The sequence below is a fragment of the Bacillus sp. SIMBA_154 genome, assembly GCF_046536015.1.
In the GTDB taxonomy this organism is placed as follows: Bacteria; Bacillota; Bacilli; order Bacillales; family Bacillaceae; genus Bacillus; species Bacillus pumilus_P.
The window spans coordinates 1-57,671 of the sequence record NZ_JAWJBV010000003.1 but is presented as its reverse complement, the minus strand read 5'-3'; the positions used below and the strand labels follow the sequence as shown (position 1 = coordinate 57,671).

Annotated in this window: 61 protein-coding genes and 1 pseudogene (1 of these 62 running past the window's edge); 24 read left to right on the top strand and 38 right to left on the bottom strand. The window is 43.1% G+C overall.

The genetic code is table 11. From position 1 onward, the window contains the following. Positions 1–613, bottom strand: the 5' portion of a protein-coding gene (pta, locus tag R0K30_RS06730) for a phosphate acetyltransferase (RefSeq protein ID WP_410609754.1). It extends 359 nt beyond the left edge of the window; only the first 613 of its 972 coding nucleotides appear in the window; its start codon is at positions 611–613; its stop codon lies beyond the left edge, outside the window. A gap of 239 nt (positions 614–852) precedes the next feature. On the opposite strand from pta, the gene hemQ reads away from it, so the two are divergent. The 3 genes and pseudogenes from hemQ to R0K30_RS06715 all read left to right on the top strand — a co-directional run bounded on the left by hemQ (position 853) and on the right by R0K30_RS06715 (position 2,207). Next, positions 853–1,623: a hydrogen peroxide-dependent heme synthase gene (gene hemQ, locus R0K30_RS06725; RefSeq protein WP_410609752.1), complete on the top strand. Its 771-nt coding sequence runs from the start codon at positions 853–855 to the stop codon at positions 1,621–1,623. A 67-nt stretch (positions 1,624–1,690) separates the two neighbouring features. Next, a pseudogene (locus tag R0K30_RS06720) lies at positions 1,691–1,995 on the top strand (MFS transporter); the annotation flags it as partial. Next, the gene (locus tag R0K30_RS06715; protein ID WP_367308005.1) at positions 1,884–2,207 is read left to right on the top strand and encodes a hypothetical protein; all 324 of its coding nucleotides are present in this window, start codon (positions 1,884–1,886) and stop codon (positions 2,205–2,207) included. The pseudogene R0K30_RS06720 and the gene R0K30_RS06715, both read left to right, overlap by 112 nt. A gap of 14 nt (positions 2,208–2,221) precedes the next feature. Here the strand turns inward: R0K30_RS06715 and R0K30_RS06710 are convergent, their stop codons facing one another. After that, positions 2,222–2,701: an Lrp/AsnC family transcriptional regulator gene (locus tag R0K30_RS06710; RefSeq protein ID WP_367307896.1), complete on the bottom strand. Its 480-nt coding sequence runs from the start codon at positions 2,699–2,701 to the stop codon at positions 2,222–2,224. Between the two features lie 145 nt (positions 2,702–2,846). Between R0K30_RS06710 and R0K30_RS06705 the strand changes: the two genes are divergently transcribed. The 6 genes from R0K30_RS06705 (at position 2,847) to R0K30_RS06680 (ending at position 8,946) form a co-directional block, all read left to right on the top strand. Further along, positions 2,847–4,079 (top strand): MFS transporter, encoded by a 1,233-nt coding sequence (locus tag R0K30_RS06705; RefSeq protein ID WP_410609749.1) that lies wholly within the window; start codon positions 2,847–2,849, stop codon positions 4,077–4,079. Positions 4,080–4,228: 149 nt separating this feature from the next. Next, positions 4,229–4,831, top strand: a complete 603-nt coding sequence (locus tag R0K30_RS06700) for a type 2 periplasmic-binding domain-containing protein (RefSeq protein WP_230030588.1) — start codon at positions 4,229–4,231, stop codon at positions 4,829–4,831. Between the two features lies 1 nt (position 4,832). Continuing rightward, positions 4,833–5,540, top strand: coding sequence for a 3-((4R)-4-hydroxycyclohexa-1,5-dien-1-yl)-2-oxopropanoate isomerase (gene bacB, locus R0K30_RS06695; protein WP_230030587.1), 708 nt, complete (start codon positions 4,833–4,835; stop codon positions 5,538–5,540). Next, positions 5,537–6,298, top strand: coding sequence for a glucose 1-dehydrogenase (locus tag R0K30_RS06690; protein WP_230030586.1), 762 nt, complete (start codon positions 5,537–5,539; stop codon positions 6,296–6,298). The genes bacB and R0K30_RS06690 overlap by 4 nt, the downstream gene beginning before the upstream one ends. A gap of 15 nt (positions 6,299–6,313) precedes the next feature. Next, positions 6,314–7,735 (top strand): alanine--anticapsin ligase, encoded by a 1,422-nt coding sequence (gene bacD, locus R0K30_RS06685; protein ID WP_410609746.1) that lies wholly within the window; start codon positions 6,314–6,316, stop codon positions 7,733–7,735. A gap of 17 nt (positions 7,736–7,752) precedes the next feature. Next, on the top strand, positions 7,753–8,946 hold the full coding sequence (locus R0K30_RS06680; RefSeq protein ID WP_410609744.1) for an aminotransferase class I/II-fold pyridoxal phosphate-dependent enzyme: 1,194 nt from the start codon (positions 7,753–7,755) through the stop codon (positions 8,944–8,946). Between the two features lie 13 nt (positions 8,947–8,959). On the opposite strand, the gene R0K30_RS06675 is transcribed toward R0K30_RS06680, so the two are convergent. From R0K30_RS06675 to R0K30_RS06620, 12 genes are all read right to left on the bottom strand, one after another. Beyond that, positions 8,960–9,751 (bottom strand): SDR family oxidoreductase, encoded by a 792-nt coding sequence (locus R0K30_RS06675; protein ID WP_283775095.1) that lies wholly within the window; start codon positions 9,749–9,751, stop codon positions 8,960–8,962. A gap of 103 nt (positions 9,752–9,854) precedes the next feature. Continuing rightward, positions 9,855–10,310 (bottom strand): dTDP-4-dehydrorhamnose 3,5-epimerase family protein, encoded by a 456-nt coding sequence (locus R0K30_RS06670; RefSeq protein ID WP_230030584.1) that lies wholly within the window; start codon positions 10,308–10,310, stop codon positions 9,855–9,857. After that, positions 10,303–11,157: a dTDP-4-dehydrorhamnose reductase gene (rfbD, locus tag R0K30_RS06665; protein ID WP_410609741.1), complete on the bottom strand. Its 855-nt coding sequence runs from the start codon at positions 11,155–11,157 to the stop codon at positions 10,303–10,305. The genes R0K30_RS06670 and rfbD overlap by 8 nt, the downstream gene beginning before the upstream one ends. Positions 11,158–11,160: 3 nt before the next feature. After that, a complete protein-coding gene (gene rfbB / locus R0K30_RS06660; protein WP_410609739.1) occupies positions 11,161–12,126 on the bottom strand; it encodes a dTDP-glucose 4,6-dehydratase in 966 nt (321 codons plus the stop codon). Further along, positions 12,123–12,863, bottom strand: a complete 741-nt coding sequence (locus R0K30_RS06655; RefSeq protein WP_367307889.1) for a sugar phosphate nucleotidyltransferase — start codon at positions 12,861–12,863, stop codon at positions 12,123–12,125. The genes rfbB and R0K30_RS06655 overlap by 4 nt, the downstream gene beginning before the upstream one ends. A 2-nt stretch (positions 12,864–12,865) precedes the next feature. After that, the gene (locus R0K30_RS06650; protein WP_410609737.1) at positions 12,866–13,894 is read right to left on the bottom strand and encodes a PseG/SpsG family protein; all 1,029 of its coding nucleotides are present in this window, start codon (positions 13,892–13,894) and stop codon (positions 12,866–12,868) included. Then, positions 13,891–14,631, bottom strand: coding sequence for a cytidylyltransferase domain-containing protein (locus R0K30_RS06645; RefSeq protein ID WP_410609735.1), 741 nt, complete (start codon positions 14,629–14,631; stop codon positions 13,891–13,893). The genes R0K30_RS06650 and R0K30_RS06645 overlap by 4 nt, the downstream gene beginning before the upstream one ends. Further along, a complete protein-coding gene (locus tag R0K30_RS06640) occupies positions 14,621–15,745 on the bottom strand; it encodes an N-acetylneuraminate synthase family protein (RefSeq protein ID WP_410609733.1) in 1,125 nt (374 codons plus the stop codon). The genes R0K30_RS06645 and R0K30_RS06640 overlap by 11 nt, the downstream gene beginning before the upstream one ends. A gap of 1 nt (position 15,746) precedes the next feature. Further along, positions 15,747–16,622: a GNAT family N-acetyltransferase gene (locus tag R0K30_RS06635; RefSeq protein ID WP_410609731.1), complete on the bottom strand. Its 876-nt coding sequence runs from the start codon at positions 16,620–16,622 to the stop codon at positions 15,747–15,749. Continuing rightward, positions 16,619–17,797, bottom strand: coding sequence for a DegT/DnrJ/EryC1/StrS family aminotransferase (locus tag R0K30_RS06630; protein ID WP_230030577.1), 1,179 nt, complete (start codon positions 17,795–17,797; stop codon positions 16,619–16,621). The genes R0K30_RS06635 and R0K30_RS06630 overlap by 4 nt, the downstream gene beginning before the upstream one ends. A gap of 20 nt (positions 17,798–17,817) precedes the next feature. After that, a complete protein-coding gene (locus R0K30_RS06625; RefSeq protein WP_410609728.1) occupies positions 17,818–19,230 on the bottom strand; it encodes a capsular polysaccharide export protein, LipB/KpsS family in 1,413 nt (470 codons plus the stop codon). Between the two features lie 5 nt (positions 19,231–19,235). Next, entirely contained in the window at positions 19,236–20,006 is a 771-nt protein-coding gene (locus R0K30_RS06620; RefSeq protein WP_367307882.1) for a glycosyltransferase family 2 protein, read from the bottom strand. Positions 20,007–20,184: 178 nt separating this feature from the next. On the opposite strand from R0K30_RS06620, the gene R0K30_RS06615 reads away from it, so the two are divergent. The 3 genes from R0K30_RS06615 to R0K30_RS06605 all read left to right on the top strand — a co-directional run bounded on the left by R0K30_RS06615 (position 20,185) and on the right by R0K30_RS06605 (position 22,494). Further along, positions 20,185–20,859 (top strand): YIP1 family protein, encoded by a 675-nt coding sequence (locus R0K30_RS06615; RefSeq protein WP_410609726.1) that lies wholly within the window; start codon positions 20,185–20,187, stop codon positions 20,857–20,859. Positions 20,860–21,207: 348 nt separating this feature from the next. After that, positions 21,208–21,750, top strand: a complete 543-nt coding sequence (gerQ, locus tag R0K30_RS06610) for a spore coat protein GerQ (protein WP_410609724.1) — start codon at positions 21,208–21,210, stop codon at positions 21,748–21,750. Between the two features lie 126 nt (positions 21,751–21,876). Continuing rightward, positions 21,877–22,494, top strand: coding sequence for a cupin domain-containing protein (locus R0K30_RS06605; protein ID WP_410609722.1), 618 nt, complete (start codon positions 21,877–21,879; stop codon positions 22,492–22,494). Positions 22,495–22,535: 41 nt separating this feature from the next. On the opposite strand, the gene R0K30_RS06600 is transcribed toward R0K30_RS06605, so the two are convergent. From R0K30_RS06600 to R0K30_RS06590, 3 genes are all read right to left on the bottom strand, one after another. After that, positions 22,536–22,907, bottom strand: a complete 372-nt coding sequence (locus R0K30_RS06600; RefSeq protein WP_034621882.1) for a DUF423 domain-containing protein — start codon at positions 22,905–22,907, stop codon at positions 22,536–22,538. A 70-nt stretch (positions 22,908–22,977) separates the two neighbouring features. After that, the gene (locus R0K30_RS06595) at positions 22,978–24,285 is read right to left on the bottom strand and encodes a purine/pyrimidine permease (RefSeq protein WP_099728007.1); all 1,308 of its coding nucleotides are present in this window, start codon (positions 24,283–24,285) and stop codon (positions 22,978–22,980) included. Positions 24,286–24,318: 33 nt separating this feature from the next. Next, complete coding sequence (locus tag R0K30_RS06590) at positions 24,319–24,651, bottom strand: YwdI family protein (protein WP_410609719.1); 333 nt, start codon at positions 24,649–24,651, stop codon at positions 24,319–24,321. A 169-nt stretch (positions 24,652–24,820) separates the two neighbouring features. Here R0K30_RS06590 and R0K30_RS06585 point away from each other — a divergent pair, with 169 nt between their 5' ends. Further along, complete coding sequence (locus R0K30_RS06585) at positions 24,821–26,179, top strand: aldehyde dehydrogenase (protein ID WP_410609717.1); 1,359 nt, start codon at positions 24,821–24,823, stop codon at positions 26,177–26,179. A gap of 28 nt (positions 26,180–26,207) precedes the next feature. Here R0K30_RS06585 and R0K30_RS06580 read toward each other — a convergent pair whose 3' ends face one another. Further along, complete coding sequence (locus R0K30_RS06580; protein WP_410609715.1) at positions 26,208–26,894, bottom strand: uracil-DNA glycosylase; 687 nt, start codon at positions 26,892–26,894, stop codon at positions 26,208–26,210. Continuing rightward, positions 26,891–27,718 carry a glycosyltransferase family 2 protein gene (locus R0K30_RS06575; protein WP_410609713.1) on the bottom strand — a complete coding sequence of 276 codons (828 nt, stop codon included), beginning with the start codon at positions 27,716–27,718 and terminating at the stop codon, positions 26,891–26,893. The genes R0K30_RS06580 and R0K30_RS06575 overlap by 4 nt, the downstream gene beginning before the upstream one ends. A gap of 128 nt (positions 27,719–27,846) precedes the next feature. Here R0K30_RS06575 and R0K30_RS06570 point away from each other — a divergent pair, with 128 nt between their 5' ends. After that, complete coding sequence (locus R0K30_RS06570) at positions 27,847–28,152, top strand: general stress protein (RefSeq protein WP_327925429.1); 306 nt, start codon at positions 27,847–27,849, stop codon at positions 28,150–28,152. Positions 28,153–28,277: 125 nt separating this feature from the next. Beyond that, entirely contained in the window at positions 28,278–29,087 is an 810-nt protein-coding gene (locus R0K30_RS06565; protein WP_099728013.1) for a bifunctional hydroxymethylpyrimidine kinase/phosphomethylpyrimidine kinase, read from the top strand. A 161-nt stretch (positions 29,088–29,248) separates the two neighbouring features. Here the strand turns inward: R0K30_RS06565 and R0K30_RS06560 are convergent, their stop codons facing one another. The 5 genes from R0K30_RS06560 to R0K30_RS06540 all read right to left on the bottom strand — a co-directional run bounded on the left by R0K30_RS06560 (position 29,249) and on the right by R0K30_RS06540 (position 33,986). Continuing rightward, a complete protein-coding gene (locus R0K30_RS06560) occupies positions 29,249–29,503 on the bottom strand; it encodes a hypothetical protein (protein ID WP_099728014.1) in 255 nt (84 codons plus the stop codon). Positions 29,504–29,701: 198 nt separating this feature from the next. After that, positions 29,702–31,159 (bottom strand): sucrose-6-phosphate hydrolase, encoded by a 1,458-nt coding sequence (locus R0K30_RS06555; protein ID WP_410609710.1) that lies wholly within the window; start codon positions 31,157–31,159, stop codon positions 29,702–29,704. A 19-nt stretch (positions 31,160–31,178) separates the two neighbouring features. Continuing rightward, a complete protein-coding gene (locus R0K30_RS06550; protein WP_410609708.1) occupies positions 31,179–32,567 on the bottom strand; it encodes a sucrose-specific PTS transporter subunit IIBC in 1,389 nt (462 codons plus the stop codon). A 254-nt stretch (positions 32,568–32,821) separates the two neighbouring features. Then, positions 32,822–33,655 carry a PRD domain-containing protein gene (locus R0K30_RS06545; protein WP_410609706.1) on the bottom strand — a complete coding sequence of 278 codons (834 nt, stop codon included), beginning with the start codon at positions 33,653–33,655 and terminating at the stop codon, positions 32,822–32,824. Between the two features lie 52 nt (positions 33,656–33,707). Continuing rightward, positions 33,708–33,986, bottom strand: a complete 279-nt coding sequence (locus R0K30_RS06540; protein ID WP_099728018.1) for a hypothetical protein — start codon at positions 33,984–33,986, stop codon at positions 33,708–33,710. Positions 33,987–34,487: 501 nt separating this feature from the next. On the opposite strand from R0K30_RS06540, the gene R0K30_RS06535 reads away from it, so the two are divergent. Next, a complete protein-coding gene (locus R0K30_RS06535; protein WP_410609704.1) occupies positions 34,488–36,914 on the top strand; it encodes a S8 family peptidase in 2,427 nt (808 codons plus the stop codon). A gap of 318 nt (positions 36,915–37,232) precedes the next feature. Here the strand turns inward: R0K30_RS06535 and R0K30_RS06530 are convergent, their stop codons facing one another. From R0K30_RS06530 to R0K30_RS06520, 3 genes are all read right to left on the bottom strand, one after another. Beyond that, positions 37,233–38,237, bottom strand: a complete 1,005-nt coding sequence (locus tag R0K30_RS06530; RefSeq protein ID WP_410610097.1) for an LLM class flavin-dependent oxidoreductase — start codon at positions 38,235–38,237, stop codon at positions 37,233–37,235. A gap of 55 nt (positions 38,238–38,292) precedes the next feature. Then, positions 38,293–39,042 (bottom strand): oxygen-insensitive NADPH nitroreductase, encoded by a 750-nt coding sequence (gene nfsA / locus R0K30_RS06525; RefSeq protein WP_367307873.1) that lies wholly within the window; start codon positions 39,040–39,042, stop codon positions 38,293–38,295. 111 nt (positions 39,043–39,153) lie between these two features. After that, a complete protein-coding gene (locus R0K30_RS06520; protein ID WP_410609701.1) occupies positions 39,154–40,365 on the bottom strand; it encodes an FtsW/RodA/SpoVE family cell cycle protein in 1,212 nt (403 codons plus the stop codon). Positions 40,366–40,842: 477 nt separating this feature from the next. Here R0K30_RS06520 and R0K30_RS06515 point away from each other — a divergent pair, with 477 nt between their 5' ends. Then, entirely contained in the window at positions 40,843–41,106 is a 264-nt protein-coding gene (locus R0K30_RS06515; RefSeq protein ID WP_034321979.1) for a spore morphogenesis/germination protein YwcE, read from the top strand. Between the two features lie 77 nt (positions 41,107–41,183). Here R0K30_RS06515 and qoxD read toward each other — a convergent pair whose 3' ends face one another. From qoxD to R0K30_RS06475, 8 genes are all read right to left on the bottom strand, one after another. Then, positions 41,184–41,564: a cytochrome aa3 quinol oxidase subunit IV gene (gene qoxD / locus R0K30_RS06510; RefSeq protein ID WP_099728024.1), complete on the bottom strand. Its 381-nt coding sequence runs from the start codon at positions 41,562–41,564 to the stop codon at positions 41,184–41,186. Position 41,565: 1 nt separating this feature from the next. Then, entirely contained in the window at positions 41,566–42,183 is a 618-nt protein-coding gene (gene qoxC, locus R0K30_RS06505; protein WP_099682291.1) for a cytochrome aa3 quinol oxidase subunit III, read from the bottom strand. Next, positions 42,183–44,141 (bottom strand): cytochrome aa3 quinol oxidase subunit I, encoded by a 1,959-nt coding sequence (gene qoxB, locus R0K30_RS06500; RefSeq protein WP_034321971.1) that lies wholly within the window; start codon positions 44,139–44,141, stop codon positions 42,183–42,185. The genes qoxC and qoxB overlap by 1 nt, the downstream gene beginning before the upstream one ends. 27 nt (positions 44,142–44,168) lie before the next feature. Continuing rightward, positions 44,169–45,125, bottom strand: coding sequence for a cytochrome aa3 quinol oxidase subunit II (gene qoxA, locus R0K30_RS06495; RefSeq protein ID WP_099728052.1), 957 nt, complete (start codon positions 45,123–45,125; stop codon positions 44,169–44,171). A 516-nt stretch (positions 45,126–45,641) separates the two neighbouring features. Next, positions 45,642–46,724 (bottom strand): M24 family metallopeptidase, encoded by a 1,083-nt coding sequence (locus R0K30_RS06490; RefSeq protein WP_410609698.1) that lies wholly within the window; start codon positions 46,722–46,724, stop codon positions 45,642–45,644. A gap of 4 nt (positions 46,725–46,728) precedes the next feature. Then, positions 46,729–48,249, bottom strand: coding sequence for a UDP-glucose--hexose-1-phosphate uridylyltransferase (gene galT / locus R0K30_RS06485; RefSeq protein ID WP_410609697.1), 1,521 nt, complete (start codon positions 48,247–48,249; stop codon positions 46,729–46,731). A 35-nt stretch (positions 48,250–48,284) separates the two neighbouring features. After that, positions 48,285–49,277: a UDP-glucose 4-epimerase GalE gene (galE, locus tag R0K30_RS06480; protein ID WP_410609696.1), complete on the bottom strand. Its 993-nt coding sequence runs from the start codon at positions 49,275–49,277 to the stop codon at positions 48,285–48,287. Beyond that, on the bottom strand, positions 49,277–50,455 hold the full coding sequence (locus R0K30_RS06475; protein WP_410609694.1) for a galactokinase: 1,179 nt from the start codon (positions 50,453–50,455) through the stop codon (positions 49,277–49,279). Before R0K30_RS06475 ends, galE begins: the two co-directional genes overlap by 1 nt. Positions 50,456–50,637: 182 nt before the next feature. Here R0K30_RS06475 and R0K30_RS06470 point away from each other — a divergent pair, with 182 nt between their 5' ends. Next, positions 50,638–51,483 (top strand): AraC family transcriptional regulator, encoded by an 846-nt coding sequence (locus R0K30_RS06470; protein ID WP_099728029.1) that lies wholly within the window; start codon positions 50,638–50,640, stop codon positions 51,481–51,483. A gap of 33 nt (positions 51,484–51,516) precedes the next feature. On the opposite strand, the gene R0K30_RS06465 is transcribed toward R0K30_RS06470, so the two are convergent. Both R0K30_RS06465 and R0K30_RS06460 read right to left on the bottom strand, forming a co-directional pair. After that, positions 51,517–51,774: a hypothetical protein gene (locus R0K30_RS06465; protein WP_249669970.1), complete on the bottom strand. Its 258-nt coding sequence runs from the start codon at positions 51,772–51,774 to the stop codon at positions 51,517–51,519. Between the two features lie 27 nt (positions 51,775–51,801). Next, the gene (locus R0K30_RS06460) at positions 51,802–52,185 is read right to left on the bottom strand and encodes a GtrA family protein (RefSeq protein WP_012011676.1); all 384 of its coding nucleotides are present in this window, start codon (positions 52,183–52,185) and stop codon (positions 51,802–51,804) included. 457 nt (positions 52,186–52,642) lie between these two features. Here R0K30_RS06460 and R0K30_RS06455 point away from each other — a divergent pair, with 457 nt between their 5' ends. The 6 genes from R0K30_RS06455 (at position 52,643) to R0K30_RS06430 (ending at position 57,122) form a co-directional block, all read left to right on the top strand. Beyond that, positions 52,643–52,783, top strand: coding sequence for an anti-repressor SinI family protein (locus R0K30_RS06455; protein WP_008345506.1), 141 nt, complete (start codon positions 52,643–52,645; stop codon positions 52,781–52,783). Positions 52,784–53,085: 302 nt separating this feature from the next. After that, on the top strand, positions 53,086–53,775 hold the full coding sequence (locus tag R0K30_RS06450) for a class I SAM-dependent methyltransferase (RefSeq protein ID WP_230030561.1): 690 nt from the start codon (positions 53,086–53,088) through the stop codon (positions 53,773–53,775). Continuing rightward, the gene (locus R0K30_RS06445; protein ID WP_410609690.1) at positions 53,768–54,436 is read left to right on the top strand and encodes a glycosyltransferase family protein; all 669 of its coding nucleotides are present in this window, start codon (positions 53,768–53,770) and stop codon (positions 54,434–54,436) included. The genes R0K30_RS06450 and R0K30_RS06445 overlap by 8 nt, the downstream gene beginning before the upstream one ends. Before the next feature lie 107 nt (positions 54,437–54,543). Next, a complete protein-coding gene (locus R0K30_RS06440; protein WP_256499105.1) occupies positions 54,544–54,858 on the top strand; it encodes a DUF485 domain-containing protein in 315 nt (104 codons plus the stop codon). Next, the gene (locus tag R0K30_RS06435; RefSeq protein WP_410609688.1) at positions 54,855–56,396 is read left to right on the top strand and encodes a solute symporter family protein; all 1,542 of its coding nucleotides are present in this window, start codon (positions 54,855–54,857) and stop codon (positions 56,394–56,396) included. The genes R0K30_RS06440 and R0K30_RS06435 overlap by 4 nt, the downstream gene beginning before the upstream one ends. A 387-nt stretch (positions 56,397–56,783) precedes the next feature. Beyond that, positions 56,784–57,122: a DUF4288 domain-containing protein gene (locus tag R0K30_RS06430; protein ID WP_256499106.1), complete on the top strand. Its 339-nt coding sequence runs from the start codon at positions 56,784–56,786 to the stop codon at positions 57,120–57,122. 26 nt (positions 57,123–57,148) lie between these two features. Here R0K30_RS06430 and R0K30_RS06425 read toward each other — a convergent pair whose 3' ends face one another. After that, positions 57,149–57,502, bottom strand: coding sequence for a nuclear transport factor 2 family protein (locus R0K30_RS06425; protein ID WP_410609686.1), 354 nt, complete (start codon positions 57,500–57,502; stop codon positions 57,149–57,151). Positions 57,503–57,671: the final 169 nt, after the last annotated feature.

The following is a 57,671-nucleotide window of genomic DNA, read 5'->3' as shown; positions in this document are numbered from 1 at the left end:
TTGAGAAGCTAAGCATTGCCACACGTGGTTCAATGTCAAACATTTTTGCTGTGTTCGCACTTTCGATTGCGATTTCAGCTAAATCTTGGCTGTCTGGTGCAATGTTGATGGCACAATCAGCAAACACATATTGCTCTTCGCCGCGAGCCATGATGAAGACGCCAGATGTTTTCTTTACGCCTTCTTTTGTTTTAATGATTTGAAGTGCTGGGCGCACTGTGTCAGCAGTTGAGTGTGCCGCACCGCTTACAAGGCCGTCTGCAAGACCTTTATACACGAGCATTGTACCGAAATAGTTTTCATCCAGTAATGCTTTTCTTGCTTGCTCTTCTGTTGCTTTGCCTTTACGTCTTTCTACGAAAGCTTGTACAAGCTCTTCAAAACCTTCATATGTATGAGGATCATACACGTCAACACCGTCAAGTGTAAGACCTAATTCTTTTGCTTTTGCTTCGACTTCTTGCTTCTTGCCTACAACAATTGGCTGCAATACTTTGCCATCTGCTAGTTTTTGAACGGCTGTTAGAATGCGTTCGTCCATTCCCTCAGGAAAAACGATCTTTACGCCTTTACCTGCAACCTTTTCCTGAACTGTTGAAAAAATATCTGCCACTTCAATACCCTCCTTGATTTTACAAAAAAAGCGTTCTCTTTTAAGCATACTCTTCTTCTACATAAATTCAAACTACCAACTTACATTATAGCGCTTACAAATTAAATTCTTATTTTTCAAACTAATTTAACCAATTTCCATAAAAACCGTTTCTTCGTTCAAGTTTTGATCACATCTTCATGTGGACAAACTATGTTATAGTTGGAACAGATGGAAAACTGTAAATAGGAGTGAAAGAAATGAGCGAACAACATACAACAAATGAAGCAGCTCAAACATTAGACGGCTGGTATGCGCTGCATGATTTTAGAACAATTGACTGGACAGCTTGGAAGATGCTCACAAGCGATGAGCGTCAAGCCATTATTCACGAGTTCACAGGTCTAATGGAAAAATGGAAAACAGCTGAGCACGATAAGGCTGGAAGCCAAACAATCTATAGTATTGTCGGCCAAAAAGCAGATATTATGCTCATGATTTTACGTCCAACAATGGAAGAACTGAATGAAATCGAGCTTGAATTCAACAAATCACGACTAGCAGAATTTACGATTCCAGCCTATTCGTACGTGTCAGTTGTTGAACTCAGCAACTACTTAGCAGGAGGCAGCGATGGCGGGGACCCTTACGAAAACCCGCATGTACGTGCGCGTCTATACCCTGAGCTCCCTTCTTCTAAATACGTGTGCTTCTATCCAATGGATAAAAGGCGTTCTGGTAATGACAACTGGTACATGCTCTCAATGGATGAGCGTAAATCCCTCATGAGAAGCCACGGTTTAATTGGCAGAAGCTATGCTGGGAAAGTAAAACAGATCATTACAGGGTCAGTCGGGTTTGATGATTATGAGTGGGGCGTCACCCTTTTCTCTGACGATGTTCTTCAATTCAAAAAACTGGTTTATGAAATGCGATTTGATGAAGTCAGTGCACGCTACGGCGAATTCGGTTCCTTCTTTGTTGGAAACCGATTGGCAAACGATCAGCTGGCGTCATATTTCCATGTATGATAAACTCCTAAGGCTTCGGATCTCTCCGAAGCCTTTTTATGTATTTGTTTAGAAAGGTGATCTCATCATGAAAAACTTCCCCATCGCTATTTTTGCATTAACACTCGGTGCATTTTCGATTGGCATGACCGAATTTGTCATCATGGGGCTTTTGCCAACCGTCGCAAATGATCTCCATGTATCCATCTCTGCTTCAGGCAGCTGATTACTGGATATGCACTTGGTGTCGCAGTTGGCGGACCTATTTTAACGTTATCAACTTGAAAAATGTCGAGGAAACGCCTCCTCATTCTGTTAATGATGCTTTTCGTGGCGGGAAATGCTGTCGCCGCCGCTGTATCGACCTCTTATGGTCTGTTGATGACCGCACGATGAACATGGCACATGAAGCGCCGACTCTCGCATCGACGCTCAGTCATTCTGCCTTTAATGTTGGGAATGCCGGCGGTGCAGCATTAGGCGGCCTCGCCATCGAAATCACACATTTACAGCTTGTTCCGTTATTTGCTGCAGGCGTGACATTCATTGGTCTCATCATAACGATCATGAGCTATCAGTCAGATAAACGAGTAAAAAGGACCTGAGATGGGTCCTTTTTTTATTTCATCACTGTCATTTCTGGTCCTTCTATTTGTTTCACACGTTCCTGTACTGGATGAGAAAAAGGATGCTCTGACAAGACAATATGGGATACGGTTTTTGTAAATCCAGACACTTCTTGAATAAAGGCTTCAATCTCTTCAAGGGACGCGACAGACAGCTTAATGAAAAAGCAAGACTGTCCTGCCACTCGATAAGCAAAAAAGGCACGTGGATGCTGATTCATAAATGTCACAAAACGCTGATACTCCCCGTTTAACACCGTGACTTCCAGTAAACAGTCAATCATAAGCCCCAGTTTTTTATAATTGACCTGTACGGAGTAACCTTCAATAATCCCTGCATCTTCTAATTTTCGCACTCTTTCTGCTACCGCAGGCGCCGATAAATTGACTCGTTTGGACAATTCCCTCATAGATAAGCGGGCATCTTCTCTCAATTCGTTTAAAATATGCACATCTACATCGGTGATTTTCATTCGTACCTCTCCTATCCCAAAATCGTTCCATTTGAAAAGTATTTTATGATGATACTTATGATATGAAATGTAAAATAAAACTAAATAATGGTAGAATTTATTTTAACGGAATTGAATGAAAAAGCAAGTATGGAGGGATCACCTGATGAAAGAATCTTTAGACAGCCGGGCTTCTAAAACGTTTCCCATCACACTTGCCATTGCGCTGACACTTGGCGTCTTTGCGGCGGGATCGGAAGAACTGGTGATTTCACCACTGCTGCCTGATTTATCTAACTCCTTTCAGCACTCTCTTGATATTCTCGCCCTTTCCATCAGTATTTATGGGTTAGCTGTGCTGGTTGGAGCACCACTGCTCGTTCCTTTAGGGGACCGGTATTCAAGAGAACTCTGTTTGATCATCGGGCTTTCTTTCTTCCTGATCGGAACAGTGATGTGTGCTGCTGCACCGAATCTGGCAGTGTTTTTTGCTGGCCGTGCCATTTCTGGGCTGGCGACTGGTGTATTTGTGCCAACGGCCTATGCTCTTGTGGGCGACCGGGTTCCTTACGAATATCGAGGCAAAGTGATGGGACTCATTGTGTCAAGCTGGTCTCTTTCTCTTGTCCTTGGTGTACCGATCGGAGCCTTTATCGGTCAAAGTTTGAACTGGCGCTGGACATTTTGGATCTTCGCTATGCTGAGTCTCATTGTATTGCTGCTCGTCATCCTTGAATCTCGAAAACAAGTCGCAACAGCTGACACGAAGGCACCTCAAGCTAGTGAGAAAGCCGGCTCTTTATGGGGGGCTTTGAAAATCGATCGTGTCCCTGCCTATTTGACCGTGACATTTTGTAATATGCTTGGATTTTATGGCATGTACTCTTTTTTAGGAGCTTATCTGCAAAGTCTGTTCGCTGGAGGACAATCCACGGCTGGACTTTTGATCATGGCTTATGGAGTTGGCTTTTCCATGAGTGTATTTACCGGGAAATTAGCAGACTGGTTCGGTAAAATGCGTTCTCTCTTCTTTGTGCTAGGTGGAATTACGCTCGTTCTAGCCTTACTTCCTTATGCGCCGTTCTCATGGACATTGCTGATTTTTGCACTATTTATTTGGGGTGCGATGCAAAGTTTATCCGTCACGCTTCTCAGCACCGTTCTGAGCGACTGCTCCCAAACCCATCGAGGGAAAGTGATGGCTTTTTACAGTCTTGCTTCCAATCTTGCCGTTATGCTCGGTTCCGCTCTTATGGGACCCGTGTATGTCCATCTCGGCTATCATACAGTAGGGCTTGTATGTGCATTGATTACTCTTGTTGGTTGTATCATCAGCTTCGTCAGCTATAAGCGTGAACGTGCCTTACAGCAGGAACATAAAAATACTTTTGAAACGTAAGCTCATTTCACTGCACATCTTGATATGTGCAGTTTTTTAGATCAATTTTTAATATCATTATAAAATACATTTTTTATAAATTTTGTTGACAATTGCCAATACTATTTTTTATAATCTAGTAAAATTTGAATAAAGATTGGATGGTAAACATGATCTTAAAGAATGATGTTTTTCATTTCAAAGAAGAGCCCATCGTTTCACCTAAGATGTTTACAGTCAATACACTAGGTCCTAAGGGGACAAGCAGTGAATATGCAGCAAAACATTTCATCTCTCATTCCACCACTACACTCGGCACCCATACGAAACTATCCCTTTACGACACATTCGAAACCTGCATTGAACACACTCTCTCTAACGCACTTCAATACACTCTCGTTCCACACGCATACGAAGGAATCAAACACTTCTACATGAGACCTGACCTACAGCTTTTACAAATTTTCAGATGTGACACGCCCATGTATGGTTTGGCTGTCAGACCAGATTTCCCATTTCAAGAACAAATGCTCCACCATTTAAAAATTGTCTCTCATCCTGCACCTGTCAATTTGATTCAATATTTCATCCATCAAAATGCTGAATTTGAACTTGTCAATTCTACAAGTACTGCCGCCCAAAAAGTAAGAGACGGCGAATTTGATTTCGCCTTAACCAACGAGGTTGCCAGAGCCACATACGGCCTCACCTTCATTCGAACGTTTAAAAGCATACCCATGAGCTGGTCCATATTTGGAAAAGGAGAGATTTAATATGCATACTGAACAAAAGACGCAAGAACGATATTTTCCTCAAGCGAAAAAAATAGAATGGGATAATGGCGTCACCCAATATTCCACTGTACGAGGCGATACTGAAGTATTAATTTCATACGTCCCTCCTCACACAATCATAGAACCTCACGAGCATTCCGAAGCCCAAATCGGAATTGTATTAAAAGGCGAGCTTCAAATGACGGTCGGCCAATCTATCCAATTGCTCACCCCATTAGAATCAGCCTATATTGCACCACCGTTTGTTCCTCACGGCGCATCTAATCTGACAGATGAAGAAGTGATAGCAATCGATATTAAGAGATTAAAGGCTGGCGAAGAATATACGGCTCCTCCCACTTATTTCTTAGACATTTTCAAAACACGGGATTTACTCCCTGGCATGGAAGTGACCTTTTTTGTTGAGGATTGGATGGAGCTCATGATTGCCAACATTCCTGGGAATGGCGGAGAAATGCCTTTTCATAAGCACCGAAATGAACAAATCGGCATTTGCATCAGCGGGGGCTATGATATGACCATTGAAGGCTTTACAGAAAAAATGGAATTTGGCACCACCTATTTCTGTGATCCAAAGGAAGATCACGGTGCGATTAATCCAAAGCCGGAAGCATCAAAATCTATTAATCTCTTCTTCCCTCCCCGTTATAATCGCTTGAAGCCAAAAGCGTCTAAGGTGAAGAAATGAACATTGCCGGTAAAGTCGTCCTGATTACAGGAGGTGCATCAGGAATTGGACTTGCCGCCGTCAAGCTCTTCCTTGAGCACGGGGCAAAAGTAGCAGTGGCTGACATCAATGAGCAAAGCGGCAAACAACTCGTCGAATCATTGCCGCATGAGCATCTTGCATTTTTCAAAACGGATATAACAAATGAGTCTGACTGTCATCAAACCGTGCAGGCCGTGCTCAGCCGCTTCGGGACAATTGATGTTTTGATTAACAATGCAGGCATCGAAATTGTCTCTCCCATTCACGAGATGACATTAGAGGATTGGAACCATATTCTACAGGTCAACCTGACTGGCGTATTTCTCATGAGTAAGCATACATTGCCGCACATGCTTGAAAAGAAAAGCGGGAGCATTATTAATACCGGATCTGTCGGTGGTCTCGTTGGATGGCCTGATATTCCTGCATACAACGCAACAAAGGGCGGTGTCATCCAACTAACCAAATCAATGGCAATTGACTATGCCGCTCATCAAATCAGGGTAAATTGTATTGCCCCAGGAATCATTGATACACCGTTAAATGAAAAATCCTTTATAGACAATCACTCAGAAAGCCTCGAGATTGTCAAAAAGGAAAAAGCAAAGGTGAACCCATTGTTGCGTCTTGGAAAACCCGAAGAAATTGCTGGCGTGATGCTGTTTCTCGCCTCTGATCTATCCAGCTATATGACTGGGAGTGTTGTCACAGCAGACGGCGGTTACACCGCTAGATAAAAAGGAGTGCTTTCATTGAGTAAAAAAACCGTACTTGTCATCGCTGACCTAGGAGGATGCCCGCCCCATATGTTTTATGAAAGCGTGGCTGCATCGTACCATATCGTTTCGTATATCCCAAGACCCTTTGCCATTACAAAAGGACACGCTGAGCTAATAGAAAAGTACTCCATTGCGCTCATAAAAGATCGTGATTATTTTGAAACACATCCCTCTTTTGAACATCCTGATTCTATTTACTGGGCACAGGATGATTATCCGAAATCAGAAGAAGAGGTTGTGGGAGACCTGGTCCGAGTGGCTTCCTTTTTCAAAGCAGATGCGATGACCACCAATAATGAATTATTCATTGCACCAATGGCGAAAGCCGCTGAACGTCTTGGACTGCGCGGTGCCGGGGTAAAGGCCGCTGAAATGGCGCGTGATAAAAGTCAAATGAGGGCTGCATTCAACGCCGCTGGGGTCAAAGCGGTGAAAACTCAGCCTGTCACCACTTTATCTGATTTCCAAAAAGCCATTGAGCATATCGGTACACCGCTTATTTTAAAGCCTACATATTTAGCAAGCTCGATTGGCGTTACCCTTTTTCATGACCGAGCCGGCAGTGATGATCTGTTTTTAAACGTACAATCCTATTTGCAAACCATTCCAGTCCCAAACGCTGTGACATATGAAGCACCATTTGTCGCTGAAACGTATTTAGAGGGTGCTTACGAGGATTGGTATCAAGAAGAAGGATATGCTGATTATGTCAGTGTTGAAGGGCTGGTTGTCGAGGGTGAATATATCCCTTTTGTCATTCATGATAAGACCCCTCAAATCGGTTTTACAGAAACGGCTCATATTACTCCGTCGATCCTAGACAATAAAGCCCAGCAAATCATCATTGAGGCAGCAAGGAAGGCAAATGAAGGGTTAGGTCTTGAAAACTGTGCAACCCATACAGAGATTAAGCTCATGAAAAATCGAGAAACCGGACTCATTGAATCAGCGGCTAGATTTGCCGGCTGGAATATGATTCCGAATATCAAAAAGGTCTTTGGGGTGGATATGGCCAAGCTGCTGATCGATGTATTAGTCGATGGAAAAAAGGCTGAGCTGCCAAAACAGCTGCTTTCTGGACACACGTATTATATGGCAGACTGCCATTTATACCCTCAGCATTTCAAAGAGAGCGGACACATACCGCCAGAGGTCACGCATATCACCATTGATCATGTTCATATTCCGCAGGACGCTTTAGTTGGTGATACAGTGATCGTCAGTAAATCAGTCCCATCCAAAGGCACCTTTGTGGATCTTTCTTTATTTGAAGCCTTTAATGGGATCGTGTCTCTTGAATTAAAAGGATCATCCTCACAAGATGTTGCCTCGTCCATCCGCAACATTCAGAAGCAGGCAACCATTCAGTTGATCGATGAATTAGTGAAGGGATAGAAAGAGAGGCTGATGTGGTGAAGATGTTACCATCTAACATGATTGAACGGCTGCCAGAACAGAAATTTGGAACCGTATTTGAGAAAATTGCGCATAAAACACAAAACGGAGCGAATATCATAAACCTTGGTCAAGGAAATCCCGATCTTCCTACTCCTGCACATATCGTGAGCGCCCTTCAAGAAGCAGCGGGCACTTTGCAATTCCAGCAATATGCGCCCTTTAGAGGCTTTGACTTTTTCAAGCAAGCCATTGCAGATTTTTATAAAAAGGAATTCGATGCTGAGATTGACCCCCAGAAGGAAATCGCCCTTTTCAATGGTGGGAAAACAGGTCTTTATGTCATGAGTCAATGTCTGCTTGATCCAGGGGATATCGCACTCGTCCCCGATCCAGGTTATCCAGAATATCATTCAGGGATTTTGATGGCTGATGCAAAGCCATACTGTATCAAACTCGATGAGAAAAATGGCTATTTACCGAACCTTTCCTCAATTGATCCGGACGTGTTAAAAAAGGCAAAGGTCCTTTTCTTGAATTATCCGAATAACCCAACTGGTGCTGTCGCAAATGATGCATTTTTTAAAGAAGCTGCTGCCTTTGCGGCCGCTCACGGACTGCATGTGATCCATGATTTTGCCTATGGTTCATTTCATTATGAACAAACACCGGTAAGCTTCATGAATGCTCCTCGTGGAAAAAGCGTAGGAGTGGAATTATATTCTCTATCAAAGACATTTAATATGGCAGGATGGAGAGTCGCCTTTGCTGTCGGGAATGAGGAAATCATTAATGCCATCAACGCCTTCCAAGACCATGTGTTTGTCAGTATGTATGGCGGGTTTCAACAGGCTGCCACCATTGCTTTGCAAAGTGATGATGGTCATCTTCAATCATTGAAAGAGGTATACCTTGAACGAATGAATTTCTTCATCCGTCAAGCGGCGAAACAGCTTGGCTGGACCATTGAACGCCCAGCCGGCGCCTTTTATTTGTGGGCTCCTATCCCTGATGATTTCGAGGATTCTCATGCATTTGCTGACTATTTACTCGAACATGCAGATGTCGTTGTAACGCCTGGGGGTGTGTTTAGCGGGCACGGAAGCCGTCATGTAAGAATTTCAATGGTTGCCCCAATTGACCAGCTTGCACTGTTTATCGACCGGCTTCACATACTCCCGATTCGCTTTCATCAAAAAACCCGCATGTAGCGGGTTTTTTATGTTATATACTCTTCATCGAACCACCGTCGACAGATATTTGTTGTCCTGTGAGATAGGAGGCTTCCTCTGATGCGATAAAAGCTGCCAGCGAAGCCATTTCACTCGCTGCGCCCACTCTTTGCATCGGTATACCTGAAGCGACAGCCTGTACAGCTTCTTCCCGCGATAATGCCTGTTTACGCATCATGTTCCCGATAAATTGTTCATACCGATCTGTTGCAATAAACCCTGGGTTTAAACAGTTCACCGTAATCCCAGAAGGTGCTAGCTGTGTGGCTGCATTTTTACTTGCATTGATAATCGCTGCATTCATCATACTGTTCGTAAACATTTGGTCACCAGGTTCCTTCCAAAGGTTCCCGACAATTTGAATGATACGTCCATATTCATGTCTTTTCATCATGGCTGCCGCACGCTTCATCGTATCAACGTACGCAATGGCTTTTTGTGAAAAAGCTGCCAGCATCTGCCCACTTTCACATGAATCAAATGTATCTGGCTTCCCTCCTGGAATGTTATTGATTAACACATCCAGTCTGCCAAACTCTTTTTCTATTGCCGCAAAGGCCTCCGCCCTCACTGCTTCATGCGACATGTCACCACAGAAAAGAGCCACCGGCTCCTTTGTTTCGGTCATGTCTTGAATATGCTGCTGCGTCTGTTCTAGTGAGGATATATTTCTCGAATTGATAATCACCTTTACATCGTCTTGAGCGGCAAGCTTTATGGCAATTGCCTTTCCAATCCCTGTACTTGCCCCTGTTACAAATGCAATTCTTTTAGACAAACTCATCCACATCCCTTTTCTGTTTAACTTCATAATTATACATAAAATGACACATACAGAATGTATTTCAACAAAAAAAGACCTTTCTCCTGCGAAAGGCCTCTGTTCTCTATTTAAACGTTGTTTTCCAATCAAATCCGATCGCCTCATCATTCCAAGCGATTCTCTTTTCATCTGGGTTTTTCGGGTCGTAGGATTCTGTTGTAAAATAAACAATTTGCAGCGGCTTCTCACCTAGTACACGGTAGCCATGCGCGACACCTTTCGGAATAAGAAGCAGCATCGGATTATCTTCTCCCATATAATACACATCGGTTTGGCCGTTTGTCGGAGAATCCTCTCTCAAATCGTATAAAACGACCTGTGCATGACCTGCTGGAAAAAACCAAACGTCATCTTGTTTTTCATGGTAATGAAAGGCTTTGATCACTCCAGGAAAGCTTTTCGACCACGACGCCTGCCCAAAGCGCTTTAGCATCGGTTCATCATCTCGAATGAGCTCTGCAAAAAAACCACGATCATCACAATGTTTCATGAGTTTTTTCGTTTGTACACCATCAATCATGCTGATGCCATCTCCCTTCTTTCTGCAAATATTCGTGAAGTGCATCCTTCCAATGTCTTGGCTGCCAGCCTGTGGCTTCAATCGCTTGAAGGTCTAAAACAGAATAGGCTGGACGAGGTGTTTGGAAGCCGTACTCTTCCGTAGAAATCGGCTCAATGGTGGTAGACAGGCCGCTTTTTGCCACAATTTCTGACGCAAAATCAAACCAGGAACAACTCTCTCGGTTACTGACATGATAAACGCCTGCCTTCTGATCAAATAAATGAATCAAGGCCTCTGCTACATCCTTTGTATAAGTAGGAGAGCCTATTTGATCATTCACAATGCGCAAATGATCCTTCGTTTCAGCGAGCCGAAGAATGGTATTCACAAAATTATGTCCCTCATGTCCATAGAGCCACGATGTACGGATGATTTTCACTTCATCTGACACAAGGTGAATCAATTCCTCGCCAAGCTTTTTACTCTTTCCATAAATGGTTTGAGGATCCGCTTGGGCATCGACCTGATAAGGGGTCTCCGCTTGCCCGTCAAACACATAATCTGTACTGACATGTAACACATCTGCCCCTACGTTCTTTGCTTCCAGCGCTGTATAATAGGCGCCAATGCCATTCACAAGATAGGCCTTTTCCGTTTCTATTTCACATTGATCAACAGATGTATATGCGGCCGCACTGACAACAATATCAGGCCGGAAGTGTCTCATCGCGTGTCTGACTGCCTGTTGATCTGCGATATTGAGCATGCTCCTTGTTAAGGCAATGACGCTGATGTTTTTTTCCTTGAGCTGTTTGCTCAATTCTTTCCCTATTTGACCGCCTGCACCGGTGATTAAAACTTTCATCCGTCACCCTTCTTCTCTCTGATCATATTTGGCACGATACCAATTGATCGTTTTTTCAATACCTTCTTCAAATGAAGTCTCCTGCGCCCAGCCGAGCTCTTCTTTTAGCTTACTGGCATCAATGGCATATCGTCTGTCATGCCCTTTTCGGTCTTGAATAAACGCAATTTGGTCATGACTGATGCCAAGTTGTGTGAGAATGGTTTTGGTTAAATCGAGATTCGTTTTCTCATTGCCGCCGCCAATATTGTACACCTGCCCGGCTGATCCGCTCTCCACCACCTGCTTCACAGCTCTCGCATGATCCTCTACATACAGCCAATCACGAATCTGCTGGCCGTCTCCATAAATCGGGATCTTTTCGCCATTGACCGCTTTTCTGATAATGGTCGGTATTAATTTTTCCTCATGCTGATAGGGTCCATAGTTATTGCTGCATCGTGTGATCATTGCGGGTAATTGGTGGGTGTGGATATAGGATTTCACAAGCAGGTCTGAACTCGCCTTACTTGCTGAATAAGGATTATTCGGTGAGAGTGGTGTTTGTTCTGTGAAAGCAGGATCATCCAATTCCAAATCTCCATATACTTCATCTGTTGAAATATGAATGAGTTTTTTCGCCTTTCCCTTTAAGACAGCTTCCAGCATACGATAGGTACCGAGGACGTTTGTTTGAATAAAAGGTTCTGCCGATTCAATACTGCGATCGACATGCGATTCTGCTGCAAAATGAATGATGCCATCATAGGCTTCATCAAATACTTGATCCAGCTCATGCTGCAGGGTGATATCTCCTTGAATAAAACGGAAATGAGGCAGCTTTGATAATTCATCCATTTCCTCTGGATGACTGGCATACGTTAATTTATCAAATACGGTGAGCCGGACATCTGATTCCTGAAGCAGCAGTTTCACAAAATTCAGTCCGATAAATCCCGCTCCGCCTGTAATTAAATAAGACTTCGTCATTCGTATCCCTCTTTTTTCTTCATCGTTTCAAACATTTTCGTAGATGCTTGGTGGAGAGATTCATGTGTTCCGGCATCAATCCACCACCCTTCTAACATATCATAGGTCAGCTGGCTATTTGAGATATAGAGATTATTCACATCTGTAATCTCTAATTCACCTCGATCTGACGGCGAGATTTTCTCAATATATTGAAAGACTTCTTGATCATAAAAATAGATACCCGTGACACAGTAGGATGAAAGCGGATGCTCTGGCTTTTCTTCTATTGATAAAATCCGGTGGTGTGCGGCATCAATTTCTGCAATGCCAAACCGCTTCGGATCTGTCACTTCTTTCAAAAGGACCTTAGCTCCGCTTTCTTGCTGCTGAAAGGCTTCAACAAAAGGGCTTAACGCATCCTCAAATACATTATCACCAAGCATGAGCACAAACTTCTCCCCTTTTACAAAGGGCTTTGCATAGGATAAACCGTCTGAAATGCCAGAAGCCTCTGGCTGTACTTGATAAACAATGTTCATCCCAAGTCCCTGATCGCCCTCAAGCAATTTTTGAAACAGCGGGATTTGTTCTTCTTGTGAAATCAGCATCACATCTAAAATACCTGCTTCTTTCAGTTTGAACAATGACCAATAAATCATCGGATATGGACCAACCGGCAATAAATGTTTGTTGAAAATCTTAGTTAATGGGGCCAGTCGCGATCCTTTACCTCCTGCTAAAATAACTCCCTTCACATCTACACATCCTTATGTTCTTTTTGATGATCGTTCATGAGGTGTATAAGAATGTTTTTCACTCGTTCGGTTCCTTTTCCATCAATAAGTGTCCGTCCATTGAGATGGATGCTCCTGCGGAGAAAGTAGCTGCCGGACAGCCTTTCAACAGCACGCAATAGATCTTTTTCATCCACATGATCACCTAATCCAAGGTGTAGGCAGGCTCCCTTTTGCGCGAAATTACTGGCTGTAACTGCTTGATGGTCTACTTGCGAAAGTACAATGCTGGGCACCCCGATACAAACCGCCTCATATAACGTCATGCCTCCTGCAACAATAGCCAAATCAGCTTCCCATAGACGGGCAGGTAATTGATCAGTATGGCGAATGAATTGAATATGCTCAGCCTCTACTTGCTCTTTGATGTGAGAGGCTTTTCCTGTCACCGCTAGAATGTGTAAATGATTTGCTTGTAGAAGTGCTGATACAGCCTTTGATAACAATCCGCGCGGATCACTGCCCCCAAGGCTGATGACCACCCTTTTGCAATCTTTTCGAACCACATATGTGTCTTTTAATTTGCCAATCTCATGATCTAACAATAAATAAGGTGTTCCATGAAAATATGCCGTCCCATTTACTTGCATGTGCTTCCCGTCCAGACCTCCATAAATACCGTTCACGACAGCATCCGCAAGCTGACAGGCTTCATCTCTTTTTTCCTCGAATAAGACCAGCCTTGCAGAGCCGCAGGAATCCTTGATCGTTCGAAGGAACTGCAGGTCACAATCAAGGACATCAATCAGTAGAAGATCTGGCTTCAGCTCTTTCATGTCCTGCTGCAACTGAAGGAGCGCATTCGACTCCTGCACCATGTGGACGTGCCACGCTGGATGCGATAGCATTTCTACACAAATCCGCTCATTTGTATAGATAAATAGGTCATTATCTTCCTGAAGCAGCTCCCTTGCTAACTGTTTCATTCTGACGACATGCCCCATCCCTCTTAAAAAACCACCAAAGACAACAATCAAAATTTTTTTGTTCATTCAGCATCCTTCTGTCTCACAAATTGATTCAACCGAACAATGTCTGGATCTTGTTCACAGATGGATATGAGTTCAGCCGTTGGCACAGCAATGGAACCACCAGCTTTCTCAAGTAACCGGGTAGCAAACACGTAATCTTCTTCTGTATCAATCGTGAATCGATAAGCAGGATATGCAAGTTCTTTGGGCGGTGTGAATAATTGAAGGTGAAATTGCTCCGGATGCTTTCTGATATACAGCGTGACATGCTCACGCTCTGGCTGCGAGAGGGGAAAATTGTCGATTTCACTTAAAATAGGTGCGTCAATCATTTCCCCGGAAATACCGAGTGGTGTTCCGTTCGTATACGTGTAATCAGCCTTCTCCTGTCTATGTTTTTCAAGCATTTTCGACAAAAGTGCCGAATCTATGAATGGATTATCTCCCGTTAAACGTACAACAGTTTGCGGTTCAAACTGTCGGACAATCTGCGCAAATCGCTGAAGCACATCCGTCTCACTGCCACGAAACACCTTATAGCCCTTTGATAAACAATAATGAGCCAGCAGATCATCTTCTGCCTCAACCGTTGTGGCGATCATGAGGTTTTGTGTTTTGTGATTGTAATGGTTTGATTGCTTTACCCGTTCAACAATCACATCGATCAGCGCCATCCCCCCGATCGGTTTCATTACCTTTTTTGGCAGCCTTGTCGAACCCATCCTAGCCTGAATGACAAAGAGCACATCATTGATCATTTTGGGACTCCTGCGTGAGCACATCTTTCCACGAAACGCCTGTATGGGCTGGGATGTCGCTCACAGCCTTTGCGCCAAGTAAAAGCTCCATGTATCGCGGATGCAGGCCCTGACTTTTTTGTCCTGGACGCAGCACGGCTAGATTTTCTGAAGTTAAGGTCTCGCCCTTTGCAATGCCTCTTGTCGTAAAAATCCCTCGATACGCAAATTCACGAATCTGACCTTCAATGGCTGTTGTCGTTTTATAAGAACTGCCAAGAAGCTCCTCTGGCACAGAATGAGCGTCTTCTTCTGTTTGATTTCGCTGCTTTTCTGCTGCTCGAATATGCTGAACCATTTCCTTTAATTCTTCAGGATCAAGGGCAAAGGAATGATCCGCCCCAGGTAACGTTTTATCCACTGTAAAATGCTTTTCAATCATGGCTGCCCCAAGCTTCACAGCGGCAACAGGCGCTTCAGTTGGGTGCTCACTATGATCCGAAAAGCCAATGACTGCCTCAGGAAAAGCTGAGGTTAAGGTTTGCAGCACACGAAGATTCGTGAATGCTCTAGGTGCAGGATACTTTGCCACACAATGCATGATGGCGATTTGCTTATTTTGCTGGCTTGTAATGGCATCATATGCTTCATGAACATCGGCAATGGTTGCCCCAGCTGTTGAAAAAATGATCGGCTTTTGAAAAGAAGCGGTGTGACGTAAAAGAGGTAAATGATTGATTTCATAGGATGCCAGTTTAAAAGCAGGCGGATCGGTTTGATTCAATAAATCCGCAGATTCCTCGTCACACACTGTGCTTAAAAAAATCAGTCCCTTTTCCTCACAACGTGTTAATAAAGCCGGCAGCCATTCTGGCGGCAGCTCCATTTGTTCTACTAACGAAAAAATGGACACTTCTTCTCCTTTGGCCGTTTCGTACAAACCCGGTTCCTTTTGATACATCCGATCAGCTTGAAACATCTGAAACTTCACCGCATCGGCACCTGCTTCTTTTGCCACATCAATTAAAGCAAGGGCCTGATCCAGCTTTCCATCATGGTTAATGCCTGCCTCTGCAATGATAAAGACAGGCGCACCATCCCCCACTTTGCGATCTCCAATATAGAAATGCGCCATCTTATCTCTCTCCTTTTCTCGGCCACACATGGTAATACAGAAAAGTATTCATTGTCCTAAATCCCATCTTCTCGTACAGCTGAATCGCAGGAATGTTATGCAACTGCGTTCCAGCTGAGATGAAGTTATATTGTCTATCATGAGATACTTTCATCATCTCTACAAACAGCCTTTTTCCGATCCCTTTTCCCTGAATATCTGACCTAATGGCAAAAAGCTCAATCCCTATTTTATTAGCTATGGCCTTTCCTTGAATCAAGCCAACCACTTCATCGTTCAGCTTTGCTACGAGATTGATATCTGCACGCCCATACAAATTATTTCTCATCCATTCCTGATAGAAATGCCGGACGACACGCTGGTCTAAATATGGATCAAGTGCATAACGGCTTTTCACAAAAGCCTGACCACCGAGTGAAACCGCCTCATCGTATTCCTTTTCATCCGGCAGACTAATCACCACATCTTGACCTGATAATGGCATCTCCATTTGAGCAGGCGGTGCCTCAAGCCTAGTGAGGCCGCCGACATAGTAGACATGTGATAGCTTTTGGACAATACGGTTTTTTTCAAGATCAGCCGCTTCAAGGCGTAAAAAGAAGAAATCGCATTTTTCGGTTCTCATCCAAATGATGAATCGCTCCATCAATTCTTGAAAAGCAAGTGCTGATTCAGCTTCCACAAACTTCACATGAAAAATATGCTGATTAAAAATACCGCTCTCCCATTTGGACCAATCGTATAACAACACCGCTTTAAGCTGGGCTCCGCTGACAAGGGCAAATTGTTTGAAACTGTTCATGTGTTCCGCCCGGTGATCATATTTCTCCAGCCAAGCGGCAAGCACCTGATCGTCTATTGCATGAACAACCTTCATGAAGATGCCTTCTTATCTTTTAAAATAGACAACACTGCGGTGATAACATCCTGCACATCTTCATCTGTCATACTTGGATAAAGCGGGAGTGAGAGAGTTCGTTTGTAATAAGTGAGTGATTCAGGGAAGTCCTCTGGTGAATAGTTGTAGGTTTGCTCGTAATATGGATGCAAATGAACAGGAATAAAGTGAACGCTCGTGCCAATTTTATACTCCTTTTGCAGCTGATCAATCATGTCATCACGTGTGATGACTGCTTTTTCCGGATCAACTTGCAGCACATACAAATGCCACGCATGTCTTCCCTTTTGGTGGACAGGCGGTAAGATCAGACCTGCTTCTTTTTGAAAAGCCTGGTTGTATGCCTTCGCAATCTGTTCTCTGCGCGTCTGCATGTTTTCCAGCCGGCTTAGCTGAACGAGCCCTAACGATGCTTGCACGTCAAACATGTTCATTTTATAGCCAGGTTCCTCGACCTCGTAATACCACGTTCCCTTTTCTCCATAACGATTCCACGCTCCCTTGCTCATCCCGTGGAGCGCTAGTCTTCTGATTCGAGCTGCAAGTGCATCATCATTTGTCGTTAGCATGCCGCCTTCTCCGGTCGCTATGTTTTTCGTTGCATAAAAACTAAAAGCGGTCGCATCACCAATTGATCCAATGAGCTGATCGTGAAACGTCGTATAGAGGGCATGGGCGGCATCCTCAAGCACAAACAAATCATACTTTTTGGCAATCGCTAAAATCCGGTCCATATCGCACGATTGACCAGCAAAATGAACAGGTACAATCGCTTTTGTATGTGGTGTGATGGCCGCTTCTACTTTCTCCGCATCCAGATTGAGTGTCGCCGGATCAATATCCACGAAAATAGGTGCTGCCCCCGTATGGATGATCGTATTGGCTGTTGCGCAGAACGTCAGGGGCGTTGTGATCACTTCATCACCAGCCCCAATGCCTCTCGCCTTTAACGCTAAAAATAGAGCAGCTGTACATGAATTGACAGCTATCGCGTGTTTTGCACCTGTCAGCTGCCGAAATTCTTCTTCAAACTGCCTGACTTTTGGTCCGGTTGACAGCCAGCCGGACTTTAATGTTCCAATGACTTCATCAATTTCTTCCTGTTCAATCAAAGGCAGTGCATAAGGAAGAAATTGTGTTCTCTTTTGTTCCATATCACTTGCCCCCCCTCTTCTTATCTCTTAAAATCCACACCTGTTTTTGTTTTGAGCAGAGCAAGCAGAACATCCGTCGATAGAGCATGTGGATAATGTTCTTTGGTGAAAAGAGCGCCTTGCTGTCTCGCCAGCTTCATCTCTTGTTCATCTGACAAAATACGGATCGCCCTCTCAGCAAGTTCAACTGGATTTTCCATATGATAGCTGCCAAACGACTCGTAATAAGGGTACCTTCTGCCTTCTGTCATTTTCCCAATCAGCACACTTTTCTTAAACAGCATGGCTTCAATTCCGACAGTTGATGTGAGCGTAATGACCATATCCATATATGGCAGCAGATCATACAAATCGATTTCTTTTTTAATCAATCTCACTTGGTTTGCTGCTCGCTCAATCTCCACATAATCATTTATGCGGTTTCGTGCTATCTCCCATGGATGCGGTTTGATGATAAGCTGGATATCTTTCTGTTTCGCAAGCGTTTTAAGGACATTTCCATAAAAGGCCTCTGAAAATGGCTGCGTCGCCACAAGTATTGTCTTTTTGGCTGGGCTGAAGTTCAATTTACGAAACAGCAAATCCTGTTGAAGCGGCTTTCGTTCATGCACCAAATCAAACCTTGGATGACCTGTCATCTCCACCTGTTCAGGCTGACAGCCTTTGGCTTCATACCAGTCCTTTTCATACTTCCCAAACACCCCATGAAGTGTTGTGAAAATCGGTAAAAAGGCTTCATCACCCATAAGTACACCATGCTGAAGACAAATACTAGTGATTTGACGCTTCACTGTTTGCAGAGCCAGCACGCGGCTGTAAACATCCTCCGTCGTACCGACAATGACGGCTGCAATTGGATGCTTGTGAAATAACGTCTCTGTCTGGTCAATCACATCAATAAATTGCACAATGTCCTTCAGAAGTTTTTCTTTAAAAAAAGCATTGCCAAAGACGGGATGCTGTGCGTAAGGTTTCAGTAGAGCGTTGGCTTTTTTAATATATTTAGCATGGGCTTTTTTATTAACCTCTCCTACTAAATCCGGCTTGCTGATCACTGGTAATCCAAAATAATCAGCCTTTCTCCAGCGGGCCAACACCATCGTTTTGTTCGGATGAAATCGTGTATAATTGTTTTCAGTAAAGCGTAGGTGGTCGAAGTGAAGCAATACCTTTCCATCTTCAGGACGATATGCGATACGCTTCATCTTTTGTTTGTGCTGATCAAAAAATGGCTGAATGTCTTGCGGCAAAGGACAAGTGGTGGTCAGTTTGTGGCCAAACGCTTCATCTTCCATTCGTTCTCTGACCTCCGGGCTGATGTATTGATAAAAATTGCTGATTAACCCAAGAGGAATTTGACGATAAGACAAGCCTTTCATTAAATTCACATACTCAAAGTATACCTGCCAATAATGATGAATATAGTGCGACACTCAGGTTACCTCCCATATCTCTTTTTTAATATACGGCGGAGCTCCCAGCAGGAAGACTGCGGGGGAAGTGCTTTTACAAAGTCACTTTTTTCTTTTTCTGCCAGCTGATAATGAATCGACTGTTCTGTGATGTAATTCGTATCGAGCACTTCGTTATAGGGGTAGAACGGATAAAAATGATTTAATCTAAAAAAGAATCGAGCATCCCCTAACTGATAAAAACGCGGACTCTCGTCCCAGTAAGATTTAAACTCAGCATGAATTTTTTTTAAAATGGACGCACGATGAACAACTGAGCAATGATCAATGGCACATGGTGCATTCCATTGCACAGTTTGGGCACGACGAATGATTTCCTTCACAGGCTCTTTTTTGCTATTTAAATAGATCACTTTAGAACCAGAATAGACAATATTTTCTTTCGGGCGGGCATCTAAATAATTCGTAAGCTTCTCTAAACGCTCCGGTGCATAGACATTGTCATCTGTCGCATAAGAAATATATTCACCCTTCGCCTGTTCTAATGCTTGATTAATGAGTACGGCATAGCGGGTTTTCGCCGTTCGTTCTTTCAGCGTTTTGACACCGCTTTGGATAAAATGGACGCGCGGATCTTTGCGAAAAGGCTCAATAGCAGCCAGGGTTTTTCCGTTTGATCCATCATCCATGATAAAAAGTTCAAGGTCTGACAAAGTCTGGTTTAATATCGCTTCAATCGATCTGCCAACGTAATCCGCCTTGTTGTAGCTCGTCATAATGACAGTTACTTTCGTCAAAATTTTTTCACCTCGGTCTCTTTTAAAATATGGTTTATCATATGTGTCTCCATCTCAAAAGACTGTAGAATGACCTATTTTTTATAAAATTGTACTTTTTTATTGATCTATCTTTGAAAAACGTGAAATTTTTGGTAATATAAGTAATTATTTGTGTGTATTAAAGGAGTAAAGAACATTGAAAGCTATGAAGAGTGATCTCTCCCAAGAAGAGGAAGCAAAAGGATTTTTTCGATTTTTTAAAATTTTCGTCGCGACAAAAACGATTATTCGCTCATATCAACACTCCTCTATTCCAATTTGGCTGATGATACTCCTTGCAAGTATCGCTGGGACGAGCTGGATCTACGAAGGGTATTTTAGTGAGTATATGGGCAATCATATTCCATTCCCTTTTATTCTGTTACATGGGGCGGGTTTTGGTATTTTAGCAGGCCATCTCATTCTATTTTTCGGTGCACTCATTTTACAGTGGTTAGGACGGCTCTTTTTTGGCAATAAAACGCCTTATCGAGATGTGCTCAAGGCCTGCACTCTGACGATCTTTTTTCCTTCTGCTTTATTTGCCCTTACTTGGGTTTTCACTGTGGGGATGCTTGGTCCGTATACATTTGTTAAGATCTCTCCCTATTTAGATCAGCATTATGAAGTATGGTATTATCTCGATCTTTGGACACTTACTGAAGCATATGCAAAGACATGGATATTGGGGATGGCTGTGTTAGGCATTGTCGCTGTGATGAAGCTAAAAGTATGGCAAGCCTTCATTGTCGTCATCACACCGCTGGCCGCATTTTTTCTCATTATGACACTTGTATTTGATGTCCAGCGGGCTGTTAACTGGATGATGTAAAGGGAACTGCTCCAAGCAGTTCCTCAGATTGTTGACAAAGGGCTAAAATGATCTTTATTTTAGCCCTTTGTCTTCTTTTCAGCGTGATTGAAAACCTTTGAAGTCTAGGAAGGACGAGCACCGGAGCGGAGCGAATTTGACATTCGTGAGCACCGGCGCACAGGACTGACACCGAATGCGAGGGTTTGTCTACACGCTGGGGAACTGCGCCAAGCAGTTCCTTTTTTTCGTTCAATGTACATATTCTCCCCTCCTGTCTCATAGTGTGAAAGAGAGAAAGAATGCTATGGAAACAACAGGCTTAAACGCCTTCTGTTTAGAACACCATGAGGAAAGAGGAGGAACGTTATGAAATTGAAAAATCAATTTGGGCAAGGTTCGGGTTTCGAAGGTCAAGATTTTCGCCAGCAACAATATGGAGCAAATCCGTATCCTGCGCAGCAGATGGGTTATTCAGTCCCTCCCCAAACGCAGGGTCAAATGCAGGGTCAAATGCAGCAAGGTTATTCGCCAATGCCATCTACTGGTGCTTCACAAGGAGGCCAAGGCGCGCAGAGCAGCGGACAGCCATATCAAATTCCTTCTGGGCCAATATATCAGCAGAATGTCACGGGTCAGCTGCCAATTGAGCAGTCCTATATTGAAAATATTTTACGATTGAACCGCGGCAAGGTCGCCACGATTTATATGACGTTTGAAGCGAGTAAGGAATGGAATTCGAAGATTTTTAGAGGGGTCATTGAAGCTGCAGGACGTGACCACATTATCATTAGTGATAACAAGACAGGGACACGATACTTACTGTTAACGATCTACCTTGATTACATTACGTTTGATGGGGAAATTCAATATGACTATCCATACTCTATGTCAACGTATTCTCCAAGATAACTTCAAGCAAAAAGCAAGGTGCAGACGCCCTTGCTTTTTTTCTTTTGACTAGGTTTTTGACACACTTTTTGGGCGCCGCTCATAAGATGCCTAGTAGTTTTTATCAAAAGCCTAGAGGTGACATCAATGACTGTTGAGCTGGATTATACTTCACCAAATGTCAAATATTCATACGATCTGAATCAAAGCCCCCTCGTCAAATATGATCAACATAACCTGATAAATGTTTTAGGAAAAAAACAATTAAACTCGTTGGATCAAGTATCCCTGCTTGATATATATTTGAGTAAAAGTAAAGTAGTAGAGCCTCATTATCACCAAAATGCCGCAGAGCTTGTTTACTGTATAACCGGTTCTGCTGCTGTATCCATGCTGAATCCATTTACAAAAAAGCTGCACACCTATACCATCACCCCTGGGCAGGTGGCGAACGTGCCTCAAGGCTGGTGGCACTATGAAGTCGCCTTGCAGGACAGAACTCATTTGTTAGCCATTTTTAATGCATCTACGCCAGAAGTGATCCTAGGCTCAGACCTTCTCACCCTTACCCCCTCTCACATCATGGCACATACGTATTGCATGAACGAAACGCAGTGGAAGAAGGCGACACAGCCTGTGAAACCAAGTGTGTTTATCGGACCGTTCTGTCACCAAGAGGAAGAGGCCCAAACGCACCCTGTCCCTCCTTCTCACTACGTCCCTTATTATCAAGCACCGCCCAACTACACCCCTTACTGGAGTTAAGAAAAAACCGATGCCCCCCATCAGAGCATCGGTTTTTTGACTTATAAATTTTTTGCTGCTGCAATGACAAGCATGATCCAAGAAGCGATAAACGCCACTCCGCCAATTGGGGTAATGGCACCGAGAATCTTCACCTGAGTCAATGCCAGCACATAAAGGCTTCCTGAGAAGAAAAGGATACCTGCAAGCATTACCCAGCCAGCGGCCGGTACTAAAGAGACACCTGACAGCTTATCTGCAAGAAAGGCCACTATAAATAGTCCAATCGCATGGAACATCTGATATTGAACACCTTTATTCCATATCTCAATATACTTTTCAGGGATTTTCCCTTCCAGTCCATGTGCACCGAAGGCTCCAAGCCCAACGGCAAGCATGGCGTTAATGGCACCTAATATGAAAAATAGTTTCATTCATCATTCTCCTTATCTCGTTCTTTATGTTTATCATAGCGCGGGTTACATCCGACATTCAACTTTCCTTTTACGCTGACACGAGATTGTCGGATTTCTTCTTCTTTCTTAACAAGACTTGGTCAACAACGATCGCAATGAGTGTGCCGAGAACAAGACCATTGCTTAATAATGAAATGAGCACAGGGTGCATGCCTTTCAAGGCTCCCTGCGGCACAAACATTGCCCCCACGCCTGCTAAAACGGCAATCCCAAGAACAAAGCGAATCCGTGGAACCTCTTCCTTTTCATATTGATCAAATTCAGACATGGCGATCCCAATCATAGAGGAGAACACCACAAAGTTCACAGCAAGCCCCACAGGTGACGGCAATGCGGAGAAAAAGCTCATGAGCAGCGGGAACAAACTAATGAGTACAATGAGCAGACTTCCTATGAAAAATGGCTTTCTCGATGGAATTTTCGTTGTCTGGATAAATCCTGCTGCTCCGGAAATAGGTACAGGCGCAATGGCACCGATCAATCCGCTCAGTAAGTGACCAAATGCTGCGACAAAACCAGCAGGCCGAGCTCTCTTCCGCTCACGCAGTTCACCAAATGCCTTCACTGAACTTTCCACAATTCGAATACTTGCCAGCATGTTCACAATGAGTAAGATCGTAATGAAAAAGGACGTGACAAGTAGTCCACTGTCAAAGACCGGCATGCCGAATGGGAACAGCTTCGGAAACTCGATGATATGCTCAGGAATACGAACTGGCTTCGCCAATCCGAGTAAAGCGAATAACAGCCACCCGCCTGCAAGTGCGAATAACACAGAAAACTGTCTTAAGTAATGCCATTTTGAGCGGCTGATCATGAAGGTGAGGACAATAATCAAGATCGATAAACAAAAGACAAGCCCGTCCACCTGATTTCCCCGATAGCCGATGCCCATTAGCCCTTTCATGATTGGCTGACTTAACTGCACAACAAGTAAAAGCAGGTAAATGCCAGTGACGACTGGCGTAAATAAAGATGCGAGCCAATTAATGATTTTAAATAAACTAAAAATAAAAAAGAAAGCAGCACTAAAAATTAAAGCCCCTTGTAATGCTTGCAGAGTTTCAGGATACGTCGCAAAGATCGTCCCTGTCATACCTGCATAAAGGGTATACACACCCCACCACAGCCCTGCTGGACTTTCATTGATCGGCAGCATATGACCGCATAAACACTGCACCATCGCCACAAGTCCAAGTGAAAAGAATGTACTTTGAATCAGCTCTGCCGATTGCACTTGATTCAATTCAAACGCTTGTGCAATTGCAATCGGTACTGCAATAGAAGCTGCGATAAAAAATGCCATCCACTGAATGGCGCCCAAAAATAATTTCAACCCAATCACCTTCCCTTTGTCGTGACAAGACCACTAAAAATCAAAAATAGAGTCGCCGTTCCCGTCCTTCTCTTTTTGCTCCTCTTCTTTATGCTGCAACTTTTTTGCACCACTCGTGCCCATCAGCTTCTCAAGCATGGCTTGATCCGGAGACCCAGACGGTGCAGATGGTGCAGATATGGATGGAGGTGGTGAAATGACCGAAGACTGTGGCATTTGCACCTGTGACGGCGCGTCAAGAATGACATCACATAGTGAAGAAATCGCCGCCACTTGACGTTTCACCTCTTCATCATTTCCACTTTGTTTCGCTTTTTGAATCGCTTCCTCCATTTTTTGAAGCAGGCTTGATATATGGATATTCAAGGGTTGACCCTCCAATCATAAAAATTCGTTTTCAACATTATTTTACCAAATGAACAAACCAAATGGGTTCATTTTTTCAAAGCAGTGCGCTTATGTACCTCTTATTTGACCAGTACCGGTGATTCACACATAATAAAAGGAACAAAATCGTCTATGAAAGGATTGAATAATGGACAAGCTCACTGCTCTTTTTAACAAACAAAAAGTCTTTCACAAGCCGGCGGTCCAAGAACGTATCCGCATCCTTAAAGACTTGAAAACAGAAATCAAACAGTTTGAAAAGGATATTTTACAAGCCTTAGCACATGATTTACATAAATCGGAACAGGAAGCTTATACAACAGAGATTGGGATGGTGTATGAAGAAATCAATCATACCATCAAGCACCTTCATAAATGGGCGAAGCCATCCCGCGCGAAAACACCACTGACTCATATTGGATCGAAAAGCATGATCATCAAGGAACCGTACGGAAGTGTTCTCATTATTGCCCCTTGGAACTATCCTTTCCAACTGGCTCTTTCTCCATTAATCGGAGCCATTTCAGCTGGAAATGCCGTCATCTTAAAGCCGTCAGAACTGACGCCGCAAGTCTCACAAGTGATCGGCTCAATTGTGGAACGTGTGTTTCAAGAAGACCATGCGGCAGTCGTAGAAGGCGGTGTAGATGTCAGTACAGAGCTGCTGAAGCTGCCCTTTGATTATATCTTCTTTACTGGAAGTGTGGCTGTCGGCAAAGTCGTCATGGAAGCGGCCGCAAAGCATCTGACACCTGTCACACTTGAGCTTGGCGGAAAAAGCCCTTGCATTGTCATGCATGATGCAGACATCAAGCTTGCTGCGAAGCGAATCACTTTTGGAAAATTCACCAATGCTGGTCAAACATGCATTGCACCAGACTATTTGCTTGTTCATGAATCCATCAAAGAGGACCTTTTGCGGGAAATGACGGCTTGTATCCGTGACTTTTATGGCGAACAACCCGAAACGCATCCGCACTTTGGGAAAAATGTCAGCCAGCGTCATTTTGACAGACTCTCACAATTTCTTTTAAATGGTACGATCGTGACGGGCGGACAGTGCAATGAACAGGAGCTCAAAATCGCACCGACCATTTTAGATCACATCTCATGGGAAGATCCCGTGATGCAGGAGGAAATTTTCGGACCGATTCTGCCTGTCATGACCTTTCATTCTCTGCATGAAGCAGCGGACATGATCAAAGCAAGGCCGAAGCCGCTCGCCCTTTACTTATTTACAACTAGTAAAGAAACAGAAGCATATGTCCTAGACAACCTCTCATTTGGCGGAGGCTGTATCAACGACACACTGATGCATGTGGCCACTCCTTACTTGCCATTTGGAGGCGTTGGAGAAAGCGGCATAGGACGATATCATGGGAAGGAAAGCTTTTTCACCTTTACGCATGAAAAAAGCGTCCTGCGTCAGACCAATCGCTTCGATTTTTCCTTCCGTTATCCAAATGCGAAAAACGGACTCGACATTGTCCGTAAATTTTTAAAATAAACAGGACGAAGGGGGTTTCCCCCTCGTCCTATTTTGATTCAATATCCTTGATACACCAGTTGATTTCTTCAAGCCCCATTTGCTTTAAATATGCGTTTGCCTGAGAAAACGGACGGCTGCCAAAAAAGCCGTTTCTTGCAGAAAAAGGACTTGGGTGAGGTGATTCAATGATGTAATGCTTGATTTGATCAATGCGTTCTTTCTTATTTTGGGCATGTCTTCCCCATAACACAAAGACGACGGGCTGATCCCGTTCATTCAGCACATCAATCACCCGGTCTGTCACGCGTTCCCAGCCCTTGCCTTTATGCGAATTCGCCTCACCCTTTCTCACAGTTAGCACGGTGTTTAAGAGCAGCACACCCTGTTCTGCCCAGCTGACAAGAGAGCCATGGTTTGGGACAGGACAACCAAGATCATCCTTTAGCTCCTGAAAAATATTTCTCAAAGACGGCGGCTGTCTGACACCAGGCTGAACAGAAAAGCTTAATCCGTGTGCCTGTCCTGGGCCATGATAAGGGTCTTGTCCCAAAATCACCACTTTGACCTCTTCATACGACGTCAAATGAAGGGCACGATAAACGTCATCGGGTTTCGGAAAAACGGTCTGCATGCGATATTCTTCCTTCATCCACTCACGTAATTCCTGATAATACGGCTGTTCAAATTCACTCTTCATGACAACCCACCAGCTATCATTTAAAAATGGCTTCATTGCGGTTCTCCTCCTTCTGCCTGCTGTGTCAATCTTGAGATCATCGGTTTTCCATCCCACACAATCTCACTCTCTGATTCTCGTTTTTTCATCGCTGGTTCTTCTAGTAGGACAGCAAAGTTAGCTGTCGGCAGATCGCCAAGTTCATGCTTTTCACTTAGATCATTTAAGTAGTTCTTCCTTGTTTCACCAAGATCACTAGACTGATTTCCACCGCCATCAAAAAACGCATAGATCACGCTGGCAGCTGGTACTCGCTTTACACGCGCATGCTGTGATACACGCAAGAAAAAGTCCCAATCCCAGTAATGATGCATAGCTGGGTCAAAGTAGCCAACCTCTTCGTGTATGTGGCGTTTATACATACTGCCCGAAGGAACATATGTAGAAAAGACACGCATATCTTCAATGTCCGCTGTATAAGCAAACAAACGTCTCGATAATGGAAAACGGATAGCGCCTTTTTCTTCAAATGAAACAATTTCTGCGTCAGAAAAGACAAAGTCGGCGTCGTCCAGCGCCTTGCTCATACGTTCGATATGACAAGGTGTGAAGTAATCATCGTCGTCACTTAGCATGATGACATCGCCTGTCAGCTCCCGCACCCCCACATTTCTTGCATTGACATGCTGGACATTCTCATCTAAATGAATCAAGCGGATCGGAAGTTCAGGATAGAGTTCCTGAATGATGTCCACTCGCTCCCCTGCATCATTCACTACTACAATTTCAAAAGGCTGTACGGTTTGTCTCGAAATGGATTCAAGCAGCTCACACAGCGCGCTTAGTCTGTTATGCGTCACAATTAATAAGGATATCTTCATATTCAACTTACTCCTTTAATAGATTCGTCTTTTTCCATTAAAACATAGATTGGCTTTCTTCTCATGATATAAAAGGCGGTTTGATTTTGCGGGAAAATGGGAATTTTTGATGGAAAGGAGTGATCACTATGGAATATATCACGGTAGAGAATAGCAAAGAAGCGAAACAGACCATTGAAAACTTACATTCATTAAAGGATGCCGTCTTCGTTTTTGCGTACGATCCAGAACGCTCTGATAACGTAACTGAGTATACAGATGCCAAAAGCATGACAGCAGTCGATCAAGGAATTTTAGATCAAGTTGCCAATGTCATTCGCACCCGGGATGATGAGCTCATGGCCAAAATGATGTCGGTCGGTGCTGATCAGGAGTTAGCCTTAACGCTTTTAGAGGAGCTGAAAAAAGGAAAATTGGTGATTTGTAAAAGATAAGGATTTGAAGCGTTTCTCTTTGAGGAACGCTTTTTTATGTCGTTTCATTGTGATAAATGGAAAAGCTGATTATAATAAGGGGTAGAACAAGAACTGTTACACATCACATTGGAGGTTCAGCAACTATGTCTATGAATAAAGCACTCACCATCGCAGGTTCGGATTCAAGCGGCGGTGCAGGTATCCAAGCAGATTTAAAAACGTTTCAAGAGAAAAACGTCTACGGGATGACAGCTTTAACAGTTGTCGTTGCAATGGACCCTCATAACTCATGGGATCATCAGGTGTTTCCAATCGATACGGCGACCATTCGTGCGCAGCTCTCTACAATTGTGGAAGGCATTGGAATAGATGCTCTAAAAACAGGCATGCTCCCAACGGTCGACGTGATTGAACTCGCGGCTGAAACCATCAAAACATATGATTTGAAAAATGTCGTCATTGATCCTGTCATGGTTTGTAAGGGGGCAAACGAAGTCCTTTACCCAGAGCATGCTGAAGCTTTACGTGAAAAGCTCACGCCACTGGCAACCGTCATCACACCTAACCTTTTCGAAGCAGGTCAATTAAGCGGCATCGGTGAGATCAAAACGATCGAACAAATGGAAGAAGCAGCAAAACGCATCCACAAACTTGGTGCAAAGTATGTCGTCATTACTGGAGGCGGTAAGCTTAGCCAAGATAAAGCGATTGATTTGCTTTATGATGGACAAACCTTTGAACGCCTTGAATCTGATAAGATCGACACACAATATACACACGGCGCAGGCTGCACTTTCTCAGCGGCAGTCACAGCTGAACTAGCGAATGGATCAGACGTGAAGGAAGCCATTTATGCAGCAAAAGAATTCATCACTTCTGCCATTAAAGGCTCATTCCAGCTAAACGACTACATCGGACCAACCAAGCATTCCGCTCATCGTTTTGACAAATAAAACAGTAAAAACCGATTCACCTTTTTAATGGGTGAATCGGTTTTTTGTTTATCGATATTTAAAAACAGACCTTTATCTTCAATTGTCAGCACCTTCCATTTTCGTTCCGTAAAAAAAGCGCACTCGCTCCTGAGTACACTCTTTTGCCCCTACATGAATGCCTACTTTTGCTGATCCGATTCTTTCGCGATTTTTCGAATAAAGGCTTCAATGGATTCTACAAATAAGGCATATTCTTTCATTTGTTTATACGTATCTGACAGCTTCTCTTTTAACTCTTCCTGCTCTAGAGAAGGTTCACCGAGAATAGATTGGACTTGAATGAGCAATTCTTTATATTCTTCACGTTTATCTTCAACATGATCTGCCATTGTCTCCAAGCGCTTTCTAGTCGTCGGCTGCTGTTTTGAATTCAAGTAAACAACCCCTTTTTGTCCTACCGCATTTGGATAAACGTCAGCCTCAGCTGTATATATTTTAAAATGATACCATAATTCAACCTGTTATCATATATGTAAAACGTCATCAAACCGCTCACCACCGCCTGAGGCAACTCTTGTTTCTATGCGCTATAGGCTTTAAGATACAGGCTGATCTCACTAGAAAAAAGCAGATCAATGACCTGCTTCTTTTTGTAAATGCCATGTCTTTAGTTTAAGCTTCGTTTCATTTCTGCCACTCATCGAGATTGATTTATTTCCCGGGGAAGGAAAGTAACGTGAGGTAAATACTTCCCTGCCTCCGTTTACAAAAATCTCAATCGACGATGCATCGATAAAGATATGCAGGTCCTGTAATTCCTCTATTTCTACTTCACGAATTTCCTTTGCTCGATCTTCAAATCGATCTCGTTCTAATGTCAGTTTCCCCTCATCTTTATCATAAAAGATACGGGCAGCCGCACGAATACAGCATTCAAACCCTTTTTGTGTTTCAATTTGATCAATAAATACCTCTGCGCTCGTAATATCATCTACAGGAATAGAATGAACAGAGCGCTTAATATGAAATACATGCTCTTGCTCATTTGTCCGCATGGTCTGAAGCTCAGTTACTGGCTTTTGAATAAGATGTCCCTCATCATCTAAACGGAGCTCTCTCGGAATCGTTAAGCAGTGTATCCATTGATAGGAAATCGTCGGGTGATGCTCTTCTCCTTGATCAGGCACACCCATCCATCCAATTAAAAGACGTCTGCCTGATTCGTCTTGAAAGGTCTGCTGCGCATAGAAGTCAAAGCCTCGATCCAGCTCCTCAAATTCTCCGTGTGTATATTGGTAAGAGCTATCATCTAATGTACCAACAAAATAGCCTGATTGATGTGTATTTTGATATTTTAAGCCATCAGGCTCCAACCCTTGCGGTGACACAATCAATACATCACGGCCGTCTAATTCGAACAGATCTGGACATTCCCACATATATCCGAAATCTTCTAATCCATTCTTTCCACTGCCTGCAATAATGCCCTGAAACGTCCAATTGTCTAATGTATCAGAGGTGAACAAGACAAGATGTCCTTTGAGATCTTGGCTTTGTGCACCTAGAACCATGTACCACTGACCATTTCGCTTCCATACCTTCGGATCACGAAAATGTGCGGTGAATCCTTCTGGCAATGTCGCCACGACACCCTTTTTCTGAAAATGAATGCCATCGTCTGAAACAGCTAAACATTGATATGTCTCACGGTTACCTTGTTCATCACGAACATTTCCGGTATACATCACATACATGTTTCCATCGTCAATGACGGCACTGCCAGAATAACAGCCATTTTGATCAAACCAATCACTTGGGGCAAGAGCGGCTTCTTCATGCTGCCAATTCACTAGATCTGTAGATGTGTAGTGACCCCAGAATTTTGCACCATGTCCCGTTTTGAATGGCTGCCATTGATAAAAGACATGGTAAATCCCCTTCCACTGAATCAATCCATTTGGGTCATTTAAAAGACCCACTGGCGGCATCAAATGAAAATGCTGGCGGTACACATCTTTTTTCACCAAATGCTCATAGTTTCGAATACGGTCTGCTACCTTTTGACGAAATGCTGCGTCAATTGTTGTCATGACTGTGTCCACTCCTTGATTATTTTTCGACTTCTTTTACTTTAAAGATGATGGTGAGAATAAATGAAACAGCAACAGCGATTAACATACCAATAACATAATTTACCACATTTTGTAAACCAAATGGTGCTGCAATGGCAATCATCGGAATACCTGTTAAACCATAAGCGTTAGCTGCTACCTTCGTGAAGACAACGAATGCTCCGCCTAATGCGCCTCCGATCATTGCGGCAATAAACGGATTACGATAGCGCAGGTTCACACCGAATATCACAGGCTCTGTAATGCCTAAGAAAGCAGAAAATGCGGCTGGAAGTGCGATTTCTTTTGTTTTCGCACGCTTCGCTATGAAAAAGACAGCCAATCCCGCCCCGCCTTGCGCTACGTTGGACATCGCCCAGATCGGCAGCAAATAGTTCCGTCCAATGTCATTCAGCAGTCCTGCCTCAATCGCATGAAAGCTATGATGAACCCCTGTGAGCACAATTAAAGAGTAAGCACCTCCGAAAATGAGTCCTGCTAAGAATCCTGCATGGTCATAAACAAATGTCAGTGCATTTGAAATTCCTGTACCGAGCATTCTTCCGAGCGGCCCAACCGCTATAAACGTCACAAATCCAGTCACAATCACCGTCACAAACGGGGTCACAAGTAAATCAATACTGTTCGGCACGACTTTTCTTAAATTCTTTTCAACAAGACACATGATATACACAGTCAATAAAACCGGGATGACTGTTCCTTGGTAACCAAGAAGAGCAATATCAAAATTGAATAAATGCATATACTCTGGTTTCGCCTCTGTCAGTCCCCATGGGTTGAGCAGGTTCGGGTGAATCATAATTCCCCCAATGACGGCACCTAAGTACGGATTTCCACCAAACTCTTTCGCTGCACTGACCCCAATTAAAATCGGTAAAATGATAAAGGCAGCACTCGTGAACATATCAAGCATTTGGAAGATCGCGGAGCTTGGATCAACCCATTTAAATGCTTTCATCATGCCTAGAAGACCCATTAATAAACCGCTCGCAACAATCGCCGGAATAATTGGTACAAAAATATTCGATAACGTCTTGGCAAAACGGGCAAGTGGATTCATTTTTTGTTTCACTGCTTCATCATGGCTGACAGGCTTTTGTTTCTCGTCGTCTGTCTCAAGACCGATCTCACGAGCAAATGGCTCATATACCTTGTTGACAGACCCAGTCCCAAAAATGACCTGAAATTGTCCTGAGCTTGAGAAAGCCCCCTTCACACCATCAAGCTCTTCAATGGCCTCTTTGTCAATCAAACCCTCATCTTTCATCACCAACCTGAGCCGTGTGGCACAATGCGTTGCACTAATGACATTTTCTTTACCACCTAATAATTTTGTTAATTCTTTCGCTGTTTTTTGATAATCCATGTTGTCTCCTCCTTTTTTAAAGCAAAAAAGACCTAAAATTCACCAACGATCAAAGGACATACACGTCCCATCGTTACGCAAATTTTAGGTCTTGCCTGCCTGACAGTCACAATCCCACGATATCGAATTTTGATTACGCTTTCATCATAGTATAAGAGTGTGACCTGCGTCAATCTATTTTTTCGAATCAAATGACCCATATACACTAATAAGAGTAGTGTGCATAAAAAAAAGCCTGCATGCAGGCACAACCATTAAACCAATTCGGCATCTTGCAGACGCTGGACATGCAGCGTGATGTAGCCGATCTCCGATTTAGGGAGATGAAGTCCATATTCATTTTTCAACAAGTCAGCGAGTCCAAGTGCACACTGGTATGACGAATCATACTTTGTTTGGATAAAGATCAGCATCTCATCGTCCATAATTTGAAATGCCTCATTCGATTCCAACCTGCCTAATGCATACCTCAAATGTGTCACTAGCCGCTGATAGGAAATACTATCCTCATCAATCGAGTGATTAAAATAGCTTTCAATATGCTCGATCATTTCTTTGATCATCGTTGTGTATTTGACGGTCTTCTTCATGGACTCCGTATTCATTTTGGCCGTATGAATATGAAGCGCCACATATCCTGCCTCATCGTCCGGCAGTTCAACCCCAAGCCGCTCCTTTACATAACGAATGGCATACTTTCCAATGTCATATTCCTGCTTATATAAGACTTTGATCTCACCAAGCAATTTATTATATAGCACAATGCCTTTTTGAACGCGTTCAATGGCGAAGGATAAATGATCCGTCAGTGATATGTGGATATGATCACTGAGCGGCAACATGAGTTCACCCTCTGCATAACTGATAATATGCTCTGCCACCTCAATATGCGCTTCTGGCAATGTCGCAAGAATTTGTTTGAATTTCTCATTTTCTTCACGCACAACAAATATTTTCTCTATTTTTTGAACGGGAACGACGTCATTTTTCCCCTTCTGAAAAGCAATTCCGGGCCCCATCACAATTTTCTCCTGATCCCCCTCCTTTACAACCACTGCATTGTTATTCAATATTTTATATATCTTCAAGGGGTATCCTCTCCCACCAGATAACGTTTCTTATGTGGGATTTTACCCTGTTTCACCTCTTCTGTAAAGGGAAGAGCGGACCAGCGCGCGCCTCTCTCGTCGTCTTCTCATCAAGCATCATCAGACTTTGCTGAAACAGTTTCTCTGCCCTGCGCTTCTTCTTATTTTTCTCTACCTGCTTCTCTCGCTGTCTCTCTTTCTCTACTTGAAAGAACCCAGCATCCACTGCGGCCGCTTTAAACCGCTGCTGCTTCATCATCACACCAGGATTCACAAGCACATTCATCATGAAACCAAACCATACACTCAACCAGCTTTTCAATTTCTTCACTGAACATCCCTCCGCTTTTCTTAGAATCTAGCAGCTCTAGCAAAATAACTGCTCCTATCATATCCCGAGAAAAAAGAGAGGTTTGTCACAATATGGGTGAAAAAACAAACTAGTTTTCAGAAGTTTTGTTGAAAAGTGCAGAAGATCATCACGTTCCATGATCTTTTAAGAAAAATATTATACACACACTATCCAAAAGATAAGCACACCTTATCAACAGAGTTTATCCACATATCAACACCCTCTCACTAGATTTTGTGTATGGATTTTTTTTATTTTCCATATATGTATCCGAATATTTGAGTTATCAACAGACAATTGTGTATAAGTGCGACTTTATAAACAAAATAGTTCTTTATAACTATGTAAAATAAGACCATTTTAGTAAAGGAATTGTTTTCATCGTATTGAATACTTAATAACGGGCAGTGAATCTTTCCTATTTATCCACAAAAAGAAAGGCTATCTCCCTAAATACACAGCTAGAAAGGGGAAAATTAATTGAAAAAAGGAATCTCTCGTTCTTCTGTTCTATTGTTCTCCACTATTTTTATTTTATCCACATTCTTTTCAGGTCAACAGGCTGCTGCCGCCCCATCTAATAAACAGATGGAACTGGAAAAAGCAGAAATCTTCGGCGAAATCAATGTCAACTCAAGAAAACAAACCACTGTCATTGTTGAACTAAAGGAAAAATCCTTAGTTGAAGCCAAGCAAGAAGGCGAAGCACAAACGAAAGCCTCCCTCAAAAAATCTCGAACAAAAGTAAAGAAGGCAGCACTCAAAGAGGTAGATAAAGCGAGTGTTCGTCAAGAATATGAAAAAGTCTTTTCTGGTTTCTCTATGAAACTTCCTGCTAACGAAGTCCCGAAGCTGCTCGCAGTTGACGGAGTAAAAGCCGTTTATCCGGATGTTACATATAAAACAGATGAAGTGAAAAAGGAAAGCGTCCAGCTGCCCAATGAGGATGTCTCCCCGCTTATGGATAAAAGCGCTCCATTTATCGGGGCACCAAAAGCATGGGATGCCGGCTATTCTGGAAAAGGGGTAAAAGTCGCTGTCATTGATACTGGCGTAGACTATACCCACCCTGATTTAAAAGGAAACTTCGGTTTATACAAAGGCTATGATTTTGTTGATCATGATTATTCTCCGCAAGAGACGCCTAAAGGAGACCCTAGAGGCGAATCCACAGATCACGGCACACACGTCGCAGGAACGATTGCGGCGAATGGACAAATCAAAGGTGTCGCAAAAGATGCCACGCTTCTTGCGTACCGTGTACTTGGACCAGGTGGATCCGGGACAACTGAGAACGTGCTTGCAGGCATTGACCGTGCTGTCACTGACGGAGCAGATGTCATGAACCTATCTCTTGGAAACAGTGTCAATAACCCTGATTACGCAACGAGCATCGCACTCGATTGGGCCATGTCTGAAGGCGTTGTCGCTGTCACATCAAATGGAAACAGCGGTCCGAACAGCTGGACAGTCGGTTCTCCTGGTACGTCAAGAGATGCCATTTCTGTCGGAGCAACTCAGCTTCCGTACAGCCTTTACAATGTGAAATTCCCGAACTATTCTACGGCAAAAATCATGGGCTATTATCAAGAAAGTGATTTAAAAGCACTTGACCAAAAACAAGTCACACTCGTCCCATCAGGTATCGGTGACGAAAAAGCATTTGAAAACATCGATGTCAAAGGAAAGGTTGCGGTGATTGAACGCGGAGCCATTGCCTTTGTTGATAAAGTGGACAATGCAAAAGCCGCTGGTGCAATCGGCGTTGTGATGTATAACAATACCGATGGAGAAATTCCAGTAGATGTACCAGGTCTCGCTCTTCCTACGATTAAGCTTTCAAAAGCTGAAGGAACAGCGCTTGTCAAAGCCATTGAGGCTGGAAACCATACAACGACTTTCTCCATTCAATTTGTCAAAGAACTTAGTGAGCAAGTAGCTGATTTCTCATCTCGCGGACCTGTTGTGGATACGTGGATGATTAAGCCTGACCTATCAGCGCCTGGCGTCAGCATTGTGAGTACGATCCCAACACATGATCCTTCACAGCCTTACGGATATGGCTCTAAGCAAGGAACAAGCATGGCATCTCCACATGTGGCAGGGGTTGCAGCGATCATTAAGCAAGCGAAACCATCGTACTCTACTGAACAAATCAAAGCATTGCTCATGAATACAGCGGAAAAACTGTTCGACGCAAATGGCAGCCCATTCCCTCACAACACACAGGGAACAGGCAGTGTTCGAATCATCGAATCACTCCAAGCGTCTTCTATCGTTTCTGATGCCAGCTATTCTTACGGCACTTTCTTAAAAGAAAAGGGCGTTCAAATCAAAACGAAAAAATTCAAGGTAGAAAACCTTTCAAAAGCACCGAAAACCTATACCATTGATTACAAATTCGATGGTAGCGGCATTAGTACAAACGGAACGAAAAAAATCACTGTCAAAGGGAATTCCACTGGATCATTTACTTCTGCGGTACAAGTGAAGTATGCAAAAACCAAAAAAGGAACGTACCAAGGCAGTATCACAATCCGTGAAAATGGCAGAAAGGTCACTGACATTCCTACTTTATTGATTGTGAAAGAACCTGATTACCCGCGCGTCACTTCGGTTTCAGTTGAGCCGGATAACCGTGCTGGAAGCTATGTCATTAGCAGCTATCTTCCTGGTGGTGCTGAAAACCTCGCATTCCTCGTCTACTCGACAGATGGAGAGTATTTAGGTGAAGCAGGTGTTTATCAACATGTTGATAAAGGGGAGCACCGCGTGAAGTGGAATGGCACGATCAATCAAGGCCAAAAGCTGGAAGCAGGTGAATATACAATGCTTGCGTATGCGAGTCTGAAAGGCAAATCAGATACCGTTCAAACGAAGGAGCCTTTCGACATTTACCCCGAATAAATGTGAATCACAAGAAAAGCCTTGCATGAGCGGATCAGCTCATCAAGGCTTTTTAATCATATATGGAGGAAAAAGAGACTAATGTTGATATTGCTATGGATCGTTTCTTTTTTGACTGCTTTTTTTCTTACGATCATCTTGGTTTGTTTTTTGACCTTTTTACACGCGAAACAGCCTCGTCCTTTTCATCAAGCATGCGAGCTGACTGTCTATGTCTCCTGTATCTATCCGCTCAGTTTGCTGGTGACAGCCTCCTTTATTTTCATCATGATGCTCCTTTTCCCCTTTTACTGGCTGCGTGGACGGTAAATATTCATATTATGCATCAAATGCTTCCTTTAATAAACGATACGATGTGAGCCGATCTTGCATATGATGTGTGATGGTCACAGCGATCAATTCATTTGTATGATAAGCCTTTGCTAGTGCTGAAAGCTGCTGTTTCACAGAAGATGGCGTTCCAACCACCATCCTCTTCCGATTGGCAGCCACTCGTTTTTGTTCATATGGACTGTAGGAATAAGCCTGTGCATCTTCATATGAAGGAAATCCCCCAAGATTCTGACCCTGTTCATTGGCTAGTAAGGATAAATCTAGGCTGACAGCCAGCTTCTCTGCCTGCTCCTCTGTTTCTGCACATAAAACGAAGACCGCAAGACTGACGCGCGGCTCATCACCGAATGCTGAAGGTTCGAACCGGTTGATATATTGATCCACAGAGTCTTCTCCGCCTTCACCATTAATAAAAAGAGCAAACGTGTAGCCAGCACCTGCTTTCGCTGCAAGCCTTGCACTCTCTCCAGATGAACCAAGCATCCATACCTCTGGTGCGGTTTCTACCTTCGGAGAAGCGGTCAGGTGAGGCAGCGGGTAGAATTCATCCGCTAGATCATGTAAATAGACCTTCAATTCTTCTACCTGCTCAGGATACTGATCACCTAGACGCTTTCGCTCACCATGATGAAGTGCAATGGAGGAAATCGGCATGCCACCAGGAGCACGTCCAATCCCAAGATCAATTCTGCCAGGAGCTAAGGCTTCGAGAACCCTGAAGTTCTCTGCTACTTTATAGGCACTGTAGTGGGGAAGCATGACACCTCCTGAGCCAATACGTATGTTCGACGTAACGGCTGATAAATGGCCGAGAAGCACCTCTGGACTCGATCCTGCAAGCCGATTTGAAAAGTGATGCTCTGATACCCAAAAACGGTGATAGCCCCACTTTTCCGCCTGCTTTGCCAGCTCAACGGTTTGTCTCAGCGCTTCAGCAGGCGTTGCATCTCCAATCAAAGGAGATTGATCCAGTATACTTAATTTCATGATGCTGCACCTCTTACAGAAATCCCCCTCTCTCAATCGAAAGGGGGGATGTCATTATTTATTTTCGATTAAAGCCCTTCTCTTTCACAAAATCTCCAAGGAAGGCACGCTTTGGCTTGCTAAAGCCCCGAAGCATCTGCTCAGACCAAGTATCTTTTCTATCGCCGTTTGTTCGTTCTTCATAATATGCTGAAATACGATCATCGTATTCTTTTAAATAACGATCCACATGGGCTTCATCTTGCTGATATGAGTTTTCATGATAAATCAGTTCAACTGGCAGCCGTTCCTTTTGTGAAGATTGATTGGCTGGATGTCCGACAACTAGACCAAATAATGGCAGCACATAGGAAGGTGTTTCAAGTAATTCAGAGACTTCTTTCAGCTGATTACGCAGTCCGCCGATATAGCAGATCCCAAGTCCCATTGATTCTGCGGCTACACTGACATTTTGCGCAGCCAATGCCGCATCAATCACACTAATGAGGAAGGCTTCCGTATTTTCAAGCGCCTCCTGATGGTTCTTACCTGCTTTTTGAGCAATGTAATCGTGACGCTTCAAATCTGCACAGAAGACAAAGAAATGCCCATTCCTCTCAACGTATGGCTGATTCCCAGCCAGTTCAGCAAGCCTCGCCTTCTTCTCCTGATCCGTTACACCAATGATGCTATATGCCTGCACATAGCTTGATGTTGAAGCAGCCTGTGCGCTTTTGACAAGCGTCAGCACCTCTTCCTTTGTCAAACGCTCGTCTGTAAACGAACGGATGGATCGATGATTTAATATGGTTTCTATCGTTTTATTCAAATTCGTAGACCTCCTTCACTCCTTCTATCATAAGACAAAGACATATTGCTTTTCAAAAATTAGAACTCGCACAAAAAAGACAGCCTATGCTTAGACTGCCCTTTACCCATTTTATTTAAATAAATAACTTTGATATTTCGTTAATTGAACACTTGCGTTATATGCGATCCCGAATCCAATGAGAACAGATAAAACAGAGCTTCCCCCGAAGCTGATAAATAAGAGCGGAATCCCAGTTACAGGCATCACGCCTATGTTCATCCCAATGTTCTGGAACGTATGGATCACAATGAGTGCTGTATATCCCACACAGAAAAATGACGCAAATCGGCTATAAGGATGGATACGGTCGATCAGTACGACAAGCCGGTAGATCAGGAAGAAGAACATGATCACAACAAATGCACAGCCGACAAAGCCAAAGGCTTCTCCTATAATCGAGAAAATCATATCTGTTTGTGCTTCTGGGACATAGACTTTTAAATTCTTAATGCCATTCCCAAAAATTTGACCTGCACCAATGGCCATGATGGCTTGATCCACTTGATATTTATCAGACCCAGATGCATCCTGTGTCTGCGCCTGGTTAGCTGAAGTAGAACTATCGGGCAGCCAAGCGGTAATCCGGTTGATTTGATACTGCTGAATTCCAATTTTTTGCGCAAAATCAGGGAAGAGCATAATCACGGCTAACACAGCGGCAACTAATAGCACAACCACTGAACCGATAAGAGAGATCAATTTCCAATTGACCCCAGATAAAAACACCATCACGACGACAATAAACATACAGACAGCAGCCGTACCCGCGTCCTGCATAAAGATGAGTCCAACTGGTACAGCAGCCACCCCGGCAATTTTTAATAGAAGAAAAACATCATCCTCTAATGTCCGCTTTCCTCTAGGGGTTGCCTTCCCAATAACAGAAGCAAGCATCATAATCAAACCAATCTTCATGAACTCTGAAGGCTGAAATGTTCCAACTCCCGGCAACACAAACCAGCTTTTTGCACCATTTTTAATTGGAGCAAAATCATGACCTGCAATTTGCGCCGGAGCAACTTTCAATAGAATTAACAGCATAATGCCGCCTATAAAAATATATAAGCTCAGCTTCTCTAATTGCTCCAAATCAAAGTAATTTATGGCTACAATACATATGACTCCGACCATGTAGTAAATGATCTGTCTGGTCCATGCATTAGATCCATACTGCCCAAATTGACCCGCAGCATAAATAGCGATGACACTGATGGCAAAGAAGGCTAAAAATATAAAAATCAAATCTCCCTGATAGTAAGGAGATGTATTCTGCTTGTTCATGAACTAACCACCCTTATTACAAAACATAAAAGCCCTTATTTATATTAGATTGAAATTTTCACAAAAGCAACTCACCTTAAATATGACGGAAGATACGTCCGAAAGGTTCCAATCAATTTTCTAAAAATGAAATACTTTTCATCCTAACAATAGGAAAAAATTCCTTTCCACTCTTTCATTTCAACCCATCACAAGTCCTTTAAAAAGATTATTTTACAGATGTTAAGGGGAAAATTCAATGACCTATGTGGCGATATGACAAGCAAACATCAAGCCAGCATAAAGATGTACTGAGGAATGAGGAAAAAACCATTTTCTACGGAATAAGGCCCATTTCCCATTTATTGAGTTTACTTCAAAGTCAATTGTGGTATAATACTTGTAACAAAATGTTCACAATATCTCCTAAAAACAGACACAATTGCATCCTGACCTCTCATTTGATTTGAACATCAACTAACAAAGGAGTTGGATACGATGGATATGTTCTTTGCGTACCTCTGTATTGCAACGGCTACACCCCTGTTTTTATGGCTAGAAAACAGAAAAATCGCATTAGCTTCAATTCCACCTATTTTGATTATGTGGATTTTCTTCGGTCTTTACATGACAAGCAGTTTATCTCCAACAGGACATACCTTCATGATCGCATTCTTTGCCATTAACGTAATTCTGGCTCACATTGCAGCGTTCCTCATCTATGGACTTCCATTCATTCGCAAAAGATTCAGCAGCAGATAGATCTCGCACCACCAATTGGAAGCGCTATCGCAATCATCATAAAAACCACTCATCTATCAAAGATGAGTGGTTTTTTATTATTGATCTGAATGCTCAGACTGCTTTGGCGCAGACGGTGAATATCCGTCTTTGCTGTTCTCTCCGTGGCTGTAGTGAGCCGCGAAGATCCAAACAGATCCGATGACGAAGATAATCGCACAGAATAGACCAAACAGTGTATTTCCGACTTGAACAGTCCCGTTCTCGCTCTCTGTCATATGCATGAACATGAACAGCTGCAAGAATGCTTGAATGAATGCAAAACCAAAGATAATCCATAGTTTTGCGGCACTGCCAATTTCAGCTCCAATGGCAATCCAGAATGCTAAGATTGTTAGCACGATGGATAGGATGAAACCAACTACGTGTTTCCAAGGGAAGTGATCGTGCTCTGCTGAGGAATGAGTTTTTCCAGCCATATCACAAAAGCCCCCCTAATCCGATCAAGTACACAGCTGTGAAGATGAAAATCCATACAACATCAAGGAAATGCCAATACAGACTTGAAATAAAGATCTTCGCTGCTGTTTGTGGAGTTAAACCACGTTTTTTAATTTGGAACAAGACCCCGGTAATCCAGAAGATACCGATTGATACGTGTAGTCCGTGAGTTCCTAAAAGAACGAAGAATGCAGACCAATACGCACTTGTATGGATGCTGGCACCCTCGTGTACATAATGGAAGAACTCATAAATCTCAAAGCCAACGAAGCCTGCACCTAGAAGTAGTGTAAGAATTGTCCAAATGACAACCCCTTTTGTACTTCCACGGCGCATTTCATGAACGGCAATCCCACATGTAAATGAGCTCACTAATAGCAGGAATGTCATGATCAATACAAGCTTCATATCAAATAGCTCAGCTGGTAAAACGCCGCCAGCTGTTCTGCCATGAAGAACAAAGTAGGTCGCAAAAAGTGTTGAGAATAACACGATTTCCGCGCCAAGGAATATCCAGAAACCAAGGATGTTTAAACGTCCGGTTTCAGACTGATATTCAAGCGGTGCATTTGCATAGCTGCTATCATTATGTCCCATTACTTCTGCGCCTCCTTATTCTTTTTCTCTGTTTCAATCACTTCTTCAACAGGAATGTAGTAGCCATCGTCATATTCAAATGAACGTAAAATCATTGTTGCGAATACACCGATTAAGCCGATAACGCCAATCCAGTACCATTCAAATACAAGACCGAATGCACCAAGTCCGAAGAATGCAGACATGATCAGTGGTCTGCCTGAATTGTGCGGCATGTGAATTTTCTTGAACTCTTTTTCTGGATGAACGTCCACATTGTTTTTCTTCCAATGATGGAATGCATCTGGTGTTGTCACTTCTGGAAGTGCTGCAAAGTTATAATGCGGCGGAATTGCAGAAGATGTCGCCCAGTCAAGTGTACGTCCTTCTCCCCAGCTGTCTCCAGACACTTCACGTTTTGCGTGTCTCCAGCTGTAGTAAATGTTATAGCAAAGGATGATGAATCCGATACCCATCATGAATGCACCAATTGTTGAAATAAAGTTTAGTGCAGTCCAGCCATCTTCTGGTCCATACGTATAAATACGTCTTGGCATTCCTTGCAGTCCTAAGAAGTACTGCGGGAAGAAACAGATATTGAATCCGATCATGAATACCCAGAAGAACCATTTGCCGATTCTTTCGTTTAACTTGTAGCCAAACATTTTTGGATACCAGAAAACGAGACCAGCGAAACAAGCAAATACAGTACCTGCGATTAATACATAGTGGAAGTGGGATACAAGGAAGTACGTATTATGGTACTGGTAATCCGCAGCTGCCATCGCAAGCATAACCCCAGTTACACCACCGATCACGAAGTTCGGGATGAAACCAAGTGCCCAAAGCATTGGTGATGTAAAGCTGATACGGCCGCGATACATCGTAAAGAGCCAGTTAAAGATTTTAACACCTGTTGGTACAGAAATCGCCATTGTTGTAATCGAGAAGAATGAGTTAACCGCTGCACTGTTCCCCATTGTAAAGAAGTGGTGAACCCACACAAGGAAGCTCAGAACAGAGATTGCCACAATCGATACAACCATCGCTTTGTAACCAAACAACTGCTTTCTTGAGAACGTCGCAAAGATTTCTGAGAAAATACCGAAAGCCGGCAGGATCACGATATATACCTCAGGATGTCCCCAAATCCAGAAAAGGTTCGCCCAAAGCATTGGCATACCGCCTGCTTCGAGTGTAAAGAATGCAGAACCGAATAAACGATCAAATGTCATAAGTGCTAAAGCAACTGTTAATACAGGGAAAGCGAAAACGATGATGACAGACGTAATCAATGTTGTCCATGTAAACATTGGCATACGCATAAGTGTCATACCTTTTGTACGCATTTTTAAGATGGTCACCATGAAGTTAATACCTGTCATCAGTGTACCAATACCTGCAATTTGGAGCCCGAGCAAGTAGTAGTTTTGTCCAGGTCCTGGTGAGAAATCATTTCCGGCGAGCGGCATGTAACTCGTCCAGCCTGCACTTGGTGATCCTCCAATAACGAAGGAAATGTTGAACAGCATTGCTCCGACCATGAATGTCCAGAAGCTAAGGTTGTTCAAATACGGGAATGCAACGTCACGTGCACCAATTTGAAGAGGAACAACGACGTTGATTAAACCAATTAAAAATGGCATCGCCATGAATAGAATCATGATCGTACCATGTGTTGTGAAAATTTCATTATAGTGGTTGGAATCTAAAAACGTATTATTAGGAAGCGCCAGCTGTGCGCGCATCATCAGTCCGTCTACCCCACCGCGGAAGAACATAATCACAGCAGCAAGGATATACATGATCCCTAGCTTTTTATGATCAACTGATGTTAACCATTCTTTCCAGAGCCATTTCCACTTTTTGAAGTATGTTAAAACAAAAACGATGGCAATGGAAGTAAGAGCGATAGAAATTTGCGCACCAAGAATTAATGGGTCTCCAGTTACAAAAAACTCATCCCATTTTAAATGCATAACGGCCTCCTCCTTTCCTTAGTCAGTTTATTCACTATCTAGTTTTCTTTTATAGTTCTTCACATTCTCGAAAGGATCTGTTTTGGAATGCGGAGAAACTGATTGATAACCTAAACGTTTGCGTGCTTGGAGTGCATATTCAGAGTCCTCCCCATGCTTCGCAAAAGATAAATGTGTTGATGAGAATGTCTGCACATCTGCTGCATCAGGAAGCATCAGGATGTCATACGTTTTCTTCGTTAACTTTGGTGCTTCTTTTTTCGTTTTGTTTACCCATTTATCATAGTCAGACTGCATCATCGCATTGACTTTGAATTTTTGCTGAGCAAAGCCCTCACCTGTGAAGTTGGCGTTTCTTCCTTCGTATGTGCCTACTTCATCAGCTTGAAGATACTGTTCCATTTCCATTCCAGCCATCGCATACTTCTCCCCGCCTAGCTGAGGAATCCATAGTGATGCCATTGTATCAGCGGAAGTGATTTTGAATAAAATCGGCTGATCTTTTGGAATGTTTAAGTAGTTCACTGTTTCAATATTTTCCTCTGGATAACTAAAGATCCATTTCCAATCAACTGCTGTAGCATAAATGACAAGTGGATCTTTATGGCTTGTTGCTTGAGGTGCCTCTTCCAAAGAGTAAATTGTTTTGACAGTTGGAACTGAAAGGGCAGCAACGATTAATATTGGGATCACTGTCCAGACAACTTCTAGAAGCGTATTCCCGTGTATTTCTGGGTTGTAAGAGGCGTTTCCAACGTCCTTACGCTCACGGTATTTAACCAAAATGATGGTAAACAGTACAAATACCGCGCCAACGATAAAGAGCATGAATCCGATAGATAAAAGGATTAAGTCTTTTTGTTGTGCTGCGACAGGTCCTTTAGGATCTAAAACAGCGATATTGCTGCAACCTCCTAATACAAAAACACTCACGAGCATCGCTAATAAAAGCATAGGTTTAATGGCTCTGAACAAGAAGATCACCATCCTTCCTTAGATAATGTATAAATTGCTGAATAATTGTGAAAAGCCATCTGCCTTCGAAAACTTTTCTTCCCTTTGTAATGCTATCAAAATCTGTAGAAGTTAGCTTCCCTTTTTTCAAAAGTTCATTTATTTTTCAACAGATTTCTATTAAAATGTCATAAATTCGACATAAATTTATATTATTGCACACACACTAAATTTCTAGGAATTTGAAAAGTTGAGAGTTGAAGGCAAAGGACATACAATCTAGAAATTTGTCAAATTTAGGTTTACCACAATAAAAAAGTTTGGTCAAATTTCAATTTAACTTAATGAAATTTTATCTAGGTAAACAATTTCGAGATAGGCATCCCCACATTTAACAAAAACCTTACTCATTTTAACGCAAGTTCACAAGAAAAGAAAGGATCGATCTTCAGCCTGTGCGCTGTAACAATTGGTAATGCTGATGAATAAGTGGAATCTCACTAAAGACTTCCAGCAAAAAACCGGCTCATCGCCGGCATCCTGCATTTATTCATCTCTTACCAAGATGTCAGGTCGTCTATAGATGTCCCCTTCATGCTCGATGTCAATGTACGTCCACTTGCCCGTATAGGTTAAAAAGCGATTCTTCTCTTTTTCTACTACCATCGTATCCTCTGATTTCAGTCCAGGCAATGAAGGGTTCCATGTATACACTTGATAAAGCTGAACCTCCTCCTTCGATGAGGGAACGGCAATGATTTCTCTAGATTCAAAGCCCGTCTTTCCCCCTTGGTGAAGTTTTTTCCATCTATCTGAAAATCCTTCTTTTTCGTACTGAGCAATTCCTGCCTTCAGTACATTTCCAATGGTTTTTCCGGGACGGGTAGCCGCATTCATGACCGTGTCAATTCGCGCAAGCCGTTCCTTGTTCTCTTCAAGCTCCTTCGGAAGCTGACCAAAGTAAACGGATCTTGTCACATTGGCCACGAGTCCGTGCCGTTCAGCACAAAGCACAACAAGTGCATGCTTTTGAAGCGCCTTTTCTGTTGGAATCGGATGACGGTATTGATGGATACGGTCATCTGTTGCCACGAGCAGCACTTCAATCGTCATGCCTTGCGCAATCGCTTTTTGGGCGACAAGCGAAGCGATTTCATGCTCCGTTTGCCCTGGAACGATTTCTTTACAGACACTCTCTACAATAACAGCTGTTTCATGGCAAAGGGTTTCATATTGACTAAGCTGTGATGCCGAAAGGATCGATCGAACGTGCGACAAATCTGGCTCGATCCACTCAAACCCTTCCAATTGAATGTCTGCCCCTATTCGTTTGCCTTTTGTGAGTGTGTGAATGTAGGGGGCATCATCCTCATACCAATCCATTGTGACCACTTGAAAGGGATGGTCGAAATACGCCATTTCTTCTTCAATGATCCGCTTTTCTTCCATTTGATTCACAATCAGGACAATGTCGTCTTTCAACACGAGCAGCTGACACACGCCCTCTGGCGTGTTTAACACAATGTGATTCCTTCTTCCTCCTGTGAGCCAGGAGAAGTTATTTCTCTTTCGAATCAGGACACCGTCGAGTTGTTTTTCTTCCATTAAGGTTCTTACCTGTTCAATCATCTAATCACCTGCCTGTATGGAGTGTTTGAATGAAACGTTTAAAAGCTGTTTTCCCTTGCTCGGTTCTTTTAAACACACCTGCCTGCGCGAGAATACGAGAGAAAATATAGCCGATTTCTTTTTGTAAAACAGCTTCTGTATTGTCCTCTGTGAAGGTGTTCTCTTCAAGCAGGCGCTTCGCCCATGCTTCGTGCTTCATGATTGCAGGGCGGGCTTTGATTTCTTCAAGTGGTTTTTTGGACAGCAGCGCCGCTTTTAACTGGCTTAATTCCTCAGCTAATCTGCCAGGAAGGACGGCAAGACCCATCACTTCAATTAACCCGATGTTCTCTTTTTTAATATGATGGACCTCTTCGTGCGGGTGGAAGATCCCGTCTGGGTGCTGTTTGTCTGTACGGTTATTACGCAGCACTAGATCTAATTCATAGTCATCCCCATGACGGCGTGCGATCGGTGTAATGGTATTGTGCGGAGTCTCTCCTGTATGAGCGATCAGCCCCACTTCTTCATCTGAATACATTTTCCACTCGTTTAAGATAAAGTCCGCTGCGCCGGCGAGCGTTTGCCGGTCGTTACTTTGAAGCCGAATCACAGACATCGGCCATTTTACAATGCCAGCCCTCACATTTGGAAACGCTTTGAGTGAAAAGACGTCTTCCATCTCTGCTTTCGCCATCGGAAATTCATGAGCACCGCCTTGAAAATGGTCATGGCTTAATATACTGCCTCCAACAATAGGAAGGTCGGCGTTCGATCCAATGAAATAGTGCGGGTATATAGATATGAAGGAAAGCAGACGTTCAAAGGTCTTTTTTGTGATGTTCATCGGCTCGTGCTCGCCCTTGAACACAATACAATGCTCGTTGTAATACACATAAGGTGAAAATTGCAGAAACCACGATTCGTCTGTGAGCGTGACAGGGATAATCCGGTGGTTCTGTCTCGCTGGATGATTGATCCGCCCCCCAAACCCAACGTTTTCTTTACAAAGCAGACAAAGAGGATATTGCTTTTGACTGAGCTTCTTGGCTTCAGCGATCGCTTTTGGATCCTTTTCCGGTTTCGATAGATTAATAGTGATTTCCAGCACACCGTCATCTGTTGTTGTAAACCACTGAACATTTTTGGCGATTCTGCCTGTATGAATATAATGTGCATGCTGCTGCATCTCATAGAACCAGCTTGTGGCAGCCCTTGGTCCTTCATGCTTGCGTTTCTCTTCAAACTTCGCATAGATAACACTTGGAGGCGCCACCAAGCAGCCCATGATTTTTGCATCTAGTAAATCACGATACGTATCCGTCCCCTCAGGAATAAGGCCTGTTTCTACTGCCCACTCCAGTATCGGCATTAAGATGTCTTCAAGGTCGTTTCCAGCTGAGACCGTCCTTGCTTCAGCGTCATCGAGCTCAAGCACCTCAAGCAGTCGATTTCTCGTATAACCGATATCTAGTGGTGTAATCAGCTCTTTATTGATCCCATATTGAATCAGCTGTTCCAGCTTTTCAAAAATATCTATCATCATTCCCTCTGCCCCCTCTCTTGCCTGCCTGTTATGCTTTATTCACTTTGGTAGCCTTCTGGGTGTTTCTGAAACCAATCCCACGCACTTTGAATGATGGTGTGAAGATCTGCATATTGAGGCTTCCAGCCCAATTCTTGCAGTGCCTTTTCAGAAGAAGCAATCAGCTTTGCGGGATCTCCCGCACGTCTTTTGGCCACCTGTGCCGGGATGGCATGCCCCGTTACTTCCCTTACGGCTTCTACGACCTGCTTCACAGAGAAGCCTGTGCCATTTCCTAAGTTGTATGTCGCACTTCCCTTTCCTGCACGCAGACGATCAACGGCTAAGATGTGCGCCTCAACTAAATCCATGACATGAATGTAATCTCTGATGCACGTGCCGTCCTCTGTCTCATAATCATCACCGTAAATCATGATCTGATCCCGTTTTCCTAAAGCAACTTGAAGAATAATCGGAATCAGATGTGTCTCAGGCTGATGATCTTCACCGACAAGCCCTTCTGTATGAGCACCGGCTACATTAAAATAGCGAAGCACAACGTATTCCAGGCCATATGCTTGCTCACACCACTTCAACATTTTTTCAATCGCTAGTTTCGTTTCTCCATAAGGATTCGTCGGGTTGGTCTCATCCGTTTCAACAATCGGCACACGCTTTGGTTCACCGTACGCGGCAGCGGTTGAAGAAAATACGATGTGCTTCACATCAAATTCATTCATCACCTGAAGTAAAGCCGCTGCCCCTCCGACGTTGTTGTCATAGTACTTGAGCGGGTCCGTCACACTCTCACCAACAAGTGAATCTGCTGCAAAGTGCATCACCGCTTCAATTTGATGCGTTTGAAAAACCCGTCTTAAAAAAGCTTGATCTCTTAAATCTCCCTCTTCTAATACAGCTCCCTCTACAACAGCTTCTTTATGACCTGTCTGCAAATTATCAACTACCACCACTTGTTCGCCTTTAGCTAAAAGAGCCGCTACCGCATGACTGCCAATGAAACCTGCTCCTCCACAAACTAAAATTGTCATCAATCTTCCTCCTTCGTTAATTCTCTTGCGCCGCCTCCAATTCCAGCTGTGTAAAAGGAGGCTTGAATGCCCGTTTTTTCTTGATACACCGCACCTGTTTCTTCTATAAATGAGTCCAGCAGCCCTTCTTTCACAATGCTGATCGTGCAGCCGCCAAAACCTGCTCCTGTCATACGAGAGCCTATCGTCCCAGGATGAAGCCAAGCAGCTTCAGCAAGTGCATCTAGTTCAAGTCCAGTCACTTCATAATCATTCTTTAAAGAAAGATGAGAAGCCTTCATGAGAGCACCTAGTTCTTCCATTTTATCATCTTTCAGAAAATTTACTGCTTTCATGGTCCGCTCGTTTTCCGTCACCACATGTCTTGCACGTTGGCGGCACGTGTCATCTTGAATCAAGTGGGCATGCTGGGCAAATTCTCCCACAGTGAGCTCACATAAATGCGCAATGTCCATTTCTTTTCTAAGGTCGTTTAAAGCAGATTGACACTCTGACCGGCGTTCATTGTATTTGGAGTCTGCCAGTGTCCGCTTTTTGTTTGTATTCGCAATCACAAGCACCAGCCCCTCTTGCCGAAACGGACTGTATTCAAAGGCAAGGGTGTCACAATTGAGTAAAATGGCATGATCTTCTTTTCCGAGGGCAATCGAAAACTGATCCATAATGCCGCAATTGACGCCAATGAAGTCATTTTCTGCACGCTGCGAAAGAAGGGCAAGATCAACATGTGATGTGCCGAATGAAGACCATTCATTGATCAAGACAGCTGTGACGAGCTCAATGGAGGCAGATGAGGACAGCCCTGCACCATTTGGAATATTGCCGCCGTACACGATATCAAAGCCTTCTTTGATATCCATACCTGCTTCTATAAACTGATTGAACACTCCCTTTGGGTAGTTCGCCCAGCCGTCCGATTCTGCGTAAGCGATTTCAAAAAGGTCGAATTCTTTCACACCATCTTCTTCAAAGTTTAAGGAATACATTCTGACGCGTCCATCTGACCGTTTTGCACCGGCAGCATACGTACCGAGAGTGAGCGCGCAAGGGAAGACATGACCTCCATTGTAATCGGTATGTTCACCAATCAGATTCACCCTCCCTGGGGCGAAAAAATAACGAAGTTCTTCTTTATCTCCAAATTGCTGGTGAAATGCTGCGCGTAACCTATCGATCATATCCATTCCCCTTTTCTCTTCTGATAATCTTATTTTAGTTGCCTCGACAGCGGAAGTTCAATGGTAAAAAAACCGTTAAAAAATACCCTTTTTTTGCTGTGGAATGGTACGATGTGATATGAGGTGTACCATGATTCAAAATAGAAAAAGGTTGTTTTTTGCTGTGAAGGGGGATTTCCAATTTGAAGAAGGAAGCATTTGCATTTCGTTTTCACCATTCTGATGTTACATTGCCAGCGCAAATATGGTCTGTTGGCTGGGAAGTTCAATCATCTTCGTTATACAGCTGGAATGGCGTAGAGCGGAAGGATCAGGGCAAGTGCATCTTTCAGCTCACACTGTCTGGACATGGCATGATCGAAATCGGACAGAAGCGATTCAAAGTATTGCCGGGGCAGGCCTTTCTCGTGAAAAGCCCAAGTGCCTATCAATATTATTTTCCAGAGGACAGTGAGCATTGGGAATTTCTATATTTGACGCTTTACGGGGAAGCCTGTGATCTTTGCTTTGATCAATTTATGGATGAAGGAAAGCAGGTCATGCGTTTTCATCCAAATTCAAAACCGATCCGCCTGCTAAAGAAAATTTATGATGAAGCCAGTGAAAGACGGATTACCAATCCATTTGAGGGGTCTAGCCTTGCTTATCAATTTGTCATGGAACTGTATTCATATTTGCCAAAGCTTGAGGGACAAATGGAGAAATGGCCTGAGCCCATCGTCCAAGCAGCCTTGTTTGCAAGCCATCATTTTCACGAGGAAATTGGCCCAGACGATATGGCAGCTGCGGCACGTTTATCCAAAAGTCATTTTACGAGGGAATTCAAAAAGGCAACTGGCTTCACACCGATTCACTACTTAACCAATATTCGATTAGAAAAGGCGGAAACGTTACTGAAAACAACGAAATATTCGATTGAAGAAATCGCCATACAGTGCGGCTACCGAAATGCGAATTACTTGAATAAAGTCTTTCGAAAAAAAATCGGCATGTCTCCAAAGCAATTGCGGGAAACAAGCGATGCATAATAAAAAGCAGCCGCTTTCAATTGGCTGCTTCTTTTACGCTTTCGTCAGATCAACACGAATTCTCCCTTGTCTTAAAACAATGGTCATTTGCGTGTCAGGGGTCATTAAGTTTTCTAAAATGTCTGTTGCCGTTTGAAGCGCAATGTCCATGCGGTTGATCTTTTCCTTTTCTTGTTCTGAAAAAACTTCTGGATGTGCGGTCATTTCTTTGACTAGCCTCAGCACTTGTTCATGCTGCTTTTCTGTTTGTTGATATATGGCATCATATAATTCGTCTGGCCTGCTGCTCATTTCACATCACCTATCTTTTTTCATGTGTTAAATCGCATCTTCTTTTGTTTTCTTAAAGACGAACCATTTACTGGCGACATAATTGACCACCACAATCACAAAGTTGACAAGAATTTTTGCGACAGTTTCATTGAGCGCCATTTGGCTCACAAATAAAATCATTAGCCCTAGATCTACACCTAGAGACATGAGACGGACACTAAAAAATGAAGAAAGCTCACGCATAAGACTTTTTGTGTCACGAGCCTTTTGCTTGAAGACATACTTCTTATTGGTGATATAAGCAAAGAGAACAGCAAATACCCATGAAACAACCGTTGCTGTTTTATAATCCATGGAAAACATCTCAACGAATAAATAGAAGCTGACTATGTTGACAATGGTTGTGCACACACCCATAACAAGATACATGACAACTTCTTGATACTTTTGAAAAAGGCTATACATCTCTTTCTTCATTCCTTCTTGGTGGTTTCTGTTTCTTTTAGAATACCATCTTGAGAAGAACTTCCCAAACGAACAATATGTGCGTCCTGCAAAGATGAAATTTGTTCTAATTGATGGCATATGTCAACCTAATCGGTTTATATGAGTCAAATGATTTAGGTCTTTATCATTATTTTAATTTATAATCTTTTAACTGACTTTACAATTGTTTATTATTAGAAGTAAGAAATCAATAATTTTGGGTTTTTTAGTCATTTTTTCAGGGACGTGGTAGGTGATAGTTTTTACAAAATAGGTTAAATGTCATCATTTTTCGACAAAAATCTAATTTGTGCTGTTTTCACTCACACGTACAGTTACTAGACGGTTTATTCAAGTCATTGGTTGCAGATGAATATGTCTTATTGAACTGGAGGATATTATGGATACGCAAGTGAAAAGAAGAGTTGACGAAGAGTGGGTTTATTTGATTCAGGAAGCGAAAAAAATTGGACTAGGCATCGAAGAAATACAAGCTTTTTTAACATCCAACGGTGATCAGAAGATGATAAACAAACCGTAAATCAACGCCGTTATCCTTTGTCTTTCAGACTGCTTTGGCTAAAAGTTCTGACCTTTCAATTGACCTTTTGAAAATCCTTTCATGACGATACGCTACAATAATTGAACACCTCTTTATACCAATCCCTTCCACTCAATGGGGTTCTGTCTTTCTATATTAGGAGGACAGTCCGTTTCCCGTTCTTTATATGATCTCTTTTTAGCTGCCATTCATGAAAATTGCCCATCTCTTATTATAAAACCAAGCTTCCCACCCATATAGTAAGCATGAGAACAACGAGAAAAAAGAAAGGTGGGTAGTGCATGAGTTCAGATTCCCTTTCCTATTATCACCAAAAAAAGGATCAGTATTATCACGGTGTAAACCCTGTCATCGTCAGCCGTATTCGTGAGGAATGGACGTCTATTTTGGATATCGGATGCGGCACAGGCAAGCTTGGAAAAATCCTTAAACAAAAGGACCGGACCATTTACGGGATTGAATCTTTTGAGAATGCAGCAAAGCAGGCTGAGCAGGAGCTAGATCATGTTCTATGCGGCAATATTGAACAGATGGCTCTCCCTTATCAACATGAACAATTTGACTGCATCATTTTCGGAGACGTACTCGAACATTTATTGGACCCGTGGGCTGTTTTAAAAAAGGTCAAACCCTTCCTTAAAAAAGAAGGTGCCATCCTGTCATCCATTCCGAATATCGGCCATATTTCAACGGTTTTAGAATTACTAGCCGGCAGATTTTCTTATACAGATGCAGGGTTAATGGATCAAACCCATTTACGTTTCTTTACCCTTCACGAAATTCATGCACTCTTTCATTCAGCGGGTTTTCGCATTCGCGAACTTGAAGCCATTCGCGTACAGCACCCTTCCTATGCGAGTGTGATGGATGATTTACATGAATTACTCGTGAAGCACGGCATCCGTTTTGATTTTAACGAAGCAGCTACAGCCTATCAATATGTGGTTGAGGCGGTTCAATTCAATGAGTAACCCCACTATCCTTTTTGTTTTATGTGTGAATGATGAGTCGATGTTTCAGGCTTGCTTCCGGCAGCTCGCTTCACTTCCTGCTCCGCATGGTTATCATGTGGAGGTCTTGCCGATTAGACAGGCATCCAGTATGGCCTCTGGATATAATGAAGCCTTCGCTCATCCTGCTCAGTTTAAAATATATCTTCATCAAGATACACTGATCGTCAAACAGCATATGCTCCTCGAGCTCATCCCCCTTTTTTTGCAAAACCCGTCACTTGGCCTGCTTGGGGTGATAGGTGCAGAAAGTGTGCCTGACAATGGGATTTGGTGGGAGAGCCAGGATTGCAGGGGGAAAGTGATTGAATATCGGCACAATACCTATCAGCTGCTTTCGTTTGAATCGGGTCGTCAACAAGCGGAGACCCAAGATTATATCAAGGCTTCGGCTATTGACGGTCTTTTTATGGCGACTCAACATGATATCAGGTGGCGTGATGATCTCTTTGACGGCTTTCACTTTTATGATGTATCGCAGTCTTTTGAATTCGTGAAGCAAGGATATGAGATCGGGATCGCAAGACAAGAAGAGCCTTGGTGTATACACAAATGCGGAGATCATTTTGACGCAGAAGCATATGAAAAAGCGAGACAAACATTTCTTGCGAATTATCGGTAGAAAGCACCCTTTTCGGGTGCCTTTTTTATGATATACTGTCATAAACAACCAGATCGTCTCATATGCATTGGAGTACCTTGTCCCTAATTCGTACAAAGGAGGAAACAATGGCAGACAAAAAAGTTCATTATAAGAAGGTTGCCGCTTCAGAGGATTTTCGAAAACTTCTTGAGGAAAAACGCAGATTTATCGTACCGATGACGATTTTCTTTTTTCTCTTTTACTTTTCACTTCCGGTTGCTACATCCTACTTCACCTTTTTGAACACACCGGCAATTGGTGCTATCTCATGGGCTTGGTTATTCGCCCTCACACAATTTGTCATGACATGGGTTTTATGTGGACTTTATGCGAAAAAAGCGGCTCAGTTCGACAAATATGTAAGCGCTTTAAAAAACGAATCGAGAGGTGATGACGAATGAGCATGACCGCTTTTATTTTATTCGTAGCGATCGTAGGGCTCACATTGGTCATCACATATTTTGCTGCGAAGAAAACAAGCAGTGCGAGTGATTTTTATACAGCAGGCGGAGGTCTGACAGGGTTTCAGAACGGTCTTGCCATCGCAGGCGATTATATGTCCGCTGCATCATTTTTAGGAATCGCCGGAATGATCGCGTTAAATGGTTTTGACGGTTTTTTCTATAGCATTGGTTTTCTTGTGGCGTATCTTGTCGTTCTTTACGTTGTGGCCGAACCACTTCGAAATCTAGGGAAATATACGATGGCAGATATGATTGCTGCACGATTTAAGCGGCCGGCCATTCGAGGGGTTGCTGCCTTTAACACGATCACGGTATCTACTTTTTATATGATTGCACAGCTTGTTGGAGCAGGCGCATTGATTAAACTGCTTCTTGGCATTGATTATTGGATCGCCGTGTTGATCGTGGGTGTCTTGATGACCATTTATGTGGTGTTTGGCGGCATGATTGCTACCAGCTGGGTACAAATCACAAAGGCCGTTCTCCTCATGATTGGAACCTTGATCATTTCACTGCTTGTGTTTGCAAAGTTTGATTTTAGTCTGCTGAAGATGTTCGAGCAGATGAAAACAGCGACCCCTCTCGGCGAGTCGTTCCTACATCCGGGAAATAAATATGATGTGCCATTGGAAACCCTGTCTCTGAACCTTGCCCTAGTGCTTGGTACGGCTGGTTTGCCACATATTTTGATCCGTTTTTATACGGTAAAGGATGCCATTTCCGCGCGAAAATCTGTCCTTTCAGCCACTTGGATCATCGGGATTTTTTATTTAATGACGGTTTTCCTTGGCTTCGGTGCCGCTGCCTTTGTCGGATCAGAAGCGATCACAGCAGCCGATGCAGCAGGGAACATGGCCGCACCTATGCTCGCACAAGCCCTTGGAGGAGATTTCTTATTTGCCTTTGTTTCCGCAATCGCCTTTGCGACCATATTAGCTGTGGTGACAGGACTCGTATTATCCGCCGCATCTGCTTTTGCCCATGATTTTTATAGTCAGATCATCCGCAAAGGGAAAGCGAGTGAACGAGAACAGTTCAAGGCCGCACGCTTTGCTTCAATTGGCGTGTCCATCCTCTCCATCGTCCTTGCGTTATTTGCCCAGTCCTTAAACGTTGCTTTTCTCGTGTCTCTTGCCTTCGCAGTTGCAGCAAGTGCGAATTTACCATTGATTATCTTCACTGTCTTTTGGAAACGATTTAACTCCACTGGCGCCATTGCAGGGAGCTTAACGGGTCTTCTGAGTGCACTTATCATCGTATCGCTCAGCCCAAGCGTCTGGGACCCATCGGGAGCAGCCATCTTCACAGGCGAGCCACTCATCCCGCTGTCAAACCCAGGGATTATCTCTATCCCACTTGGATTCCTTGCCGCTTACTTAGGCACCATTTTCTCCTCTGAAAAAGCAGATGAAGAGACCTTTACAGAAATTCAAGTAAAGGCACATACAGGCATGCATATGGATACTGATTCATAAGGAAAAGCCGGCTCAACAGTCGGCTTTTTTGTGTTCTTTCTATTTAAAAACAGGTCTCAATACGGTTTAAATTGACCCTTTAATTTATTTTTATACCTTTCTAATCTGGCAATTTTTCTAAACGTGATTAAAGAGCAACATGCAATGATGATCAACAGAATTTCATGATCTTCCCCTCTGTTATCAAAGATACTCTTCATTCATATCCCCTCCCCATTATGGATCGTATTTGTGGACACATATTTTCCTAAATGAAGTCATTCCTATGTTATCATTTTAAACACATACTGGAAATTATTTTAAACTCCCTGAAGTATTCACTTTTCAAATAGACTACTCTTCGGTTAAACGTCAAAAAACGCCTACAAGAAAGAAGTGAGATCACATATGCGTAGAATTTATTCTGCAAAATTATTATTCGAATCCATCTCATCACCAAGTGTTAGATCAGATAAGATCTTTGAAGAACGAATCATCTTGGTTAGAGCAAAAAACCACCGTAAAGTGAAGGAAATAGTAAAACACAGCTTTCCAGAAGACACCTTTGATAATGCAGACGGTGGACAAACAACCACAAAGCTTGCAGCCATCCTAGATATCTTTGAACTTGTAGATAACTTAGAAGAAGAACCACTACATTTAAGTGAAGTGTACAGTCGCCACCTTATTTTTGATAAAGAAACATCTGTTGAAGAGGCGATTGAGGTATATTCTTTAGACCAATAAAAGAAGCCGGCTGCTCTGCCGGCTTTTTAATAGCGCTGGAATAACTCTGGGTTTTTCGGAATGTTTTCTAAATAAATGATTTTCCCTTGATCGTCCAGTTCCGCAATGTCAATTCCTTCTGCTGTATATACACGGCCATTCGTGAGCTTTCCGCAAACAGCCCAGTTTGTTTCATACTTTCCATCTTCTCTTTCCACCCATCCATCCCACATATGCTTAATGTCTTCATGTACGTGAAAGAACGTGTTCAAAAATTGTGTAAACTCTTGAATACCAGGCTTTTGAGCGCCATTTAAGACAATCATGACATCGTCAGAAAACAACGCCAGCAATTCGTCCATTTGCTCCTGTCCTTTTCCCGCCTCATCATATCGGCACAATTGTTTCTTTCCTGTCTATTTTTCCCCAAATAAGAAAAGACATGAATGGAGTCATTCATGTCTTAGACTGTTGACAAAGGGCTAAAATGATTTTTATTTTAGCCCTTTGTCTTCTTTTCAGCGTGATAGAAAACCTTTGCAGTCTAGGAAGGACGAGTACCGGAGCGGA

Bases quoted from the DNA above. Each gene is read 5' to 3' on its own strand.
- hemQ (WP_410609752.1), top strand. From the start codon at position 853: ATGAGCGAACAACATACAACAAATGAAGCAGCTCAAACATTAGACGGC.
- R0K30_RS06710 (WP_367307896.1), bottom strand. From the start codon at position 2,701: ATGAAAATCACCGATGTAGATGTGCATATTTTAAACGAATTGAGAGAA.
- R0K30_RS06705 (WP_410609749.1), top strand. From the start codon at position 2,847: ATGAAAGAATCTTTAGACAGCCGGGCTTCTAAAACGTTTCCCATCACA.
- R0K30_RS06700 (WP_230030588.1), top strand. From the start codon at position 4,229: ATGATCTTAAAGAATGATGTTTTTCATTTCAAAGAAGAGCCCATCGTT.
- bacB (WP_230030587.1), top strand. From the start codon at position 4,833: ATGCATACTGAACAAAAGACGCAAGAACGATATTTTCCTCAAGCGAAA.
- R0K30_RS06690 (WP_230030586.1), top strand. From the start codon at position 5,537: ATGAACATTGCCGGTAAAGTCGTCCTGATTACAGGAGGTGCATCAGGA.
- R0K30_RS06675 (WP_283775095.1), bottom strand. From the start codon at position 9,751: ATGAGTTTGTCTAAAAGAATTGCATTTGTAACAGGGGCAAGTACAGGG.
- R0K30_RS06670 (WP_230030584.1), bottom strand. From the start codon at position 10,310: ATGATTGATGGTGTACAAACGAAAAAACTCATGAAACATTGTGATGAT.
- rfbD (WP_410609741.1), bottom strand. From the start codon at position 11,157: ATGAAAGTTTTAATCACCGGTGCAGGCGGTCAAATAGGGAAAGAATTG.
- rfbB (WP_410609739.1), bottom strand. From the start codon at position 12,126: ATGACGAAGTCTTATTTAATTACAGGCGGAGCGGGATTTATCGGACTG.
- R0K30_RS06650 (WP_410609737.1), bottom strand. From the start codon at position 13,894: ATGAACAAAAAAATTTTGATTGTTGTCTTTGGTGGTTTTTTAAGAGGG.
- R0K30_RS06645 (WP_410609735.1), bottom strand. From the start codon at position 14,631: ATGATCAATGATGTGCTCTTTGTCATTCAGGCTAGGATGGGTTCGACA.
- R0K30_RS06640 (WP_410609733.1), bottom strand. From the start codon at position 15,745: ATGGCGCATTTCTATATTGGAGATCGCAAAGTGGGGGATGGTGCGCCT.
- R0K30_RS06635 (WP_410609731.1), bottom strand. From the start codon at position 16,622: ATGAAGGTTGTTCATGCAATAGACGATCAGGTGCTTGCCGCTTGGCTG.
- R0K30_RS06630 (WP_230030577.1), bottom strand. From the start codon at position 17,797: ATGGAACAAAAGAGAACACAATTTCTTCCTTATGCACTGCCTTTGATT.
- gerQ (WP_410609724.1), top strand. From the start codon at position 21,208: ATGAAATTGAAAAATCAATTTGGGCAAGGTTCGGGTTTCGAAGGTCAA.
- R0K30_RS06605 (WP_410609722.1), top strand. From the start codon at position 21,877: ATGACTGTTGAGCTGGATTATACTTCACCAAATGTCAAATATTCATAC.
- R0K30_RS06600 (WP_034621882.1), bottom strand. From the start codon at position 22,907: ATGAAACTATTTTTCATATTAGGTGCCATTAACGCCATGCTTGCCGTT.
- R0K30_RS06585 (WP_410609717.1), top strand. From the start codon at position 24,821: ATGGACAAGCTCACTGCTCTTTTTAACAAACAAAAAGTCTTTCACAAG.
- R0K30_RS06580 (WP_410609715.1), bottom strand. From the start codon at position 26,894: ATGAAGCCATTTTTAAATGATAGCTGGTGGGTTGTCATGAAGAGTGAA.
- R0K30_RS06575 (WP_410609713.1), bottom strand. From the start codon at position 27,718: ATGAAGATATCCTTATTAATTGTGACGCATAACAGACTAAGCGCGCTG.
- R0K30_RS06570 (WP_327925429.1), top strand. From the start codon at position 27,847: ATGGAATATATCACGGTAGAGAATAGCAAAGAAGCGAAACAGACCATT.
- R0K30_RS06565 (WP_099728013.1), top strand. From the start codon at position 28,278: ATGTCTATGAATAAAGCACTCACCATCGCAGGTTCGGATTCAAGCGGC.
- R0K30_RS06555 (WP_410609710.1), bottom strand. From the start codon at position 31,159: ATGACAACAATTGACGCAGCATTTCGTCAAAAGGTAGCAGACCGTATT.
- R0K30_RS06550 (WP_410609708.1), bottom strand. From the start codon at position 32,567: ATGGATTATCAAAAAACAGCGAAAGAATTAACAAAATTATTAGGTGGT.
- R0K30_RS06520 (WP_410609701.1), bottom strand. From the start codon at position 40,365: ATGAACAAGCAGAATACATCTCCTTACTATCAGGGAGATTTGATTTTT.
- R0K30_RS06515 (WP_034321979.1), top strand. From the start codon at position 40,843: ATGGATATGTTCTTTGCGTACCTCTGTATTGCAACGGCTACACCCCTG.
- qoxD (WP_099728024.1), bottom strand. From the start codon at position 41,564: ATGGCTGGAAAAACTCATTCCTCAGCAGAGCACGATCACTTCCCTTGG.
- qoxC (WP_099682291.1), bottom strand. From the start codon at position 42,183: ATGGGACATAATGATAGCAGCTATGCAAATGCACCGCTTGAATATCAG.
- qoxB (WP_034321971.1), bottom strand. From the start codon at position 44,141: ATGCATTTAAAATGGGATGAGTTTTTTGTAACTGGAGACCCATTAATT.
- R0K30_RS06490 (WP_410609698.1), bottom strand. From the start codon at position 46,724: ATGATTGAACAGGTAAGAACCTTAATGGAAGAAAAACAACTCGACGGT.
- galT (WP_410609697.1), bottom strand. From the start codon at position 48,249: ATGATGATAGATATTTTTGAAAAGCTGGAACAGCTGATTCAATATGGG.
- galE (WP_410609696.1), bottom strand. From the start codon at position 49,277: ATGACAATTTTAGTTTGTGGAGGAGCAGGTTTCATTGGCAGTCATGCG.
- R0K30_RS06475 (WP_410609694.1), bottom strand. From the start codon at position 50,455: ATGATCGATAGGTTACGCGCAGCATTTCACCAGCAATTTGGAGATAAA.
- R0K30_RS06465 (WP_249669970.1), bottom strand. From the start codon at position 51,774: ATGAGCAGCAGGCCAGACGAATTATATGATGCCATATATCAACAAACA.
- R0K30_RS06460 (WP_012011676.1), bottom strand. From the start codon at position 52,185: ATGTATCTTGTTATGGGTGTGTGCACAACCATTGTCAACATAGTCAGC.
- R0K30_RS06455 (WP_008345506.1), top strand. From the start codon at position 52,643: ATGGATACGCAAGTGAAAAGAAGAGTTGACGAAGAGTGGGTTTATTTG.
- R0K30_RS06450 (WP_230030561.1), top strand. From the start codon at position 53,086: ATGAGTTCAGATTCCCTTTCCTATTATCACCAAAAAAAGGATCAGTAT.
- R0K30_RS06445 (WP_410609690.1), top strand. From the start codon at position 53,768: ATGAGTAACCCCACTATCCTTTTTGTTTTATGTGTGAATGATGAGTCG.
- R0K30_RS06440 (WP_256499105.1), top strand. From the start codon at position 54,544: ATGGCAGACAAAAAAGTTCATTATAAGAAGGTTGCCGCTTCAGAGGAT.
- R0K30_RS06435 (WP_410609688.1), top strand. From the start codon at position 54,855: ATGAGCATGACCGCTTTTATTTTATTCGTAGCGATCGTAGGGCTCACA.
- R0K30_RS06430 (WP_256499106.1), top strand. From the start codon at position 56,784: ATGCGTAGAATTTATTCTGCAAAATTATTATTCGAATCCATCTCATCA.